The sequence below is a fragment of the Streptomyces shenzhenensis genome (genome assembly GCF_003688995.1).
Classification (GTDB): domain Bacteria; phylum Actinomycetota; class Actinomycetes; order Streptomycetales; family Streptomycetaceae; genus Streptomyces; species Streptomyces shenzhenensis_A.
Window position 1 is genome coordinate 341,966 of the sequence record NZ_PENI01000003.1, and the last position, 57,013, is coordinate 398,978.

A 57,013-nucleotide genomic window follows, 5' to 3' on the forward strand; every position below is an offset into this window, starting at 1 on the left:
CGCTCACGGACGACGACCTGCGCGGGCTGCTCCGCCGCGCGCTGGCCGACGAGCGGGGCCTCGGCGGGGCCGTCGCCGTCCCCGAGGATACCGAGGACCACCTGCTGCGGATCGCCGGCGGCGACGCCCGCCGCGCCCTGACCGCCCTGGAAGCGGCGGCCGGTGCCGCGCTCGACAAGGGCGAGCCGGAGATCGCCCTGAGCACCCTGGAGGAGACGGTCGACCGGGCCGCCGTGAAGTACGACCGCGACGGCGACCAGCACTACGACGTGGCCAGCGCGCTCATCAAGTCCATCCGCGGCTCCGACGTGGACGCGGCCCTGCACTATCTGGCGCGGATGATCGAGGCCGGCGAGGACCCCCGCTTCATCGCCCGGCGGCTGATGATCTCCGCCAGCGAGGACATCGGCCTCGCCGATCCGAACGCTCTGCCGCTCGCGGTGGCCGCCGCCCAGGCCGTCGCCATGATCGGCTTCCCGGAGGCGGCCCTCACCCTCAGTCACACCACCATCGCCCTGGCCCTGGCCCCCAAGTCCAACGCCGCGACCATGGCGATCGGCGCCGCCCTCGAGGACGTGCGCAAGGGGCTCGCGGGCCCGGTCCCGCCGCACCTGCGCGACGGGCACTACAAGGGCGCCGCCAAGCTCGGCCACGCCCAGGGATATGTGTACCCGCACGACCTGTCCGAGGGCATCGCCGCCCAGCAGTACGCGCCGGACGCCCTCCAGGACCGCGAGTACTACACCCCGAGCCGGCACGGCGCCGAGGCCCGGTACGCGGACGCGGTCGAATGGACCAGGAAACATCTCGGTCGTAAGCGGTCCTGAACGCCCTGTAGAATTCCCTGAAGCGCTGAGTCCCGCGCAGTCAGAGCGGGACAACCAGCCGGAGACCCAGTCCCTCGGGGCTGGCTCCAGGAGCGTCGCGCACCGTCGAACGGTGTCGCGGGCAGCCCACCACCACCCGGAGTCCGGGACCGGCCGGTGGGTCACTCGCGTGCTGCACGTATGTGCCCAGACCAGGGGAGCGGCTGCCCGACAGGTCCCATGCGGACCCGGCGGGATTCCCCGGCTGCGGATGCGACCTCCCTCAACGCTGACAAGCCGAGAACAACGAAAGAAGACAGAGACAGTGGCGAACCAGTCCCGCCCCAAGGTCAAGAAGTCGCGTGCCCTCGGCATCGCGCTGACCCCGAAGGCCGTCAAGTACTTCGAGGCCCGTCCCTACCCGCCGGGTGAGCACGGCCGCGGCCGCAAGCAGAACTCGGACTACAAGGTCCGTCTGCTGGAGAAGCAGCGCCTGCGCGCTCAGTACGACATCTCCGAGCGCCAGCTGGTGCGCGCCTACGACCGTGCGTCCAAGGTCCAGGGCAAGACCGGTGAGGCCCTGATCGTCGAGCTGGAGCGCCGCCTCGACGCGCTGGTCCTGCGTTCGGGCATCGCCCGCACGATCTACCAGGCCCGCCAGATGGTCGTCCACGGCCACATCCAGGTCAACGGCCAGAAGGTGGACAAGCCGTCCTACCGCCTGCGCCCGGACGACGTCATCCAGGTCCGCGACCGCAGCAAGGACAAGACGCTCTTCCAGATCGCCCGCGAGGGCGGCTTCGCCCCCGACGGCGAGACCCCGCGCTACCTCCAGGTGAACCTCAAGGCCCTGGCGTTCCGCCTGGACCGCGAGCCGAACCGCAAGGAGATCCCGGTGATCTGCGACGAGCAGCTCGTCGTCGAGTACTACGCCCGCTGATCACCCTCGGCGGCGGCAGTACCACCGGGCCTCGCGCCCTCGCCCGTCGCTTCCCACCGCACCGGTGGGAAGCGACGGGCGCTTTCGTCCACCCGTCCGCGTCCGCCTCTCGCCCGCGTCCCGGGCGGGGCCCCGCGGTGCCCGAGCGCAAGGCCGCGCTGCGTAGAATCGACGGGGCGCCGGGACGCCCTGCCGGAAGCCGAAATCCGGTACGGCCGGCCGGCGTGGGCGCGATAGGGTCGGATGGCGACTTTCGAGAGTGCCCGTCGAAGTGCCCAGAGACAGCCGATGGGCACCCCAGTGACAGCAGGGAGCGGTGCAGCGTGTCCGGTGGAGAGGTTGCCGGGATCCTGGTGGCCGTCTTCTGGGCGATCCTGGTGTCCTTCCTCGCCGTCGCCCTGGCGAGGCTGGCCCAGACGCTCAAGGCGACCACCAAGCTCGTGGCGGACGTGACCGACCAGGCCGTCCCGCTGCTCGCCGACGCCTCCGCAGCGGTGCGCTCCGCGCAGAACCAGATCGACCGGGTCGACGCCATCGCGTCGGACGTCCAGGAGGTCACGTCCAACGCCTCGGCGCTGTCGACGACCGTCGCGTCCACCTTCGGCGGCCCCCTCGTCAAGGTCGCGGCATTCGGCTACGGCGTGCGCCGGGCCATCACCGGGCAGCGCGAGGACATGCCCGGCAAGGCGCCCCGGCGTACCGTGATCGTGGGCCGCACCATCCCGTCCGCGCGGCGGGGGAAGCGGAACACCCGGGAAAAGAGAGACTGACCGAGCGATGTTCCGCCGTACGTTCTGGTTCACCACAGGCGTTGCCGCAGGCGTGTGGGCCACCACCAAGGTCAACCGCAAGCTGAAGCAGCTGACCCCCGAGAGCCTCGCCGCGACCGCGGCCAACAAGGCGCTCGTGACGGGCCGGGCGGTCAAGGACCGCGCGGTGGGCTTCGCCCTCGACGTCCGCGACAACATGGCCCAGCGGGAAGCCGAACTCGAGGACGCCCTCGGTATCCGCGAGGACCCGGAACTCCCCGCCCCGAGGCGCCGTGCCGCCATCGAGAACCGCAGCAACCCGACGTACGTCAACCCCACGACGTACTCGTACAACCGGAATGAGGACCACTGATGGAGTCGGCCGAGATTCGTCGCCGCTGGTTGAGCTTCTTCGAGGAGCGCGGTCACACCGTCGTCCCTTCGGCGTCGCTCATCGCGGACGACCCGACTCTGCTCCTCGTCCCGGCCGGCATGGTGCCCTTCAAGCCCTACTTCCTGGGTGAGGTCACGCCGCCGTTCCCGCGCGCCACCAGCGTGCAGAAGTGCGTGCGCACACCGGACATCGAAGAGGTCGGCAAGACCACCCGGCACGGCACGTTCTTCCAGATGTGCGGCAACTTCTCCTTCGGCGACTACTTCAAGGAAGGCGCCATCAAGCTCGCCTGGGAGCTGCTCACCGCGCCCCAGGACAAGGGCGGTTACGGTCTCGAACCCGAGCGCCTGTGGATCACCGTCTACAAGGACGACGACGAGGCCGAGCGGATCTGGCACGAGGTCGTCGGCGTGCCCAAGGAGCGCATCCAGCGCCTTGGCATGAAGGACAACTTCTGGTCCATGGGCGTCCCGGGCCCGTGCGGCCCCTGCTCCGAGATCAACTACGACCGCGGCCCCGAGTTCGGCGCCGAGGGCGGTCCCGCCGTCAACGACGAGCGGTACGTGGAGATCTGGAACCTCGTCTTCATGCAGTACGAGCGCGGCGAGGGCATCGGCAAGGACAACTTCGAGATCCTCGGCGACCTGCCGAGCAAGAACATCGACACGGGCCTCGGCCTTGAGCGGCTCGCCATGATTCTGCAGGGCGTGCAGAACATGTACGAGATCGACATCTCCATGGCCGTCATCGAGCGGGCCACCGAGCTGACCGGCGTCCACTACGGCGACGCCCACGCCTCGGACGTCTCCCTGCGCGTGGTCACCGACCACATGCGCACCGCCACCATGCTCATCGGCGACGGCGTGACCCCCGGCAACGAGGGCCGCGGTTACGTGCTGCGCCGCATCATGCGCCGCGCCATCCGCAACATGCGGCTGCTGGGCGCCACCGGTCCGGTCGTGCAGGACCTCATCGACATCGTGATCGGCATGATGGGCCGGCAGTACCCGGAGCTGGTCACCGACCGCGAGCGGATCGAGAAGGTCGCCCTTGCCGAGGAGGTCGCCTTCCTCAAGACGCTGAAGGCCGGCACCAACATCCTCGACACCGCCGTCACCGAGACCAAGGCCACCGGCGGCACGGTGCTGCCCGGCGACAAGGCCTTCCTGCTCCACGACACCTGGGGCTTCCCGATCGACCTCACCCTGGAGATGGCCGGCGAGCAGGGCCTGTCCGTGGACGAGGAGGGCTTCCGCCGCCTGATGAAGGAGCAGCGGGAGCGCGCCAAGGCCGACGCCCAGGCCAAGAAGACCGGCCACGCCGACCTCGGCGCCTACCGGGAGATCGCCGACTCGGCCGGTGCCACCGACTTCATCGGCTACACCGACACCGAGGGCGAGTCCACGATCGTCGGCATCCTGGTCGACGGAGTCTCCTCGCCCGCCGCCTCCGAGGGCGACGAGGTCGAGATCGTCCTCGACCGCACCCCGTTCTACGCCGAGGGCGGCGGCCAGATCGGCGACACCGGCCGGATCAAGATCGACTCCGGCGCCGTCATCGAGGTCCGCGACACCCAGAAGCCGGTCCCCGGCGTGTACGTCCACAAGGGCGTCGTACAGGTCGGCGAGGTGACCGTCGGCGCCAAGGCCCACGCCGCGATCGACTTCCGCCGCCGCAAGGCCATCGCCCGCGCCCACTCGGCCACCCACCTCACCCATCAGGCCCTGCGCGACGCCCTCGGCCCGACCGCCGCCCAGGCCGGCTCGGAGAACCAGCCCGGCCGCTTCCGCTTCGACTTCGGCTCCCCGTCCGCCGTGCCCACGGCCGTGATGACCGACGTCGAGCAGAAGATCAACGAGGTGCTCGCCCGCGACCTCGACGTGCGCGCCGACGTCATGGGCATCGACGAGGCCAAGAAGCAGGGCGCCATCGCCGAGTTCGGCGAGAAGTACGGCGAGCGGGTCCGCGTGGTCACCATCGGCGACTTCTCCAAGGAACTGTGCGGTGGCACGCATGTGCACAACACCGCCCAGCTGGGCCTGGTGAAGCTGCTCGGCGAGTCCTCCATCGGCTCCGGTGTGCGCCGTATCGAGGCCCTGGTCGGCGTGGACGCCTATAACTTCCTCGCCCGCGAACACACGGTCGTCAACCAGCTGACCGAACTGCTCAAGGGCCGCCCGGAGGACCTGCCCGAGAAGGTCTCCTCGATGCTCGGCAAGCTGAAGGACGCCGAGAAGGAGATCGAGAAGTTCCGCGCCGAGAAGGTGTTGCAGGCCGCCGCCGGTCTCGCCGAGTCCGCCAAGGACGTCCGCGGGATCGCCGTCGTCACGGGTCAGGTGCCGGACGGCACCACCCCGGACGACCTGCGCAAGCTGGTCCTCGACGTACGCGGGCGCATCCAGGGCGGCCGGGCCGCCGTGGTCGCCCTCTTCACGGTCAACAACGGCAAGCCGCTGACCGTCATCGCCACCAACGAGGCCGCCCGCGAGCGCGGTCTCAAGGCCGGTGACCTGGTCCGTACGGCCGCCAAGACGCTCGGCGGCGGCGGTGGCGGCAAGCCGGACGTCGCCCAGGGCGGCGGCCAGCACCCGGCCGCCGTCGGCGACGCCGTGGACGCCGTCGAACGCCTGGTCGCCGAGACCGCCAAGTAGCGGACGGGCGGGATCATGCGCAGAGGACGTCGGCTCGCCATCGACGTCGGGGACGCCCGTATCGGGGTCGCCTCGTGCGACCCCGACGGGATCCTCGCCACGCCGGTGGAGACCGTCCCCGGCCGGGACGTCCCGGCCGCTCACCGCCGGCTCGGTCAACTCGTCGAGGAGTACGAGCCGATCGAGGTCGTCGTCGGCCTGCCCCGCTCCCTCAAAGGGGGGGAGGGCCCGGCCGCGGTCAAGGTGCGCGCCTTCGCCCAGGAACTGGCCAAGGGCATCGCGCCCGTTCCCGTGCGGCTCGTCGACGAGCGGATGACCACCGTGACGGCCGGCCAGGGACTGCGCGCCTCGGGGGTCAGATCGAAGAAGGGCCGCTCCGTCATCGACCAGGCCGCGGCCGTCGTCATCCTTCAGCAGGCCCTCGAATCCGAACGGGTGTCAGGCAAAGTACCCGGCGAGGGCGTCGAAGTGGTCATCTGATCGCGATACGGTAACGTTCCGCGCGATGCGGTGGTGTTCGAACAGCAACCGCACAGCAAGAGGCGGAACGGGAGCCGGCGGCAGCCGCGTGACCTCCGCTTCGCGGCTCTAGGGGATCGATGACTGAGTATGGCCGGGGCCCAGGCTCCGAACCGTGGCATCCGGAGGACCCGTTGTACGGGGACGGCGGATGGGGAGGGCAGCAGACCCAGCCGGGTCAGCAGGCCCCCTACGGCGGCCTGCCGCAGCACCACCCGCAGCAGCCGCAGTACGGCGGCTGGAACCAGGAGCAGTCCGGGTACGACCAGCAGCAGTACCAGTACTACGGCGAGCAGGGCCAGCAACCGTACGCACAGCAGGGCAACGAGCACTACGCCGGTCATGACCAGCAGCAGTACGCGGGTCATGACCAGCAGCACTACCAGGGGCACGACCAGCAGCAGTACGCCGGGCACGGCCGGCAGCAGTACCCGGTGCAGTCCCCGCCGCAGTATCCGCAGGGCGGCTGGGACGCCACCGGCACCCATGGGCACATGCCGTACGCCGCGGACCCGGGCGACCCCTACGGCCAGCAGCCCGTGGCGTACGGCGCGGAGCAGCCCGACCACTACGGCACGCCCGACGCCTATCCGCCGCCGCAGCCGCCGGGCCGCAGACGACCCGAGCCGGAGCCCGAGACCGACTGGGATCCCGGCCCGGACGAGGGCGAACACGCGTTCTTCGCGGGCGGGGGCGACGACGACTCCGACGACGACCTCGACCACGACCCGAAGGGGCGCCGCGGGCGCGGCGACCGGAGGGGCAAGGCCGCGAAGGGCGGCAAAGGAGCCAAGAAGCGGCGCAACGGCTGCGCCTGCATGGTGGTCGTCCTGGTCTTCGGCGGTGGCCTCGGCGGGGTCGGATACTTCGGATTGAAGTTCTACCAAAATCGTTTTGGCGCGGCCCCTGACTATGCGGGCGGCGGCACGAACGAAACCGTGACCGTGGAAATCCCCAAAGGGGCCGGCGGTTACGAGATCGGGCGGCGGCTGAAGGACGCCGGGGTGGTCAAGAGCGTCGACGCGTTCGTCTCCGCACAGTCGCAGGATCCCGAGGGCGGTACGATCCAGGCCGGCGCCTATGTGCTGAAGAAAGAAATGTCCGCCGCGAGCGCCGTGAAAATGATGCTCGACCCGAAGAGCCAGAGTAATGTCCTCGTCAAGCCGGGCGAGCGCAACGCCCAGGTGTACCAGGCGATCGACAAACAACTCGGCCTTGCGGCCGGCGCCACGAAAAAGGCCGCCGAGAAGGAGTACAAGAAACTCGGAATGCCGAGCTGGGCGCAGAACAACAGCCGGATCCGGGACCCGCTGGAGGGCTTCCTGTACCCCGGCACGTACCCGGCCGCGAAGGGCATGAAGCCCGACGCCGTTCTGAAGCCGATGGTCGCCCAGGCCAAGGAGAAGTACGCAGCCTACGGCCTTGAGACAAAGGCCAAGGAACTCGGCCTGGCCGACCCCTTCCAGCTCGTCACGGTCGCGAGCCTGGTCCAGGCCGAGGGTAAGACGCACGACGACTTCCGCAAGATGGCGGAAGTGATCTACAACCGTCTCAAGCCCACGAACACCGAGACCAACCGGCTGTTGCAGTTCGACTCGACCTTCAACTATCTGAAGGGTCAGAGCAACATCCACATCAGCGAGTCCGAGATCAACAGCAACAAGGACCCGTACAACACCTACACCAACACGGGCCTGCCGCCCGGCCCGATCGGAAACCCGAGCGACGACGCCCTGAAGGCCGCGCTGAATCCGACCGACGACGGCTGGATCTATTTCGTGGCGACCGACGGCCAGAGCAATACGGAATTCGCCAAGACCTACGAAGAGTTCCAGACGCTGAAGGACAAGTTCAACGCGAACAGCGGCCGTTGACGCCGCCCGCCCGCCGCACTCGGCGGCGGGCGGCTCCGGTACCGTTGCGGCCCGATGCACAACGGGACGGCGAACAGCGGTGGAGCGGTGATGGAAAACCTTCGGTACAGGCGGGCCGCCGTGCTCGGATCGCCCATCGCGCACTCCCTCTCCCCGGTGCTGCACCGCGCCGCGTACGCCGAACTCGGGCTCACCGACTGGGTGTACGAGCGCTTCGAGGTCGACGAGGCCGGGCTGCCCGGCTTCTTCGAGCGGCTCGGCCCGGACTGGGCGGGACTGTCGCTGACCATGCCGCTCAAGCGCGCGGTCATCCCGCTGATCGACGAGATCAGTGAGACGGCCGCCTCCGTCGACGCGGTCAACACGGTCGTGTTCACCGAGGACGGCCGTCGCGTCGGCGACAACACCGATGTCCCGGGCATGGTGGCCGCCCTGCGCGAGCACGGAATCGAACAGGTCGACTCCGCCGCGGTCCTGGGCGCCGGCGCCACCGCCTCCTCCGCGCTCGCCGCCCTGGCCCGGATCTGCACCGGCGAGGTCGTCGCCTATGTCCGCAGCGCCGCCCGCGCCGCCGAGATGCGGCAGTGGGGCGAACGGCTCGACGTCGAGGTCCGCATCGCGGACTGGGCCGACGCGGCCGAGGCGCTGCGCGCCCCGCTGGTGATCGCCACCACACCGGCGGGCACCACCGACGCGCTCGCCACCGCCGTACCGGAGCGGCCCGCCACCCTCTTCGACGTGCTCTACGAGCCCTGGCCGACCGCTCTCGCGGCCCGCTGGTCCATGGTCGGCGGGGCCGTCGTCGGCGGCCTCGACCTCCTCGTCCACCAGGCCGTGCTCCAGGTCGAGCAGATGACCGGCCGCGCCCCGGCCCCGGTGGACGCCATGCGCCGGGCGGGGGAGAAGGCGCTCGCCGAACGCTGACGCGTCCGCTCCACGTCCGCCTGCTGGACCGCCGACCGGGACTCGGCCGCGGACGTGGGAGGATCAGAGGTGGCGGACCGGGGTCGCGCACCCGGGCACGCCGTCGCCGTACGCGAGGACACGCGTACACAGGGCAGTACCAGGGCGCGAACTCTGAGGAGCACCGTTGAGCAGGCTGCGTTGGCTGACCGCGGGGGAGTCCCACGGCCCCGCACTCGTCGCGACGCTGGAGGGGCTTCCCGCCGGCGTGCCGATCACCACGGACGTGGTGGCGGACCATCTGGCTCGGCGGCGGCTGGGGTACGGCCGGGGCGCTCGGATGAAGTTCGAACGGGACGAGGTCACGTTCCTGGGCGGGGTCCGGCACGGGCTGACGCTGGGCTCGCCGGTGGCGGTCATGGTGGGCAACACGGAGTGGCCGAAGTGGGAGCAGGTCATGGCGGCCGATCCGGTGGACCCGGAGGTGCTGGCGGGGCTCGCCCGCAACGCGCCGCTGACCCGGCCGCGGCCCGGCCACGCCGACCTGGCGGGGATGCAGAAGTACGGGTTCGACGAGGCCCGGCCGATCCTGGAGCGGGCCTCGGCGCGGGAGACCGCGGCACGGGTGGCGCTCGGCGCGGTGGCCAGGTCGTACCTGAAGGAGACCGCCGGCATCGAGATCGTCAGCCACGTCGTGGAACTGGCGTCGGCGAAGGCGCCGTACGGCGTGTACCCGACCCCCTCCGACGTGGCGCGGCTGGACGCGGACCCGGTGCGCTGCCTGGACGCCGACGCGTCCAAGGCGATGGTCGCGGAGATCGACCAGGCCCACAAGGACGGTGACACGCTCGGCGGTGTGGTCGAGGTGCTGGCCTACGGGGTGCCGGTGGGGCTCGGCTCGCATGTGCACTGGGACCGGAAGCTGGACGCCCGGCTGGCCGCGGCGCTGATGGGGATCCAGGCGATCAAGGGCGTCGAACTGGGCGACGGGTTCGACCTGGCGCGGGTGCCGGGGTCGAAGGCGCACGACGAGATCGTGACCACACCGGAGGGGATCCGGCGCACCTCGGGCCACTCCGGCGGGACCGAAGGCGGCCTGTCGACCGGCGAGTTGTTGCGGGTGCGGGCGGCGATGAAGCCGATCGCGACGGTGCCGCGGGCGCTGCGCACGGTCGACGTGGTCACCGGCGAGCCCGCCCAGGCGCACCACCAGCGCTCCGACGTGTGCGCGGTGCCGGCGGCGGGGATCGTCGCGGAGGCGATGGTCGCCCTGGTGCTGGCCGACGCGGTCGCGGAGAAGTTCGGCGGGGACAGCGTGGTCGAGACCCGCCGCAACGTGCGCTCCTACCTCGACAGCCTCGCGATCCGGTGAGCGGCGTGCCGGCGATCGTGCTCGTGGGCCCGATGGGCGTGGGCAAGTCCACCGTCGGGGAACTGCTGGCCGGGCGCCTCGGTGTGCCCTACCGGGACACCGACGACGACATCGTGGCCGCCGCGGGGCGGACCATCGCCGAGATCTTCGTGGACGACGGCGAGGCCGCGTTCCGCGCGCTCGAGAAGCGGGCGGTGCGCACCGCGCTCGCCGAGCACACGGGCGTGCTGGCGCTGGGCGGCGGCGCGATCCTCGACGCGGACACCCGCGCCCTGCTGTCCGGGCACCGGGTGGTCTACCTCTCCATGGACGTCGAGGAGGCGGTCAGGCGCACCGGTCTGAACGCGGCCCGGCCGCTGCTCGCGGTCAATCCGCGCCGACAGTGGCGGGAACTGATGGAGGCGCGCCGGCACCTGTACGAGGAGGTCGCAAGCGCGGTCGTGGCGACCGACGGCCGCACGCCCGAAGAGGTCAGCCAAGCAGCCCTGGACGCACTGGAGTTGAAGGAAGCATGAGCGAGACGGTGACGCGGATCCAGGTCGGCGGCACAGCGGGCACGGAGCCGTACGAGGTCCTGGTCGGCCACCGGCTCCTGGGCGAACTGCCCGGCCTGGTGGGGCCGAGGGCCAAACGGGTCGCGGTCGTCCACCCCGAGGCGCTGGCCGAGACCGGCGACGCGCTCCGCGCCGACCTGGCCGAGCAGGGCTACGAGGCGATCGCCATCCAGGTGCCGAACGCCGAGGAGGCCAAGACCGCCGAGGTCGCCGCCTACTGCTGGAAGGCGCTCGGCCAGTCCGGGTTCACCCGCACCGACGTCATCGTCGGCGTGGGCGGCGGCGCCACCACCGACCTCGCCGGATTCGTCGCCGCGAGCTGGCTGCGCGGCGTCCGCTGGATCGCCGTACCGACGACCGTGCTGGCCATGGTGGACGCGGCGGTCGGCGGCAAGACCGGCATCAACACGGCCGAGGGCAAGAACCTCGTCGGCGCCTTCCACCCGCCCGCGGGCGTGCTGTGCGACCTCGGCGCGCTGGAGACGCTGCCCGTCCACGACTACGTCTCCGGTCTCGCCGAGATCATCAAGGCCGGGTTCATCGCCGACCCGGTCATCCTTGACCTCATCGAGTCGGACCCCGAGGCCGCGCGCACCCCGGCGGGACCGCACACGGCCGAGCTGATCGAGCGGTCGATCCGGGTGAAGGCGGAGGTGGTCTCCGCCGATCTGAAGGAGTCCGGCCTGCGGGAGATCCTCAACTACGGCCACACGCTCGGCCACGCCATCGAGAAGAACGAGCGCTATCAGTGGCGGCACGGCGCCGCCGTGGCCGTGGGCATGCACTTCGCCGCCGAACTCGGCCGCCTCGCCGGCCGGTTGGACGAAGCGACGGCCGACCGCCACCGCAGCGTCCTGGAGTCGGTCGGACTGCCCCTGCACTACCGCCACGACCAGTGGCCCAAGCTGCTGGAGACGATGAGGGTCGACAAGAAGTCCCGCGGCGACCTGCTGCGCTTCATCGTCCTGGACGGACTGGCCAAGCCCACCGTCCTGGAGGGCCCGGACCCGGCCGTGCTGCTCGCCGCCTATGGCGAAGTGGGGCAGTAGGTCCGACCGTGCTCCATCCGTCCGATTCGCCGTGCGCACCGGGCACTTCGGACCGCCCCCGGCCGTTTCACCAAACGACGGCCGGGGGCGGTACCGTTCGGTAGCGAGCGGGGGCTCGCACTCCGCTGTCGGCGCCAAGGGCCAGCGGCGGACCGAGCCCGAGAAGAACGAGACGGAGTGGCACCGGATGCAGCACGCAGTGGGGTCTCCGCTGCCGCCGCCCCACCAGCCGGGGCAGGAACCGGCCGTCGGCTGGTCGCCGGCCGCGCACCACCCGGGAGCGGGAGCCCACCAGGGTCCCGCACCCGTGCCCCCGCCGCCACCCGCGCCGGGCTTCTCCGGCGTCGGCGCCCCCTCGGGACCGGTGCCGCCCGCACCCCCGCGGCACACCCCCGCCCCGCCCGTGCCGGACGGCACCGGGCATGTGCCGCTGCCGCCCGGCGGCCCCGTCGCCGTGCCCAGCACACCCCCCGCCACCGCCGCGCCCGACCCGGCCGGTACGACGCTGGCCGTGCTGCTGATCGGCCCCGCGGGCGCGGGCAAGACGAGCGTCGCCAAGTACTGGGCCGACCACCGCCGGGTCCCCACCGCCCACATCAGCCTCGACGACGTGCGCGAATGGGTCCGCTCGGGCTTCGCCGACCCGCAGACCGGGTGGAACGACCACTCCGAGGCGCAGTACCGGCTGGCCCGCCGCACCTGCGGCTTCGCCGCGCGGAACTTCCTGGCCAACGGCATCTCCTGCATCCTCGACGACGCCGTGTTCCCGGACCGCCCGGTGGTGGGCCTCGGCGGCTGGAAGCGCCACGTCGGCCCCGGCCTGCTGCCGGTCGTCCTGCTGCCCGGCCTCGACATCGTCCTGGAGCGCAACGCGGAACGCTCCGGAAACCGCAGGCTGACCGACGAGGAGGTGGCCCGCATCCACGGCCGGATGGCCGGGTGGTACGGCTCGGGGCTGCCGATCATCGACAATTCCCAGCTGGACGTGCCCGGCACGGCCCGCGTCCTGAACGACGTCCTGGCCAGGGCGATAGCGAGCCCCCCGAACTGGTGACGGGGGTGGGCGCATCCCTCGGGGAAGCGCCCGCGGACCGGGTGGGCGACAGCCCCGGCCCGGACCCGGCGCACCGCCGTTCGCGTGCCGATTTCCTCGAATCCCTCGAACAGCAGCTTCCCAACCGGCACAATCCGGTCACCGCTTCTACGCTCGACTCATGTCAGAGGTGTATGCGAACCGCCGATCCCGGCTGAGGGAGCGCTGCACCGCGGCCGGCACCGCGGCGGCGCTCATCTCCCGCCCCGCCAATGTGCGCTACCTGGCGGGTGCCGCCCCCCAGGGCGCGGTCATGCTCCTCGGCAAGAGCGAGGACCTGCTGGTGTGCGCCGAGCCGCCGGACGACCGCCCCACCGAAGGGCGGCCGGACGAGCATCTGCGTGTGCAGGTGCTGCCCAGGTCCGGCGGTGACCCCGCCGTGGCCGCCGCGGAGCTCGCCGCCGGTCAGGGCGCCGAGGCCCTCGCGGTCGAGGAGCACCACCTCACCATGGCCCGCTACCGGGCCGTCGCTGCCGTCGCCCCCGGTCTGCGCCTCGCCGATCTCGGCTCGGCGGTCGAGCAGCTGCGGGTCATCAAGGACGAGGAGGAGATCTCCTGTCTGCGGATCGGCGCGGAGATCGCCGACCAGGCCCTCGGCGAGCTGCTTGAGTCCATCCTGGTGGGCCGCACCGAGCGGCATCTCGCGCTGGAGCTGGAGCGGCGCCTGGTCGACCACGGCGCCGACGGGCCGGCGTTCCCGACCTCCGTCGCCACCGGACCCAACTCCGGGCACCGCGGTCACCGCCCCACCGACCGGCGGGTCGAGGAGGGCGACTTCCTCACCGTCTGCCTGGGCGCCGCCTACCGCGGCTACCGCTGCGAGATCGGCCGGACCTTCGTCATCGGCACGTCACCCGCCGACTGGCAGATCGACCTGTACGACCTGGTCTTCGCCGCCCAGCGCGCCGGGCGGGAGGCCCTGGCGCCCGGCGCCGCGTTCCGGGACGTGGACCGCGCCGCCCGCCAGGTGCTGGACTCCGCGGGCTACGGCGTGGGCCTGCAACCCGTCACCGGACACGGCGTCGGACTGGAAATTGACGAGGACCCTCAGTTGGCCCCCGCCGCCATGGGTAAACTGGACGCTTGCGTGCCGGTCACCGTCGAACCAGGGGTCCACCTCCCGGGACGGGGTGGTGTCCGGATCGATGACACGCTCGTCGTGCGCCCCGAGGCGGACGGCGGACCCGAGCTACTCACCATTACGACCAAGGAGCTGCTCGCGCTGTAGCGGTCGCAGGGAGGTGCAGGCACGTCCCGGCGACGCTCGGTTCGTGCCCCGGGGTCGTCCACGTCAGTCCAGGAGATTCCGCAACCGTGGCTTCCACGAACGACCTCAAGAACGGCCTGGTGCTCAAGCTCGAAGGCGGCCAGCTCTGGTCCGTCGTCGAGTTCCAGCACGTCAAGCCCGGCAAGGGCCCGGCATTCGTGCGCACCAAGCTCAAGAACGTGCTCTCCGGCAAGGTCGTCGACAAGACCTTCAACGCCGGTGTCAAGGTCGAGACGGCCACTGTCGACAAGCGCGACATGCAGTTCTCGTACATGGACGGCGACTACTTCGTCTTCATGGACATGGAGACCTACGACCAGCTGCACATCGACCGCAAGGCCGTCGGCGACGCCGCCAACTTCCTGATCGAGGGCTTCGAGGCCACCGTCGCCCAGCACGAGGGCGAGGTGCTCTTCGTGGAGCTGCCCGCCGCCGTCGAGCTGACCATCCAGGAGACTGAGCCGGGCCTCCAGGGCGACCGCTCCACCGGTGGCACCAAGCCCGCCACGCTGGAGACCGGCCACCAGATCCAGGTTCCGCTCTTCATCACGACCGGTGAGAAGATCAAGGTCGATACCCGCACCAGCGACTACCTCGGCCGGGTGAACAGCTAACCGTGGCTGCCCGCAACACGGCCCGCAAGCGTGCCTTCCAGATCCTCTTCGAGGCGGACCAGCGCGGTGCCGGGGTCCTGACGGTTCTCGCGGACTGGATCCGGCTGTCGCGGACCGACCCCCGGCAGCCGCCGGTGAGCGAGTACACGATGCAGCTGGTCGAGGGCTACGCGGAACACGCGGAGCGCATCGACGAGCTGATCGCCCAGTACTCGGTCGGCTGGACCCTCGACCGCATGCCGGTCGTGGACCGCAACATCCTGCGGCTCGGCGCCCACGAGCTGATCTGGGGCGACGAGACCCCGGACGCCGTCGTCCTGGACGAGATGGTGCAGCTGGCGAAGGAGTTCTCCACCGACGAGTCGCCCGCGTTCGTCAACGGACTGCTGGGCCGGCTGAAGGAGCTGAAGCCCTCGCTGCGGCGCGAATAGCGCCGCTGGTGCCTCCGGGTGCGGGGGCGCCGCGGGAAGGCGGCAGAAGGGCGGCTGAGGGCCGCCTCGGGCCGCTCACACAGTTCTCCGCGCCCCCTGAAGGGCCGTACGACACGAAAAACCGCCGGGGTGACCGGAACCCTTGAGTTCCGGTCACCCCGGCGGCACGTTTCTGCTGAGTCGTCGAGCGGCTCAGGCTTCTTCGTGGGTGGCCACGGCACGGCGCGCGTCCGCGTCCAGCACGCCCCAGCTGATCAGCTGCTCGGTGAGGACCGAGGGCGACTGGTCGTAGATGACGGCCAGTGTGCGCAGGTCGTCCTGGCGGATCGACAGCACCTTGCCGTTGTAGTCACCGCGCTGCGACTGGATCGTCGCCGCGTAGCGCTGCAGGGGACCCGCCTTCTCGGCCGGCACGGTGGCCAGCCGCTCCAGGTCCAGGACCAGCTTCGGCGGCGGCTCGGCGGCGCCGCCCGGAGTGGTCCCGGGCAGCAGTTCCTGCACGGGAACGCCATAGAAGTCCGCGAGCTCCGCGAGGCGCTGCACGGTCACGGCGCGGTCGCCGCGCTCGTACGAGCCGACGACGACTGCCTTCCAGCGGCCCTGGGACTTCTCCTCGACACCGTGGAGGGAAAGGCCCTGCTGGGTGCGGATGGCCCGGAGCTTGGCCCCGAGCTGTTTGGCGTATTCGCTGGACATATAGCTCCCCGGACACTGTGTCGACGCGGCCGGCTTCGATTCCCGCCGCGCGGCTGGTAACTCACTGTGAGGTTACGCAGCGTGACACTGATGCGTCAAGCCGAATGGTCCACACCGACTCTTCCGAAGTACCGGCGACCGATTACGCCGACCGGGTGATCGGGGCCTCCGGGTGACCTGCTACGGTGGATGGCGCAATTCCGACGTCCTTTAAGGTCCGTCCCGTGAGGCGGAGAAGGAGGTCCGTTTCATATGGACACGCAAGCGTCCGATGCCCGCCCCGTGCTCGAAGGGGCCGACATCGCGCGGGTATTGACCCGCATCGCCCACGAGATCGTCGAGCGCGCCAAGGGCGCCGACGACGTGGTGCTCCTCGGCATTCCGACCCGGGGCGTCTTCCTCGCCCAGCGGCTCGCCGCGAAGCTCGCCGAGATCACCGACCGCAAGGTTCCGGCCGGCTCGCTCGACATCACGATGTACCGCGACGACCTGCGCCTGCACCCGCCGCGCGCGCTGGCCCGCACCCACATCCCCGGTGACGGCGTCGACGGACGGCTGGTCGTCCTCGTTGACGACGTGCTCTTCTCCGGCCGCACCATCCGCGCCGCCCTCGACGCCCTCAACGACATCGGGCGCCCGCGCGCCGTGCAGCTCGCGGTCCTCGTCGACCGCGGTCACCGCGAGCTGCCCATCCGCGCCGACTACGTCGGCAAGAACCTCCCCACGTCGCTGCGGGAGACGGTCAAGGTCCAGCTCGCCGAGGAGGACGGTCGCGACACCGTGCTGCTCGGCGTCACGCAGGCCGCCCCGGGCGATCAGTAGCACGCCGGCGCGCGGTTCACGCCGTGCGTCCCGTCGCCGTGCCCTCGCCTGCCCGGATTCTCCCGATACCTGAACTGCCTTACGGAGCCTGACAGATGCAGCGCCATCTCATCTCGGCCGCCGACCTCACCCGCGACGACGCCGTCCTGATCCTCGACACCGCCGAGGAGATGGCCCGGGTCGCCGACCGGCCGATCAAGAAGCTGCCGACCCTGCGCGGCCGCACGATCGTCAACCTCTTCTTCGAGGACTCCACCCGCACCCGGATCTCCTTCGAGGCCGCCGAGAAGCGGCTGTCCGCGGACGTCATCAACTTCACCGCCAAGGGGTCGAGCGTCTCCAAGGGCGAGTCCCTGAAGGACACCGCCCAGACCCTGGAGGCGATGGGCGTCGACGCCGTCGTCATCCGGCACGGCGCCTCCGGCGCCCCCTACCGCCTGGCCAACTCCGGCTGGATCGACGCCGCCGTGATCAACGCGGGCGACGGCACCCACCAGCACCCCACCCAGGCGCTGCTCGACGCGTTCACCATGCGCCGCCGCCTGGTCGGCCGGGACGCGGGCCTCGGCCGGGACCTCGCGGGGCGGCGCATCACCGTCGTCGGCGACGTCCTGCACAGCCGCGTCGCCCGCTCCAACGTCGACCTGCTGCACACCCTGGGCGCCGAGGTCACCCTGGTCGCCCCGCCCACCCTGCTGCCCGTCGGCGTCGGGGCCTGGCCCTGCGAGGTGTCGTACGACCTCGACGCCACGCTGCCCAAGTCCGACGCCGTGATGATGCTGCGGGTGCAGCGGGAGCGGATGAACGCGGCGTTCTTCCCGACCGAGCGCGAGTACGCCCGGCGCTACGGCCTCGACGCCGACCGGATGGCGCGGATGCCCGAGCACGCCATCGTCATGCACCCCGGCCCCATGGTCCGCGGCATGGAGATCACCGCCGAGGTCGCCGACTCCGACCGCTGCACCGCCGTCGAGCAGGTCGCCAACGGCGTGTCCATCCGGATGGCCGTGCTGTACCTGCTGCTCGGCGGCAACGAGCCCGCCGTCACCCACGCCCGCACCACCGAGGAGAAGTAAGAACCATGAGCAAGATCCTGATCCGTGGTGCCGAGGTGCTCGGCGGCGCACCGCAGGACGTCCTGATCGACGGCGAGACCATCGCCGCGGTGGGCACCGGACTCGACGCCGGCGGCGCCGAGGTCGTCGACGCCGCGGGGAAAGTCCTGCTCCCCGGCCTCGTCGACCTGCACACCCATCTGCGCGAGCCCGGCCGCGAGGACTCCGAGACCGTGCTGACCGGCACGCGCGCCGCCGCCTGCGGCGGCTACACCGCCGTGTTCGCCATGGCCAACACCTTCCCGGTCGCCGACACCGCCGGCGTGGTCGAGCAGGTCTACCGGCTCGGGCAGGAGCACGGCTACTGCGACGTGCAGCCGATCGGCGCCGTCACCGTCGGCCTCGCGGGCAGGCAGCTCGCCGAGCTGGGCGCCATGCACGAGTCCGCCGCCGGGGTCACCGTCTTCTCCGACGACGGCAAGTGCGTCGACGACGCCGTGATCATGCGGCGCGCGCTGGAGTACGTGAAGGCCTTCGGCGGCGTCGTCGCCCAGCACGCGCAGGAGCCGCGGCTGACCGAGGGCGCCCAGATGAACGAGGGCGTCGTCTCCGCCGAGCTGGGCCTGGGCGGCTGGCCCGCGGTCGCCGAGGAGTCGATCATCGCCCGGGACGTCCTGCTCGCCGACCACGTCGGCTCCCGCGTCCACATCTGCCATCTGTCGACCGCGGGATCCGTGGAGATCGTCCGCTGGGCCAAGTCCCGCGGCATCGCCGTCACCGCCGAGGTCACCCCGCACCACCTGCTGCTCACCGACGAGCTGGTGCGCTCGTACAACCCGGTCTACAAGGTCAACCCGCCGCTGCGCACCGAACGTGATGTGCGGGCCCTGCGCGAGGCGCTCGCCGACGGCACGATCGACATCGTCGCCACCGACCACGCCCCGCACCCGCACGAGGACAAGGACTGCGAGTGGGCTGCGGCCGCCATGGGCATGGTCGGCCTGGAGACCGCGCTGTCGGTGGTCCAGGAGACCATGGTCGACACCGGCCTGCTGGACTGGGCGGGCGTCGCCGACCGCATGTCGTCCGCGCCCGCGCGGATCGGCCGGGCCACCGGCCACGGCCGTCCCGTCTCGGCAGGCGAGCCCGCCAACCTCACCCTGGTCGACACGGCATACCGTGGCCGGGTGGACCCCGCGGGCTTCGCCTCGCGCAGCCGCAACACCCCGTACGAGGGGCGCGAGCTGCCGGGCCGTGTCACCCACACCTGGCTGCGGGGCAAGGCCACGCTCGTCGACGGGAAACTCACGTGACACCTGCATCACTGCTCGCAGCCGGACTGGCGCCCGCACTCGCCGCCGAACAGAAGTCGGCCCCGGTCACCGACTGGGCCGCCCGGATCGGCTGGCTCGTCGGGCTCGCCCTCTTCGTGGCGCTCGTCTACTGGCTGATGCGCGAGGGCTGGAAGTGGCGCGGCCATCTCCAGGGCGACCTGCCGCCGCTGCCGGTCCGCCCGTCCCCGCCGGACGACCCCGGCCCGGTCACACTGACGATGAGCGGCCGCTACCACGGCTCCACCACCGCCGGGCAGTGGCTGGACCGCATCGTGGCGCACGGCCTGGGCGCCCGCAGCCGCGCCGAGCTGACGCTGACGGACGCGGGCCTTGACGTCGTACGCCCCGGGGCCGCCGACTTCTTCGTCCCCGCCGCAGCGCTGCGCGAGGCCCGGCTCGACAAGGGCATCGCAGGCAAGGTCCTCACCGAGGGCGGCCTGCTCGTCGTGACCTGGGCGCACGGTGACCGACTGATCGACTCCGGCTTCCGCTCCGACCGCGCGGCCGAGCACGCCGAGTGGGTCGACGCCCTCAACTCCATGATCAAGACAGACAGCACGGAAGGCGCCGAACGATGACGACCTCCACGAAGGGGAACGCCTCGCAGAGGAAGAAGGTGCTTCCCGCGGTACTCGTCCTGGAGGACGGCCGGATCTTCCGCGGCCGCGCCTACGGGGCCGTGGGGGAGACCTTCGGCGAGGCCGTGTTCTCCACCGGCATGACCGGCTACCAGGAGACGCTCACGGACCCGTCGTACGACCGCCAGATCGTCGTCGCGACCGCCCCGCAGATCGGCAACACCGGCTGGAACGACGAGGACGACGAGTCCCGCCGCATCTGGGTCTCCGGCTACGTGGTGCGCGACCCCGCGCGCGTGCCGTCCAACTGGCGCGCCAAGCGGTCCCTGGACGACGAACTGGTCGCGCAGGGCGTCGTCGGCATCTCCGGCATCGACACCCGCGCCCTCACCCGCCATCTGCGCGAGCGCGGCTCCATGCGGGCCGGAGTCTTCTCCGGCGACGCGATCGCCCCCGACGCGGACCTCCTCGCGCGCGTGCAGGCCCAGCCGCACATGAAGGGCGCGAGTCTCTACGAGGAGGTCGCCACCACGGAGGCGTACGTCGTCCCGGCGATCGGGGAGAAGCGGTTCACCGTCGCCGCGATCGACCTCGGGATCAAGGGCATGACCCCGCACCGCATGGCCGAGCGGGGCATCGAGGTCCATGTGCTGCCCGCCACCGCGACCCCCGAGGACGTGTACGCCGTCGCGCCCGACGGCGTGTTCTTCTCCAACGGGCCCGGCGACCCGGCCACCGCCGACGGTCCGGTCGCGTTGATGACCGCCGTCCTCGAGCGGCGCACACCGCTGTTCGGGATCTGCTTCGGCAACCAGATCCTGGGCCGCGCCCTCGGCTTCGGCACCTACAAGCTCAAGTACGGCCACCGGGGCATCAACCAGCCGGTGCAGGACCGTACGACCGGCAAGGTCGAGGTCACCGCGCACAACCACGGCTTCGCCGTCGACGCGCCGCTCGACCGGGTCAGCGAGACGCCGTTCGGCCGGGCCGAGGTGTCCCACGTCTGCCTCAACGACAACGTCGTGGAGGGGCTGCAACTGCTCGACCAGCCGGCCTTCTCCGTCCAGTACCACCCCGAAGCGGCAGCGGGCCCGCACGACGCCGCCTACCTGTTCGACCGCTTCACGTCTTTGATGAGCACAGTCCTGATGGAGGGCCAGCGTGCCTAAGCGCACCGATATCCAGTCCGTCCTGGTCATCGGCTCCGGCCCGATCGTCATCGGCCAGGCCGCCGAGTTCGACTACTCAGGCACGCAGGCGTGCCGGGTGCTGAGGGCCGAGGGCCTGCGCGTCATCCTCGTCAACTCCAACCCGGCGACGATCATGACCGACCCGGAGATCGCCGACGCCACCTACATCGAGCCGATCACTCCGGAGTTCGTCGAGAAGATCATCGCCAAGGAGCGCCCCGACGCCCTGCTGCCCACCCTGGGCGGCCAGACGGCCCTCAACACCGCGATCTCGCTGCACGGCAACGGCGTCCTGGACAAGTACGGCGTCGAGCTGATCGGCGCCAACGTGGACGCCATCCACAAGGGCGAGGACCGCGACCGGTTCAAGGACGTCGTGGAGGAGGTGCGCCGCAAGACCGGACACGGCGAGTCCGCCCGGTCCGTGATCTGCCACTCCATGGACGAGGTGCTCGCGGGCGTCGAGGAACTCGGCGGCTACCCGGTCGTCGTGCGCCCCTCGTTCACCATGGGCGGCGCCGGCTCCGGATTCGCCCACGACGAGGACGAGCTGCGCCGCATCGCCGGCCAGGGCCTCACGCTCTCCCCGACCACCGAGGTGCTCCTGGAGGAGTCCATCCTCGGCTGGAAGGAGTACGAGCTGGAGCTGATGCGCGACAAGAACGACAACGTCGTGGTCGTCTGCTCCATCGAGAACTTCGACCCCATGGGCGTGCACACCGGTGACTCGATCACCGTCGCCCCGGCGATGACACTGACCGACCGCGAGTACCAGATCCTGCGCGACATCGGCATCGCCGTGATCCGCGAGGTCGGCGTGGACACCGGCGGCTGCAACATCCAGTTCGCGGTGAACCCCGACGACGGCCGCGTGATCGTCATCGAGATGAACCCGCGCGTGTCGCGTTCCTCGGCGCTCGCCTCGAAGGCGACCGGCTTCCCGATCGCCAAGATCGCGGCGAAGCTCGCCGTCGGCTACACGCTCGACGAGATCCCGAACGACATCACCCAGGAGACCCCGGCCTCCTTCGAGCCGACCCTCGACTACGTCGTCGTCAAGGCGCCGCGGTTCGCCTTCGAGAAGTTCCCGAGCGCCGACTCCACGCTGACCACCACCATGAAGTCGGTCGGCGAGGCCATGGCCATCGGCCGCAACTTCACCGAGGCCTTCCAGAAGGCGCTGCGCTCGCTGGAGAAGAAGGGCAGCCAGTTCACGTTCGTCGGCGCGCCCGGGTCCGCCGGGAACAAGGACGAGCTGCTGCGCGCGTCCGTCCGGCCCACCGACGGCCGGATCAACACCGTGATGCAGGCCATCCGCGCGGGCGCCACGCCCGAGGAGGTCTTCGAGTACACCCGGATCGACCCGTGGTTCGTGGACCAGCTCTTCCTGATCAAGGAGATCGCGGACGAGCTGGGCGCCGCCGCCGAGCTGACCGCCGACCTGCTCGCCGAGGCCAAGCGGCACGGCTTCTCCGACCAGCAGATCGGCGAGATCCGCGGGCTGCGCGAGGACGTCGTCCGCGAGGTACGGCACGCCCTCGGCATCCGCCCGGTGTACAAGACGGTCGACACCTGTGCGGCCGAGTTCGCCGCGCGGACGCCGTACTTCTACTCCTCCTACGACGAGGAGAACGAGGTCGCTCAGCGCGAGAAGCCCGCGGTGATCATCCTGGGCTCCGGGCCCAACCGCATCGGCCAGGGCATCGAGTTCGACTACTCCTGCGTGCACGCGTCCTTCGCGCTGTCCGACGCCGGGTTCGAGACCGTGATGGTCAACTGCAACCCGGAGACCGTCTCCACGGACTACGACACCTCCGACCGCCTCTACTTCGAGCCGCTGACGCTGGAGGACGTGCTGGAGATCGTCCACGCGGAGTCGCTGGCCGGCCCGGTCGCGGGCGTGGTGGTGCAGCTCGGCGGCCAGACCCCGCTCGGCCTCGCGCAGGCGCTCAAGGACAACGGCGTGCCGATCGTGGGCACCCCGCCCGAGGCCATCCACGCCGCCGAGGACCGCGGCGCCTTCGGCCGGGTCCTCGCGGAGGCCGGCCTTCCGGCCCCCAAGCACGGCACGGCCACCACCTTCGAGGAGGCCAAGGGCATCGCCGACGAGATCGGCTACCCGGTCCTGGTGCGGCCCTCGTACGTCCTCGGCGGGCGCGGCATGGAGATCGTCTACGACGAGACCCGTCTCGCCTCCTACATCGCCGAGTCGACCGAGATCAGCCCCTCCCGGCCGGTGCTCGTCGACCGGTTCCTCGACGACGCCATAGAGATCGACGTCGACGCGCTCTACGACGGCGAGGAGCTGTACCTCGGCGGTGTCATGGAGCACATCGAGGAGGCCGGCATCCACTCCGGTGACTCCGCGTGCGCGCTGCCGCCGATCACGCTCGGCGGCTTCGACATCAAGCGGCTGCGCGCCTCGACGGAGGCGATCGCCCGGGGCGTCGGCGTGCGCGGCCTGATCAACATCCAGTTCGCGCTGGCCGGCGACATCCTCTACGTCCTGGAGGCCAACCCGCGCGCCTCCCGTACGGTCCCCTTCACCTCGAAGGCGACCGCGGTGCCGCTGGCCAAGGCCGCAGCCCGGATCTCGCTCGGCGCGACCGTCGCCGAGCTGCGCGCCGAGGGACTGCTCCCGGCGCACGGCGACGGCGGCGAGCTGCCGCTGGACGCGCCGATCTCCGTCAAGGAGGCCGTCATGCCCTGGTCACGCTTCCGGGACATCCACGGCCGGGGCGTCGACACCGTGCTCGGTCCGGAGATGCGCTCCACCGGCGAGGTCATGGGCATCGACTCCGTCTTCGGCACGGCGTACGCCAAGTCGCAGGCGGGCGCGTACGGGCCGCTGCCGACGAAGGGCCGCGCGTTCATCTCGGTCGCCAACCGCGACAAGCGCTCCATGATCTTCCCGGCCCGGGAGCTGGTCGCCCACGGCTTCGAACTGCTCGCCACCTCCGGCACCGCCGAGGTCCTCAAGCGCAACGGCATCAACGCCACGGTCGTGCGCAAGCAGTCCGAGGGCACCGGCCCGAACGGCGAGCGGACCATCGTCCAGCTCGTGCACGCCGGTGAGGTCGACCTCATCGTCAACACCCCGTACGGCACCGGCGGCCGCCTCGACGGCTACGAGATCCGCACGGCGGCGGTGGCCCGCTCGGTGCCCTGTCTGACGACGGTCCAGGCGCTCGCCGCGGCGGTCCAGGGCATCGACGCCCTCACCCACGGCGGCGTGGGCGTCCGCTCGCTCCAGGAACACGCGCAGCACCTGACCGCGGCCCGCGACTAGCAGCCCCGAGGGGGACACCGGAAACGGTGTCCCCCTCGTCCTGGGGCTCCTCTTGAGGACAACCACATGTACCAGCTCTTCTTCCGTCTCGTCTTCACGCGCATGGACCCGGAGAAGGCGCACCACCTCGCCTTCCGCTGGATCCGGCTCGCCGTCCGCGTCCCGGTGCTGCGCACCTTCCTCGCCGCCGCCCTCGCCCCCCGCCACAAGGAGCTGCGCACCGAGGCGTTCGGGCTGCGCATGCACGGCCCCTTCGGACTCGCCGCCGGCTTCGACAAGAACGCCGTCGCGATCGACGGGATGGCGATGCTCGGCTTCGACCATGTCGAGGTCGGCACGGTGACCGGCGAGGCGCAGCCCGGCAACCCGCGCAAGCGGCTGTTCCGGCTCGTCGCCGACCGGGCGCTGATCAACCGCATGGGCTTCAACAACGAGGGCTCGCTCGCCGTCGCCGCCCGGCTGGCCGCGCGCGAGCCCGTCTTCCGGACCGTCGTGGGCGTCAACATCGGCAAGACCAAGGTCGTCCCCGAGGCGGACGCGGTCGCCGACTACGTGAAGTCGGCCGAGCGGCTGGCGCCGTACGCCGACTACCTGGTCGTGAACGTGTCGTCGCCCAACACCCCGGGGCTGCGCGATCTGCAGGCCACCGAGGCGCTGCGCCCCCTGCTGACCGCGGTCCGCGCGGCCGCCGACCGTACGGTGCCCGCCCGCCGGGTGCCGCTGCTGGTGAAGATCGCGCCCGACCTCGCCGACGAGGACGTCGACGCCGTCGCCGACCTCGCCGTGGAGCTGGGCCTGGACGGCATCATCGCCACGAACACCACCATCGCCCGCGACGGCCTCGGGTCGGCGACGGACCCGTCGCTCGTCGCGGAGACCGGCGGGCTCTCCGGGGCGCCCCTGAAGGCGCGCTCCCTGGAGGTGCTGCGCCGTCTCTACGCGCGCGTGGGCGACCGGATCACCCTGGTGGGGGTCGGCGGCATCGAGAGCGCCGAGGACGTCTGGCAGCGCATCCTGGCCGGTGCCACTCTGGTCCAGGGCTACAGCGGTTTCATCTACGCGGGGCCCTTCTGGAGCCGCGCGATCCACAAGGGTCTCGCGGCCCGCCTGCGCACCAGCCCGTACGCCACCCTCGCCGACGCGGTCGGCGCCGACGTGAAGAAGGCAGGGAAGACCGTATGAGCGCCCACCCGTCACCCGCCCGTCACCCCGCATCGGGGCCCTCCGGGCCGCAGGACGTCTCGGCCGAACCCTTCGGCGCCCGGCTGCGCCGCGCCATGGACGAGCGGGGTCCGCTGTGCGTCGGCATCGACCCGCACGCCTCCCTGCTCGCCGAGTGGGGCCTAAACGACGACGTCGCCGGCCTGGAGCGGTTCAGCCGTACGGTCGTCGAGGCGGTGGCCGACCGGGTCGCGGTCCTCAAGCCGCAGAGCGCGTTCTTCGAGCGCTTCGGCTCGCGCGGGATCGCCGTCCTGGAGACATCGGTCCAGGAGGCGCGCGCGGCCGGCGCCCTGGTCGTCATGGACGCCAAGCGCGGGGACATCGGCTCGACCATGGCGGGTTACGCCGAGGCCTTCCTGCACCCGGACGCGCCGCTGTTCTCGGACGCCCTGACCGTCTCGCCGTACCTCGGCTACGGCTCGCTGAGCCCGGCCATCGCGCTGGCGCGGGAGAGCGGGGCGGGCGTGTTCGTGCTGGCGCTGACCTCCAACCCGGAGGGCGCCGAGGTGCAGCACGCGGTGCGCGCGGACGGCCGGACCGTCGGCGCGACGATGCTGGCGCACCTCGCCGCGGAGAACGCGGGGCAGAGCCCCCTCGGCTCGTTCGGCGCGGTCGTGGGCGCCACGCTGGGCGATCTGTCGGCCTACGACCTCGACATCAACGGTCCGCTCCTGGCGCCCGGCATCGGCGCCCAGGGGGCGACCCCGGCGGAGCTTCCTGCGCTCTTCGGGGCGGCCGTGCGCAACGTCGTGCCGCACATCAGCCGGAGTGTTCTTCGTCACGGTCCCGAGGTCGGGGCGTTGCGGGCAGCCGCGGAACGCTTCGCGGACGCGATCAGGGCGGGCGTGGCGGGTGCCTGAGTCCTCCGCCGAGTGTCCGCGGGAGCGGCGCGGGGACGCCTTGAGTCTGAATACATCCTCAAATCCGGGGCAATATGTCTGAAATGTCCGCCCTGGTGGAGGCTGACCAGGACTTTTCCGCTGTTCTCGCTGACTCTGGCGGACTTGCCCGCTAGTCTCCGAGCAGTGGGGGCGCCTCCCACGCCCTCAAGACAGGTGGGGGAGAGCGGGCAAGCGTGTTGCTCGTGGCTCCCCAGGTGTGGGGCGACTAGGTTCCTCACCGGTCCGTATCCGACAGTTCGACATCCGAGGTGACGTAGGCGTGGCTCTTCCGCCCCTTACCCCTGAACAGCGCGCAGCCGCGCTCGAAAAGGCCGCCGCGGCTCGCCGGGAGCGGGCCGAGGTCAAGAATCGACTCAAGCACTCCGGCGCCTCCCTGCACGAGGTCATCAAGCAGGGCCAGGAGAACGAGGTCATCGGCAAGATGAAGGTCTCCGCCCTGCTCGAGTCCCTGCCTGGCGTGGGCAAGGTCCGCGCCAAGCAGATCATGGAGCGACTCGGGATCTCCGAGAGCCGCCGCGTGCGTGGCCTCGGCTCCAACCAGATCGCCTCCCTGGAGCGCGAGTTCGGCAGCACCGGCTCCTGAGTCCCGGGCACCCCGGGATTGCTGGAATAATCGCTGCATGAGTGAACGTCCGCGGCTGACCGTGCTCTCCGGCCCCTCCGGGGTCGGCAAGAGCACGGTCGTCGCCCATATGCGCAAGGAACACCCCGAGGTCTGGCTCTCGGTGTCGGCGACCACCCGCAAGCCCCGCCCCGGTGAGCAGCACGGCGTCCACTACTTCTTCGTCGCCGACGAGGAGATGGACAAGCTGATCGCCAACGGTGAGCTGCTGGAGTGGGCCGAATTCGCCGACAACCGGTACGGCACGCCGCGTGCCGCCGTGCTGGACCGCCTGGAGGCGGGCGAGCCCGTCCTCCTGGAGATCGACCTCCAGGGCGCCCGGCAGGTCCGCGAGTCCATGCCGGAGGCTCAGCTGGTGTTCCTGGCTCCGCCCTCCTGGGAGGAGCTGGTGCGCAGGCTCACCGGCCGTGGCACCGAGCCGCCCGAGGTGATCGAGCGCCGCCTGGAGGCGGCCAGGATCGAGCTGGCGGCCGAGCCGGAGTTCGACGAGACCTTGGTCAACACCTCCGTCGAGGATGTGGCGCGCGAGCTGCTAGCCTTGATGGACGTTGTGTGATTGTGTCTGATCTTTTCCCATCTTTCGGAAGGTAGAGCGTGTCCTCTTCCATCACCGCGCCCGAGGGCATCATCAACCCGCCGATCGACGAGCTGCTTGAGGCCACCGACTCGAAGTACAGCCTCGTGATCTACGCGGCCAAGCGTGCCCGCCAGATCAACGCGTACTACTCGCAGCTCGGCGAGGGCCTGCTTGAGTACGTCGGTCCGCTCGTCGACACCCACGTCCACGAGAAGCCGCTCTCGATCGCCCTGCGCGAGATCAACGCGGGTCTGCTGACCTCCGAGGCCATCGAGGGCCCGGCGCAGTAACACTGCGGTCAGCAGCAGTACACGCAGTCATACGTTCAGACTGCGGTCGACTTATCCACAGGCCCGGCAGCACGGACTGCCGGGCCTGTGGTCTGCTCTGGGTGCGGGGGATGGTGCCCCCGCCGTCATGCAGCATGGGGATGTACGTTCCGAGTCCGGGGAGAGCCGGTGGACAAGCCGAAGGTCGTTCTGGGGGTCAGCGGCGGCATCGCCGCGTACAAGGCCTGTGAGCTGCTGCGCAGATTCACCGAGTCGGGCCACGATGTGCGGGTCGTCCCCACCGCCGCCGCGCTGCACTTCGTCGGCGCCGCCACCTGGTCCGCCCTGTCCGGCAATCCCGTCTCCACCGAGGTCTGGGACGACGTCCACGAGGTCCCGCACGTCCGCATCGGCCAGCACGCCGACCTCGTGGTGGTGGCCCCCGCGACGGCCGACACGCTCGCCAGGGCCGCCCACGGCCTCGCCGACGACCTGCTGACCAATACACTCCTGACGGCCCGCTGCCCGGTCGTCTTCGCCCCGGCCATGCACACGGAGATGTGGGAGCACCCGGCCACCCAGGAGAACGTGGCGACGCTGCGCCGCCGTGGCGCCGTCGTCATCGAGCCCGCGGTCGGGCGGCTGACCGGCGTCGACACCGGCAAGGGGCGGCTGCCCGACCCCGTGGAGATCTTCGAGGTCTGCCGCCGCGTGCTGGCCCGCGGGGTCACCGAGCCCGACCTGACCGGCCGGCATGTCGTCGTCTCCGCCGGCGGCACCCGCGAGCCCCTCGACCCGGTCCGCTTCCTCGGCAACCGCTCCTCCGGCAAGCAGGGCTACGCCCTCGCGCGCACGGCCGCCGCGCGGGGCGCCCGGGTGACCTTGGTCGCGGCGAACACCGGCCTGCCCGACCCGGCCGGGGTGGACGTCGTCCGGGTCGGCACGGCGGTCCAGCTGCGCGAAGCGGTGCTCAAGGCCGCCGCGGACGCCGACGCCGTGGTGATGGCCGCGGCCGTGGCCGACTTCCGTCCGGCCGCCTACGCGACCGGGAAGATCAAGAAGAAGGACGGCCAGGACCCGGAGCCCATCGTCCTGGTGCGCAACCCGGACATCCTCGCGGAGATCTCGGCCGAGCGGGCGCGGCCCGGACAGGTGATCGTCGGCTTCGCCGCCGAGACCGACGACGTGCTCGCCAACGGCCGGGCGAAGCTGACGCGCAAGGGCTGCGACTTCCTCGTGGTGAACGAGGTGGGGGAGGGGAAGACGTTTGGTTCCGAGGAGAACGAGGCCGTGGTATTGGGCGCCGACGGCAGCGAGACGCCCGTGCCGCACGGACCCAAGGAGGCCCTCGCCGAGACCGTCTGGGACTTGGTGGGCGGCCGTTTGGCCTGATTTGTTTCCATCGTTTGACGGTTTTCGTGAACGCGACATTCCCGCGGGGAGCCTCTGGCCAACGGGGCCCGGCATTGGGCAGAATGCCCGTGCCGCAGGTCACGGCGCCCCCGAGCGCCGGGGGGAGCGCCCCCCGGTCGAGTGAAGCCGGAGGCGGGGGAGGGTGACCCTGCGACGGAGTGCGACCGATAAACTGTTGTCGGACGTCGCCGGGCGCAGCCCCCGCGTCGTCCATCAATGATCAGCCAGCAGCCGCTGCAACCCCAGGGAGCGTTGTGTCCCGTCGCCTGTTCACCTCGGAGTCCGTGACCGAGGGTCACCCCGACAAGATCGCTGACCAGATCAGCGACACCATTCTCGACGCGCTTCTGCGTGAGGACCCGACGTCCCGGGTCGCCGTGGAGACGCTGATCACGACCGGCCTTGTGCATGTGGCCGGCGAGGTCACCACCAAGGCGTACGCGGACATCGCGACCCTGGTCAGGGGCACGATCCTGGGGATCGGCTACGACTCCTCGAAGAAGGGCTTCGACGGCGCCTCGTGCGGCGTGTCGGTGTCGATCGGCGCGCAGTCCCCGGACATCGCCCAAGGTGTGGACACGGCGTACGAGTCCCGGGTCGAGGGTGCCTCCCGCACGGAGGACGGCGACGAGCTGGATCAGCAGGGCGCGGGCGACCAGGGCCTGATGTTCGGCTATGCGACGGACGAGACGCCGACGCTGATGCCGCTGCCGATCTTCCTGGCGCACCGGCTGTCCAAGCGACTGTCCGACGTCCGCAAGAACGGCACGATCCCCTACCTGCGGCCGGACGGCAAGACGCAGGTCACCATCGAGTACGACGGCGACAAGGCGGTCCGCCTCGACACGGTCGTGGTCTCCAGCCAGCACGCCTCGGACATCGACCTGGAGTCCCTCCTCGCCCCCGACATCCGTGAGTTCGTCGTCGAGCCGGAGCTGAAGGCGCTGCTGGACGAGGGCATCAAGCTGGACACGGAGGGCTACCGGCTGCTGGTGAACCCGACGGGCCGGTTCGAGATCGGCGGCCCGATGGGTGACGCGGGCCTGACCGGCCGGAAGATCATCATCGACACGTACGGGGGCATGGCGCGGCACGGCGGTGGCGCGTTCTCCGGCAAGGACCCGTCCAAGGTGGACCGCTCGGCCGCGTACGCGATGCGCTGGGTGGCGAAGAACGTGGTGGCCGCGGGCCTGGCCGCCCGCTGCGAGGTCCAGGTGGCGTACGCCATCGGCAAGGCCGAGCCGGTCGGTCTGTTCGTGGAGACCTTCGGCACGCACAAGGTCGAGCCCGAGCGGATCGAGAAGGCCATCGACGAGGTCTTCGACCTGCGCCCGGCCGCCATCATCCGCGACCTGGACCTGCTCCGCCCGATCTACGCCCAGACCGCCGCCTACGGCCACTTCGGCCGGGAGCTGCCGGACTTCACCTGGGAGCGCACGGACCGCGTGGACGCCCTGCGCCAGGCCGTGGGCCTGTAGTCCCGACGACCAGTCCCGACGACGCCCGGCACCGAGGCCCGGTTCCCCCGCGGGGAACCGGGCCTCGCTGCGCTGCGGGACGGGCGGTGCGCGGAACGCGCGGGCCCCGCGAGCCGGCCGTCGGTGTGGGCGACAGGCGCCGGTTGTCGCCGGGGTTTGGTAAGAATGCAAGCGTGAGCAGCGAGAACGGACAGGGCGGCGGCGGGGCCGAAGGGGCGCCGCCGGAGCAGCTCGCGCTCATCCGGGAGAGCGTGCGCGATGCCAAGGTGCCCCGGGCCAAGCCGCGGACCTGGCGGGGAGCCGCGCTGGCCGAGGAGCTGCCGGTCGCGCGGGTGCTGGTCGACAAGGGCGTACTCCATCTCGACCGGTACTTCGACTACGCCGTGCCCGCGGAGCTGGACGAGCAGGCACAGCCCGGGGTGCGGGTGCGGGTCCGATTCGGGGCCGGCCGGCACCGGGTGCGGGAGGGGCGCCGGGAGGGCGGGGGCCTCATCGACGGATTCCTCGTCGAGCGGCGGGCCGAGTCCGACTACTCAGGGCCGCTGGCCGCGCTGGCCCAGGTGGTCTCCCCCGAGCCGGTGCTGAGCGAGGAGCTGCTGGGGCTCGCGCGGGCCGTCGCCGACCGGTACGCGGGCAGCCTCGCCGATGTGCTGCAACTGGCCGTGCCGCCGCGCAGCGCGCGCGCCGAGCGGCGGGTGTCGCCCACGCCGCCCACGCCGCCGGCACCGCCCGAGGCCGGGCCATGGGCCCGGTACGAGCGCGGGGCGGCCTTCATCGAGTCGCTGGCCTCGGGGGGCACACCGCGGGCCGTGTGGAACGCGCTGCCGGGCCCGCGGTGGAGCGAGGAACTGGCCCTGGCCGTCGCCGCCACGCTCGCCTCGGGGCGCGGCGCGCTCGTCGTCGTACCGGACGGACGCGCCGCCGCCCGGGTCGACGCCGCGCTCACCGCACAGCTCGGCCAGGGGCGGCATGCGCTGCTCACCGCGGACGCCGGGCCCGAGAAGCGCTACGGGCAGTGGCTCGCCGTGCGCCGGGGGGCGGTACGCGCCGTCGTCGGGACGCGGGCCGCCATGTTCGCGCCGGTGCAGAACCTGGGGCTCCTCGCCATCTGGGACGACGGGGACGACAGCCACAGCGAGCCGCACGCCCCGCAGCCGCATGCCCGGGATGTGCTCCTGCTGCGCGCAGCCCTGGACAAGTGCGCTTTTCTGCTCGGGAGTTGGAGCTGCACCGTGGAGGCGGCGCAGCTGGTGGAGAGCGGCTGGGCGCGGCCCCTGGCCGCCGGCCGGGAGCAGGTGCGGCGCTCCGCCGCGCTGGTGCGGACCGTGGGGGACGGCGACCTCGCGCGTGACGAGGCCGCCCGCGCCGCCCGGCTGCCGACGCTCGCCTGGCAGGTGGTCAGGGACGGGCTGCGGCACGGGCCGGTGCTGGTGCAGGTGCCCCGGCGCGGCTATGTGCCGCGCCTGGCCTGCGCGACCTGCCGGGCGCCCGCCCGGTGCCTGCACTGCTCCGGGCCGCTGGAGGCGCGGGACGCGGGGGCGCTGCAGTGCGGCTGGTGCGGTCGTGAGGAGGCCGCCTGGCACTGCCCGGAGTGCGGCTCGTTCCGGCTGCGTGCGCAGATCGTGGGGGCGCGGCGGACCGCCGAGGAACTGGGGCGGGCCTTCCCGGCGGTGCCGGTGCGGACCTCGGGGCGCGAGCAGGTGCTGGACACGGTGCCGGGAGCGCCCGCGCTGGTCGTGAGCACACCGGGGGCTGAGCCGGTCGCCGAGGGCGGCTATGCGGCGGCGCTGCTCCTCGACGGCTGGGCCATGCTCGGCCGGCCGGACCTGCGGGCCGGCGAGGACGCGCTGCGCCGCTGGCTCGGGGCCGCGGCGCTGGTGCGGCCGCAGGGGGACGGCGGGACGGTGGTGGTCGTCGCCGAGCCGACCCTGCGGCCGGTCCAGGCGCTGGTGCGCTGGGATCCGGTGGGGCACGCGGTGCGGGAGCTGGCGGACCGGGCCGAGCTGGGGTTCCCGCCGGTGTCCCGGATGGCGGCCGTCTCGGGCCCGGTGCAGGCCGTGGCCGAGTTCTTGGCGGCGGTCGAACTCCCGCCGGACGCCGAGGTGTTGGGGCCGGTACCGATGCCGGTCGGGCCCGCCGGACGGCCGCGGCGTACCGGGGGGCCGCCGCCCGGGGAGCAGTGGGAGCGGGCGCTGGTCCGGGTGCCGCCGGGCAGTGGGTCCGCACTCGCGATGGCTCTGAAGACGGCCCAGGCCGCACGGATGGTACGGGGCGGCGGCGAGCCGGTGCGGCTACGGATCGACCCGCCGGACATCGGCTGACGGGGCCTCGGCCGGGCTGGGGCCGGGCGGTCGAGGCTCGGGTGAGCGGGCGTCCGGCGCCGGGGGCGGCCGGTGATCGGGCGGTGGTCGGCCGCGCTTCGGACGGCCGGCGATCCGGCGGCGGTGCGCCGTCGCGTCCGAGGCTTCGCCGCACGGGCAGGCAGTCGCCCTCCCGGTGCGTGCGTCGGGAGGGCGGGTGACCGCGGGTCAGCCGTTGCGGGGGCCCGGAAAGGTCGTGGGGCGGACGTCCTCGCGGAGCGTGGGGCTGCCCGCGGTCGGCTGGGTCGGCATCGAGCGGGCCGCGGGGACGGTCGGCACCGTGGGCAGGCCGGTGTTCACGTTCACCGCGCGGGTGCCCGTCGGCTCCTGCGCGCGCTCGGCCTCCGCCGCTGCCTGGGTCGCGGCGCGGCGGGCGCCGTAACGGCGGTGCACCGCCTGCTTGGTGACGCCGAGGGCCGAGCCCACCGCGTCCCACGAGAAGCCGAGCGAGCGGTCGAAGTCCACGGCGGCCGTGACCAGGGTTTCGACACTGTCCCGGAGTTCCTGGGCGAGCCGGACGGTCGGGGCGGGGGCACGTCCGTAGACGACGAAGCCCGTGGAGGGGCCGGAGCGGCGCGGGCGGTAGACGTTGCCCAACTGGGCGGTGAGCGTACGCAGTGCGTCCACCTGCCGGCGGACCCGCTCGATGTCCCGCACCAACAAGTGCAGGCTGGCCCGGGCCTGGGCGTCGTGAGTTGCGTGGTCGGCCATGAACAAGCCTCTCGAACCGGCGTTGAAAGGAATCGGGCCCCGATGGCGGCCCGGTGTGGTCAACTCTTTCTTGACCAACGCGTTCGCCCTCGGCTGGTCACGGTGTGGGGGCGTGTGGACCTATGCGTACGCCGTCGGCCCACCCGTACACCACCGGTCGTGGTCCGTCCCCGGAAGCCGGGCCTCCGCACGCGGGCGCCCGGCCGTGTGCTGATCCATCGGCATAGACTGGTGCGCTGCCCGTCCGCCCCCGCCCGAGAGGCCCCCACCCGCCCATGAAGCTCGTCTTCGCCGGTACCCCCGAGGTCGCCGTTCCCGCCCTGGACGCACTCATCGCCTCCGGGCGGCACGAGGTGGCCGCCGTCGTCACGCGGCCCGACGCGCCGGCCGGGCGCGGGCGCCGGCTGGTCGCGTCCCCCGTGGCCGAGCGGGCGGAGGAGAGCGGGATCGAGGTGCTGAAGCCGGCGAAGCCGCGCGATCCCGAGTTCCTGGAACGGCTCAGGGAGATCGCCCCCGACTGCTGCCCCGTCGTCGCCTACGGGGCGCTGCTGCCGCGCGTGGCCCTGGACATCCCCGCCCACGGCTGGGTCAACCTGCACTTCTCGCTGCTGCCCGCCTGGCGCGGCGCGGCGCCCGTGCAGCACGCCCTCATGGCGGGGGACGAGATCACCGGCGCCTCGACCTTCCTGATCGAGGAGGGGCTCGACTCGGGCCCCGTCTACGGGACGGTCACGGAGGAGATCCGGCACACCGACACCAGCGGCGATCTGCTCACCCGGCTCGCCTTCGCCGGCGCCGGGCTGCTCGCCGCGACCATGGACGGCATCGAGGACGGCACGCTGAAGGCCGTACCGCAGCCGGCGGACGGCATCACCGTCGCCCCGAAGATCACCGTCGAGGACGCCCGGGTCGACTGGCACGCCCCGGCGTTGCGCGTCGACCGGGTGGTGCGCGGCTGCACCCCGGCACCGGGCGCCTGGACCACCTTCCGCGGCGAGCGGCTCAAGCTCATCCAGGTCGCCCCCGTGCCCGAGCGTACGGACCTCGCCGCGGGGCAGCCGGCGGTCGGCAAGAACAGCGTCCACGTGGGCACCGGGTCGTACGCCGTCGAGCTGCTGTGGGTGCAGGCCCAGGGCAAGAAGCCGATGCGGGCCGCGGACTGGGCGCGCGGTGTGCGGATCGCGGACGGGGAGACGCTGGGCGGCTGACGCCCCGTCCGGCGCCCGCGGCGTCCTGCCGACGTACGCTGGGACGCGCACCCCTTCCACCACCGGAGCACCTTTTTCGTGAGCGAGCAGTCCCGCCGGCCCCGCAAGCCCGGCAAGCCCTACCGTCGTCCCCACAAGGACCCCGTCCGCATCCTCGCCTTCGACGCCCTGCGGGCCGTGGACGAGCGGGACGCGTACGCCAACCTCGTACTGCCGCCGCTGCTGCGCAAGGCACGGGAGAAGGGCGACTTCGACGTCCGGGACGCCGCCCTCGCCACCGAGCTGGTGTACGGGACGCTGCGCCGGCAGGGCACGTACGACGCGATCATCGCGGCCTGTGTCGACCGGCCGCTGCGCGAGGTCGACCCGCCGGTCCTCGACGTGCTCAGCCTCGGCGCGCATCAGCTCCTCGGCACCCGGATCCCGACGCACGCCGCCGTGTCCGCCTCCGTCGAGCTGGCCCGGGTGGTCCTCGGCGACGGGCGGGCCAAGTTCGTCAACGCGGTGCTGCGGAAGGTCGCGCAGCACGACCTCGACGGCTGGCTGGCCACGGTGGCACCGCCCTACGACGAGGACCCGGAGGACCATCTCGCGGTCGTGCACTCGCATCCCCGCTGGGTCGTCTCCGCGCTGTGGGACTCGCTCGGCGGCGGGCGGGCCGGCATCGAGGACCTGCTGGAGGCCGACAACGAACGCCCCGAGGTGACGCTCGTCGCCCGGCCGGGCCGGGCCGACCCGCAGGAGCTGCTCCGCGAGGACGCCGCCGTGCCGGGGCGCTGGTCGCCGTACGCCGTGCGGCTCACCGAGGGCGGGGAGCCCGGCGCCATCGACGCGGTACGGGAGAGCCGGGCCGGCGTGCAGGACGAGGGCAGCCAGTTGGTCGCGCTCGCCCTGGCCGGCGCGCCGCTGGACGGGCCGGACGAGAAGTGGCTCGACGGGTGCGCGGGGCCCGGCGGCAAGGCCGCGCTGCTCGGGGCGCTGGCCGCCCAGCGCGGGGCCGTCCTGCTCGCCGCCGAGAAGCAGCCGCACCGCGCCGGTCTGGTGGCCAGGGCGCTGCACGGCAACCCGGGGCCGTACCAGGTCGTCGCCGCCGACGGGACCCGGCCGCCGTGGCGGCCCGGCAGCTTCGACCGGGTGCTGGTGGACGTGCCGTGCACCGGTCTCGGTGCCCTGCGCAGGCGGCCCGAGGCCCGCTGGCGGCGGCGCCCGGAGGACCTGGAAGGCTTCGCGCCGCTGCAGCGGGCGCTGCTGCGCGGCGCGCTGGACTCGGTGCGGGTCGGCGGCGTCGTCGGCTACGCGACCTGCTCGCCGCACCTCGCCGAGACCCGCGCGGTCGTCGACGACGTGCTCAAGCAGCGCCCGCACACCGAACTCGTCGACGCCCGCCCGCTGCTGCCGGGGGTGCCCGCGCTCGGCGCGGGCCCCGACATCCAGCTGTGGCCGCATCTGCACGGCACCGACGCGATGTACCTGGCCCTGATCCGCCGAACCGCCTGAAACACCGCTGGGGGGTCGGCCGACCCAGGGGCGCGGGGAACTGCGCGACCAGCCCCCCACCGACCCGCAGACGGACCACAACCGAATGGACCGCCGTTACGGCCCGGCGCAGCGGCATGGCAGGCTTGGGGCATGGCCGTGCAGATCAACCCCAGCATCCTGTCCGCCGACTTCGCCCGCCTCGCGGACGAGGCGAAGGCGGTCGAGGGGGCCGACTGGCTCCACGTCGACGTCATGGACAACCATTTCGTCCCGAACCTCACGCTCGGTGTGCCGGTCGTGGAGTCCCTGGCACGGGCCACGGACACACCGCTCGACTGCCATCTGATGATCGAGGACGCCGATCGCTGGGCCCCGCAGTACGTCGAGGCGGGCGCCTCCTCGGTCACCTTCCACGTCGAGGCGGCCGCCGCACCCGTGCGGCTCGCCCGCGAGATCCGCGCCAAGGGGGCCCGCGCGTCCATGGCGCTCAAGCCCGCGACGCCCATCGAGCCGTACGAGGACCTGCTCCCCGAACTCGACATGCTGCTGATCATGACGGTCGAGCCGGGCTTCGGCGGCCAGGCGTTCCTCGACATCATGCTCCCGAAGATCCGCCGCACCCGTGAGTTGATCGACAAGCACGGCCTCGAACTGTGGCTCCAGGTGGACGGCGGAGTGTCGGCGGCCACGATCGAGCGGTGCGCGGACGCGGGAGCCGACGTCTTCGTCGCCGGTTCGGCCGTCTACGGGGCGAACGACCCGGCGGCGGCGGTGCGCGCACTGCGCGCACAGGCGCAGGAGGCCACCGCCAAGGCGTCCTGGGCATGCGACCACTGAGCCACAGGTACGTGAACGGCGCCCACCAGGGCTGATCAACCGCGCCGGATCTGCAAGGATGAACGGCGAATCCAGAGTGTGAACAGCAGTGAGGAGAACGCCGTGTCGGGTATGTCGGCGGGCCGCATGCGGATGGGACCCGCTGAGCTGGTGCAGGCGGCGGCCATGGCCCGCCGCTTCTACCTCGAGGGCAAGTCCAAGATCCAGATCGCGGAGGAGTTCGGCGTCAGCCGCTTCAAGGTGGCCCGGGTCCTGGAGACGGCCCTGGAACGGGATCTCGTGCGCATCGAGATCCGTGTGCCGGCCGAGCTGGACGCCGAGCGCTCCGACGCGCTCCGCGCCCGCTACGGTCTCAGACACGCCGTCGTGGTCGAGTCCCCGGCCGAGGCCGAGGAGACCCCGGATCCGGAGAACCTCGGCGAGGTCGCGGCCGATCTGCTCGGCGAGCTGGTCAACGAGGGAGACGTGCTGGGCCTGGCCTGGGGCCGGTCCACCATCCACATGGCCGCCGCCCTCGACCGGCTGCCGCCGTGCACGGTGGTCCAGCTGACGGGCGTGTACGACGCCGGGACCGCGGAACGCGGCTCGGTCGAGGCCGTCCGCCGCGCCGCCCAGGTGTCCGGCGGCGACGCGCACCCCATCTACGCGCCGATGCTGCTGCCGGACGCGGCCACCGCGTCGGCGCTGCGCAACCAGACGGGGATCGCCCGGGCCTTCGAGTACTTCGACAAGGTCACGGTCGCCTGTGTCTCGATCGGCTCCTGGGAGTCGGGCATCTCGACGGTGCACGACATGCTCAGCGACGAGGAGCGCGGGCACTACGCCTCGCTCGGGGTCGCCGCCGAGATGTCCGCGCACCTCTTCGACGCGGACGGCCGCCGGGTCGGCCGGGACCTGGGGGAGCGCTGCATCACGGTCAAGGCCGACCAGCTCCGCCGGGTCCCCGAGGTCGTCGCGATCGCGGGCGGGCAGCGCAAGGCGGCCGCGATCGACGCGGTGCTGCGCTCCGGCCTCGTCACCAGCCTGGTGACGGACACCTCGGCCGCGGACTACCTGATGGCCGCGGGCCCCACGCCGCGGCCCGCCCTGAACCGGGCCGACCCCGACGGACCCTGACCGGCCCCGGCAGCGGTCCGGTGCGCGCGACGCGGGGACAGCCGTGACACCATCGACGCATGGTGCTGCGGTCTGTCCCCCGTGCGCTTTCGGCGCTCCTGCTCTGTTTAGCCGTCCTGGTCGCGGGCTGTTCCTCGGCCCGGACCGGGGCCGTGGACGTCTCCGCGCCGCCCTGGGCGGCCGGCATGTCCACGGTCGCGGAGGCCCGGCTGCCGGCCGAGGCCCGGCAGACCCTGGCCCTCATCGACCGCGGCGGCCCCTACCCGTACGCCAAGGACGGTGCCGTCTTCGGTAACTTCGAGGGGCTGCTGCCCCAGCACACGCGCGGCTATTACCACGAGTACACCGTGCAGACCCCGGGGTCGCGTGACCGCGGCGCCCGGCGCATCGTCACGGGGCAGGGCGGCGAGACCTACTACACCGATGATCACTACGAATCGTTCCGGGCGGTGCTGAGATGACGACCCCGTACGTCGTGACGCTCGACCTCGGCGGCATCGTCGACAAGGCCGGCCTGATGGACCGGTCCGCGCACGCACTGGGCCTGCCCGACTGGTTCGGCCGTAACTGGGACGCCCTCGCCGACAGCCTGTCCGACCCGTCCGTGTGGCCGCCGCCGGCGGCCGGCCGCCCGCTGCTCGTCGTCGTCACCGGCTGGCCGGAGTACGCCAGGAAGCGGCCCGAGGAGTGGACGGTCGCCCAGGAGGTGTTCACCGAGGCGTCCGAGCGGGAACCGCGGCTGACCGTCGCCCTCGCCCTGGGCTGACCCGCGTCCGGTCGTGGCGCGCCGCCCGGCCTGTTTTCGGTGGATCCTCCGAGAGCGCGCCCGACCTGCCTGGATGATCCGCCCGGGCCGCGCATTCCGGTCGCCATGGGACAATGAAGTACGTGCTCTTCCCCTGGGCAGACCTGTCCGGGGGCCACCTCTGATCGACTGGGATGTGCAGCACGTGCGTTTCCTCAATGACATCCAGCCCGCGTACGACCTGACGTACGACGACGTGTTCATGGTGCCGAGCCGGTCCGCGGTCGGCTCGCGTCAGGGCGTGGACCTCAGCTCCCGGGACGGCTCGGGCACCACGATCCCGCTGGTCGTCGCCAATATGACCGCCATCGCGGGCCGCCGCATGGCCGAGACGATGGCCCGGCGCGGCGGTCTGGTGGTGCTCCCGCAGGACATTCCGATCGATGTCGTCACGGACGTCGTCACCTGGGTGAAGAGCCGCCACCTGGTCCTCGACACGCCGATCGTGCTCGCCCCGCACCAGACCGTCGCCGACGCGCTGGCGCTGCTGCCGAAGCGGGCGCACAACGCCGGAGTCGTCGTCGACGAGTCGGGGCGGCCGGTCGGTGTCGTCACCGACCGGGACCTGTCCGGCGTCGACCGCTTCACGCAGCTCGCCGTGGTCATGTCCCGCGACCTGCTGCTGCTCGACGCGGACATCGACCCCCGCGAGGCATTCAACACGCTGGACGGGGCCAACCGCCGTTACGCCCCGGCGGTGGACGGGGACGGCAGGCTGGCCGGCATCCTCACCCGCAAGGGCGCGCTGCGCGCCACGCTGTACACCCCGGCCACCGACGCGCACGGCAGGCTGCGCATCGCCGCCGCCGTCGGCATCAACGGCGATGTGGCGGGCAAGGCGCAGCAGCTGCTGGACGCCGGGGTCGACACGCTTGTCATCGACACCGCGCACGGCCACCAGGAGTCGATGATCAGCGCGCTCAAGCTGGTGCGTGACCTCGACCCGCAGGTCCCGGTCGTGGCCGGGAACATCGTCTCCGCCGAGGGCGTCCGGGATCTGATCGAGGCGGGCGCCGACATCGTCAAGGTGGGCGTGGGCCCCGGCGCGATGTGCACCACCCGCATGATGACCGGCGTGGGCCGGCCGCAGTTCTCGGCCGTGCTGGAGTGCGCCGCCGAGGCACGCAGGTACGGCAAGCACGTGTGGGCCGACGGCGGTGTCCGGCACCCGCGCGATGTCGCGATGGCGCTGGCGGCCGGCGCCTCCAACGTGATGATCGGCTCCTGGTTCGCGGGCACGTACGAGTCGCCGGGCGACCTTCAGCAGGACGCCGACGGGCGGCTGTACAAGGAGTCCTTCGGCATGGCGTCCGCGCGCGCGGTGCGCAACCGCACCTCGGACGAGTCGGCCTACGACCGGGCCCGCAAGGCGCTGTTCGAGGAGGGCATCTCCACCTCCCGGATGTTCCTCGACCCGGTCCGCCCGGGTGTCGAGGACCTGATCGACTCGATCATCGCGGGTGTCCGCTCGTCCTGCACCTACGCCGGGGCCGGCTCCCTGGAGGAGTTCGCCGAGAAGGCCATCGTCGGCATACAGAGCGCGGCCGGCTACGCCGAGGGCAAGCCCCTGCACGCCAGCTGGAACTGACCCCCGCCGGTGCCGGACCCGAACGAAGAAGTGAACCACCCGCAGTGCTGAACGAGCTCGACGAACGCATCGTGCACGCCCTCGCCGAGGACGCCCGCCGCTCCTACGCGGACATCGGGCAGCTGGTCGGGCTGTCCGCGCCGGCCGTGAAACGGCGTGTGGACCGGCTGCGCGCCACCGGGGCCATCACCGGATTCACGGTGCGGGTGGACCCGGCGGCGCTCGGCTGGGAGACCGAGGGGTACATCGAGCTGTACTGCCGGCGCAACACCTCGCCGGAGACCATCCGGCGGGGTCTGGAGCGCTATCAGGAGGTGGTGGCCGCGTCCACCGTCACCGGGGAGGCGGACGCCGTCGTCCAGGTCTTCGCCGCCGACATGCGCCACTTCGAGCGGGTGCTGGAGCGGATCGCGGGCGAGCCGTTCGTGGAGCGGACCAAGTCCGTGCTGGTCCTGTCACCGCTGCTGCGCCGCTTCTCCTCGGGCGCACCGAGCTGATCCGCCGTCACCCGGCCCGGGGCACGCGGCCCGGGCCACGGCGCGCGGCCACGAACGTCCCGGACCGGGCGCGGCGCGGTCCGTGCGGCCGGCCGGCCGGGCGGGCGTACCGGGTCGCGTCGCGGCGGGTGAAGGACCGCTCCAGCACCGTGTCGAGTCCGCGCCACACGGCGTCCCGGTCCGCCATGACGGTCGCGTGCTCGTCGGCGTAGGGCGGCGCGGCGGCGCGGGCGCGGGCCGGGCGGGCCGCTTCAGTCGGTCCGGTCGGCGGTCTTGCGGGACAGGGCGTTGTTCCCGATCGAATTGTGCACGCTGAAGCTGACGGCGTCCGAGCGGTAGCGGTCGTCCGACCACTCCACCGGGCGGCCCTCGCGGGTCGTCGTCACCCGGCGGACCCGCAGCAGCGGGCTCGTCCGGCGCACGCGGAGCAGTTCCGCGTCCTGGGCGCCCGCCGCCACCGCGTCGATGGCGTGCTCGCCGTACGCGAAGACCAGGCCCGTGTCCTCGAACAGGCGCTGGGTGACGGAGGGGCAGTCCGGCTCGATCGCCTCGACGGCCGGCGCGATCCAGTCCGCGTACACGGTCCGTTCCAGCAGCACCGGTTCGCCGTCCAGACCGCGCACCCGCAGCACATGCAACACCGGTGTCCCGGCCCGCACTTGGAGGCGGACGGCGTCCTCCTCGGCGGCCGGGCGGTGCTCCTGTGACACCACGTGCCCGGTCGCCTCCCGGCCCATCGCCCGCGCCCACTGGGCGAAGCTGCGCAGCTCCGCGAAGCTCTGGCTGCGGCGGCTGGCCAGGACCACGCGCCGGGCGCCCTGGCGGGAGCCGATCAGCCCCTCGGCGGTGAGGGCCGCGACCGCCTGGCGGACCGTGCCGCGCGAGACGCCGTACCGCGCCGCGAGTTCGGTCTCCGCGGGCAGCCGGCTGCCGACTGTGTACTCCTCGCGGTCGATCGCTCGCCGCAGTTCGTCGGCGATCTCCTCGTGTCGCGCGGTCATGTATCCCCTCTGCGTAGGTGGCTGTGCACAGCGTGAGCAGCCTAATCGACGCTCCCCGGTGATTCGTGTCAGCCGGGATTGTGCAGGGAATCTCTGGTCAGGGTTTTGCCGCTGTTCACGGTCAAGACACCGACGACGGGCGTACTGAGTGTCAACTTGTTCAGACAAGTTGCCCTGTGCCACCTCACCCTCGTGCGTACTCCTGGAGAGACCGTGATCGTGTCCCTGCCGAGAACTGCCGTCCTGAGCGGCTCCCTCGCCGTCGTAGCCGCGCTGGCCCTGAGCGCCTGCGGCGCCGCCCCCGACGACGCCTCCACCACCGCCGACGGCAAGAACGCCGCCACGGCCACCTCCGCAGCCGACTTCGGCGGCATGGACGCGCTGGTCGAGGCGGCCAAGAAGGAGGGCACGCTGAACGCCATCGCGCTGCCCCGCGACTGGGCCAACTACGGCGCCCTCATCGACGGCTTCCAGAAGAAGTACGGCATCAAGATCGAGGTGGAGAGCCCCGACGGCTCGAGCCAGGACGAGATCAACGCCGTCACCTCCCGCAAGGGCCAGAAGCGCGCCCCCGACGTCGTCGACCTCGGCAGTTCCTTCGCGCTGAGCGCCGCCGAACAGGGGCTGCTCGCGCCCTACAAGGTCGCCTCGTTCGCCGACATCCCCGAGAGCCAGAAGGACGCACAGGCCCGCTGGTACAACGACTACGGCGGCTACGTCTCCATCGGCTGCGACGCCAAGCGGGTCAAGGAGTGCCCGACGACCTTCAAGGACCTGCTGAAGCCGCAGTACAAGGGCCAGGTCGCGCTCAACGGCAACCCCACCCAGTCCGGTTCGGCCTTCGGCGGTGTGTACGCGGCGGCGCTCGCCAACGGCGGCTCCTTCGACGACATCAAGCCCGGCCTCGACTTCTTCGCCGAGCTGAAGAAGAACGGCAACTACACGCCCGTCGAGTCCACGCCGGCCACCGTCGAGAAGGGCGAGACGCCGATCAGCATCGACTGGGACTACCTCAACGCCGGCTACGCCGACGAGTTCCGCGCCAAGCGCGTCGACTGGAAGGTCGCGGTGCCCGACGACGGAAAGTACGCCCAGTTCTACTCCCAGGCCGTCAACAAGGACGCCCCGCACCCGGCGGTCGCCCGGCTGTGGCAGGAGTACCTCTACAGCGCCGAGGGCCAGAACCTGTGGCTCAAGGGGTACGCCCGTCCGGTCCTGATGGCCGCCCTGGACAAGGCCGGCACCCTCGACAAGGAGGCCGCCGCCAAGCTCCCGGCCGTCACCGGCACCCCCTCGTTCCCGACCGAGGACCAGCAGAGCAAGGCCAAGACGGCCATCGCCCAGGGCTGGTCGAAGGCCGTCTCCGGATGACCGCGGCCCTCCCGCACGCGGACGTGGCGCCGACCGCTTCGGTCAAGCGGCGGCGCCGCGCCCCCGGCTGGCTCGCGGTCGCCCCGCTGCTGGCCTTCACCGCCGTCGCCTTCGGCATCCCCGCGCTGGCCATGCTGAACGGCGCCTTCACGGTGCAGGACCGGGCCACGGGCACGACCTCGTACACCCTCGGGAACCTGACCACCTCGCTGCAGGGGCCGTATCTCACCGCCCTCGCCGGCAGCGTGAAGCTGTCCGCCGTCACCGCCGTCCTCGGGGTGGCGCTCGGACTGCCGCTCGCCCAGGCGGTCGTCTCCTCCCGCTCCCGGGCGCTGCGCGACGCGGTGCTCACCGGCTCCGGCGTCCTCGCCAACTTCGGCGGCGTCCCGCTGGCCTTCGCCTTCGTCGCCACCCTCGGCAACGCCGGCGTGCTGACCCGGCACCTGGGCCTCGCGGACGCCGGCTGGAGCCTCTACAGCTTCTGGGGACTGGTGATCGTCTACCTGTACTTCCTGATCCCGCTGATGGTCCTCACCATCACCCCGGCCCTGGACGGACTGCGTTCCCAGTGGCGCGAGGCCGCACGGAACAACGGCGCCACCACCGTGCAGTACTGGCGGCACGTGGCCCTGCCCGTCCTCGCGCCGTCCCTGCTCGGCGGTCTGGTGCTGCTGTTCGGCAGCGCGTTCGCCGCGTACGCGACCGCCGCCGCCATGGTGGGCAGCACGGTCCCGCTGGTGACTCTGCAGATCGCCGACGCCATCTCCGGCAATGTGCTGGTCGGCCAGGAGAACGTGGCACTCGCCCTCAGCCTCGACATGGTCCTGGTCGCGGGCCTGGTCATGGCCGTGTACCTGCCCCTGCAACGACGGAGCGCCCGATGGCTCGACGCCTGAACCCGTGGCGGTGGGTCGTGCTCGGCCTCGCCACGCTGTACTTCCTGGTCCCGCTCGCCGCGTCCGTCGTCTTCACCGTGGACGTGCCCGGGCAGGGCCTCACCTTCGACGCGTACGCGGAGATCCTGTCCGCCGACGGCTTCGTCTCGGGCCTGCTGCTCTCGCTGGAGCTGGCCGCGGCCACCATCGCCGTCGTCCTGCTGCTGATGGTGCCCGCGCTGGTCGCCCTGCGGCTCGGCGCGCCCCGGCTGCGGCCCGTCGTCGAGGTGGTGTGCTCGCTGCCGCTGGTCGTGCCGCCCATCGCGTTCGTCGCCGGGATCGCCACGGTGCTCAGGTGGGGGCCCGACCACCTCTCCCGTACGCCGCTGTTCCAGACGTTCGTGGCCGTCCAGGACCCCAGCTTCCCGATCGTGCTCGTCCTCGCCTACGTCGTGATGGCGCTGCCGTTCGTGTACCGGGCGCTGGACTCCGGGCTGCGCGCCATCGACGTGCGCACCCTGGTCGAGGCCGCCCGCAGCTGCGGCGCGTCCTGGCCGCAGGCCCTCCTGCGGGCCGTCCTGCCCAATCTGCGCCCGGCGCTGCTGAACGCGGCCTTCCTCACGCTGGCGCTGGTGCTCGGCGAGTTCACCGTCGCACGGCTGCTGGGCTTCCAGCCCTTCGCCGTCTGGATCTACACCGTCGGCGGCTCCCAGGCCCAGCTGTCCGTCGCCGTGTCCGTGCTCAGCCTGCTCGTCACCTGGGCCCTGCTCCTCGCGCTCGCCGGTGCCGGCGGGCGTACCCGAACCGCTTCGTCCCGGGGATGACACCATGACCGCCACCACGCTGGAGAAGGCCGTCGCTCAGCAGGCCGCCACCGTCGAATTCCGCGGGCTGCGCCGCGTGTTCGGAACCACCGTCGCCCTCGACGGGCTCGACCTGGCCGTGCGGCAGGGGGAGTTCCTGGCGCTGCTCGGCCCGTCCGGGTGCGGCAAGACCACCGCGCTGCGCATGCTCGCCGGGTTCGAGCACCCCGACGCCGGCGCCGTGCTGGTGGACGGCGAGGACGTCACCCAGGTCCCGGCCCACCGCCGTGACGCCGGGATGGTGTTCCAGTCGTACAGTCTCTTCCCGCACCTCAACGCCCTGGACAATGTCGCCTTCGGACTGCGGATGCGCAAGATCCGCACCGGTGAACGGCGGGCCCGCGCCGCCGAGTTGCTGGAGCTCGTCGGCCTCGCCGACAAGGGGCAGAGCTTTCCGCACCAGCTCTCCGGCGGCCAGCAGCAGCGCATCGCGCTGGCCCGGGCCCTCGCCCTGCGCCCCCGCGTGCTGCTGCTCGACGAGCCGCTGTCGGCGCTCGACGCCAAGGTGCGGCTGACCCTGCGCGAGGAGATCCGCCGGCTCCAGCAGGAACTCGGCATCACCACGCTGTTCGTGACGCACGATCAGGAGGAGGCGCTGTCCGTCGCCGACCGGGTCGCCGTCATGCGGGAGGGACGACTCGAACAGTGCGCGGCGCCCGCCGAGTTGTACGGGCGGCCCGCCACCGCCTTCGTCGCCGAGTTCGTCGGCACGATGAGCCGGATCCCGGGATCCCTCACCGGCGACACGGTGGAGGTGCTCGGGCAGCGGCTGCCCGTCGACGGGACGGCACCGGCCGCCACCGAGGTCGACGTCCTGGCCCGGCCCGAGGCCGTCCGGGTCCGGGCCGACGAGGCGGGCAGCGCCCGGGTCGTCGCCACCGCCTTCCTGGGCGCGGTGGTCCGGGTCACCGTCCGACTCGCCGACGGCACCGAGGCCAAGGCCGACCTGCCCGCCCACGAGGCCGCCGGTCTCGGCGCGGGGACCGCCGTGCGCGTGTCGCTGCCCGAGCGGCCGGTGCTGGTGGCGGAACGTATCCAGAAGTGAGGAGAGAGACCGACGTGACCCCCCATCCCCGACTCCCGCTCCAGGCCGTCCTGTTCGACATGGACGGCACGCTCGTGGACACCGAGCGGCTGTGGTGGGAGGCGGTGGAGCAGGTCGCCGGACGCCCGCTGACCGCGGCCGACCAGCCCGAGGTGCTCGGTCGCGCGGTCGAGGACACCGCCGGCTGGCTGGCCGCGGCGGGCGGGCGCCCGCCCGCCGAACTCGCGGGCGCGCTGCAGCGGGAGTTCACGGCCCGCGTCCGCACGGGCATCGTGCCCCGCCCCGGCGCCCTCGACCTGCTCGACGCCCTCGGCCGTGCGGGCGTCCCCACCGCCCTGGTCACCGCGTCCCCGCGCGCGGTGGCCGACATCGTCCTCGACGCCCTCGGACCCGGCCGGTTCGCGGCCTCCGTCACCGCCGACGACACCGGCCGCACCAAGCCCGCCCCGGACCCCTATCTGACCGCCTGCCGCGCCCTCGGCGTCGACCCGGCGGCCTGCGTGGCGGTCGAGGACACCGACACCGGTGTGGCCTCCGCCGAGGCGGCCGGCTGCGCCGTCCTCGCCGTGCCGTCCCTCGCGCCGATCGAGGCCGCGCCCGGCCGGACCGTGCGCGACAGCCTCGTCGGGGTCACCCCGGAGGAGCTGGACGGGGTCGCCGCGGCCCACCGCGGCCACGGACCGGGCCGGGACGCCGGGCCGGAACCGGCGCCGCGGCCGGGGCAGGCCGCGAACGGCGCGCCCCGACTGCGGGTGATGTCCTGGAACCTGTGGCTCGGCGGCAGCCAGGTCGACGACCACCGGGCGAAGCAGCTCAAGACCATCCTGGAGACCGGCGCGGACGTCGTCGGGCTCCAGGAGACCGCCGGCAGCGCGGCCGGAGAACTCGCCGAGGCCCTCGGCTGGCACCACCACCGGGCCGGGGAGAACCTGGGCATCATCAGCCGTCACCCCGTCACCGCCCGCTTCGGCGACCCGGACGTCGGCTTCTACGGCGCCGCGGGCGTGCGGATCGAGGTCGCGCCCGGCCGACAGGTCGACGTATGGACCGCCCACCTGCACTACACCCCGTACGGGCCCTACGAGGCCGCCTTCGACGGGCTCGGCGCGGCCGAGCTGATCGCCCATGAGGAGGTGCGGCTGGCGCAGCTGCGGGACGCCCTGCGGCGGATCGCCGAGACCGCCGACGACGCCGTACCCGTCGTCCTCGTCGGCGACTTCAACTGCCCCTCCCACCTGGACCGGACCGATGTCGCATGGCCGGTGACCCGGGCGGCCGAGGAGGCGGGCCTGCGCGACTCCTACCGCGAGGCCCACCCCGACCCGGCCGCCGCGCCCGGGCACACCTGGTCGCCGATCCACCCGGTCCACGAGGACGGCAGCGGGCGGCCCGAGCCGCAGGACCGGATCGACTACGTCCTGCACCGCGGCCTGACGGTCCTCGACTCCCGGACGGTCGTCACCGGCACCCCGCGCCCCTGGCCTGACGTCGCCCACAACGACTGGCCCTCGGACCACGCGGCCGTCCTCACCACCTTCGCCCTGCCGTCCCAGGACCCCGCGGACGGACCTCACCGGGCGGGCTCCCTCGGCACGACCGGGTAGGCGCGGGTCCGGGGAACGACGCCGCCTCGGCCGGCGGGCGCGCAACGAATCGCCGGGCGGGCCCGGATGTGCGCAATGAACCGTTCAGCTGTGCGCAACGGCTCCTCCTTGTCCGGCCGAGGGCGCGGACCCTACGGTCTAGGTGGCCCCCGACCCCCCTTGCACCGGTGAGGATCACGCATGCGCACCGCCCTGCTCCAGAGCTCAGGCCGGCCCGGATCCGTCGTCGAGAACTTCAAGGTCCTCGACGCGGCCGCGGCCCGTGCCGCCGCCGCGGGCGCCGCACTGCTGGCGACGCCGGAGATGTTCCTGACGGGGTATGCGATCGGCGCGGGCATCGGCCGCCTCGCCGAGCCCGCCGACGGCGACTGGGCCGACGCGGTCGCCGACATCGCCGGCCGGCACGGTCTCGCGATCGTCTACGGCTACCCGGAGCGCACGGACGCCGCCGTCCACAACTCCGCCCAGCTGATCTCCGCCGACGGCACCCGGCTCGCCAACTACCGCAAGACCCACCTCTTCGGCTGCTTCGAACGCGACCACTTCGCCCCCGGCGACCGGCCGGTCGTCCAGGCCGAGTTCAACGGCCTCACCGTCGGCCTGCTGATCTGCTACGACGTCGAGTTCCCGGAGAACGTCCGCGCGCACGCGCTGGCCGGCACCGACCTCCTCGTCGTGCCCACGGCACAGATGCACCCCTACCAGTTCGTCGCCGAATCGCTGGTCCCGGTGCGGGCCTTCGAGAACCAGATGTACGTCGCCTACGTCAACCGGGTCGGCGCGGAGGGCGAGTTCGAGTTCGTCGGGCTGACCACGCTGGCCGGCCCGGACGGCATCGCCCGCGGCCGCGCCGGCCGCGCCGAGGAACTGGTCGTCGCCGATGCCGACCCCGGCTTCCTGGCGGCCTCCCGCCGGGCCAACCCGTACCTGCGGGACCGCAGGCCCGGCCTGTACCGGTCCGTCGTCTGAACCCCCGCAGCCCAGCCCCGAGTCCACCCGCGCAAGGAGTCCGTACCCCATGACGTCCACGGTGCCCGGTGCCGTCGAGCACGCAGCCGGGCAGCAGCCGCCGATCACCATGTTCGGACCGGACTTCCCGTACGCGTACGACGACTACCTCGCCCACCCGGCGGGCCTCGGCCAGCTCCCCGCGACCGAGCACGGCACCGAGGTCGCGGTCGTCGGCGGCGGCCTGTCCGGCATCGTGGCCGCCTACGAACTGATGAAGATGGGCCTCAGACCCGTGGTGTACGAGGCCGACCGGCTCGGCGGCCGGCTGCGCACGGTGGGCTTCGACGGCTGCGACCCGTCCCTCACCGCCGAGTTGGGCGCGATGCGCTTCCCGCCGTCCTCCACGGCGCTCCAGCACTACATCGACCTGGTCGGCCTGGAGACGCGGCCCTTCCCGAACCCCCTCGCCGAGGCGACGCCGTCGACCGTCGTCGACCTCAAGGGCGAGTCGCACTACGCCGAGACGATCGACGACCTGCCGCAGATCTACCGGGACGTCGCCCACGCCTGGCGCCGGTGCCTCGAAGAGGGCGCGGACTTCTCCGCCATGAACCGCGCGCTGCGCGAACGGGACGTGCCGCGCATCCGGGAGATCTGGGCGCGGCTCGTGGCCGAGCTCGACAACCAGACCTTCTACGGCTTCCTGTGCGACTCCGAGGCGTTCGGCTCCTTCCGGCACCGCGAGGTCTTCGGGCAGGTCGGCTTCGGCACCGGCGGCTGGGACACCGACTTCCCCAACTCCGTCCTGGAGATCCTGCGCGTCGTCTACACCGAGGCCGACGACCACCACCGCGGCATCGTCGGCGGCTCCCAACTCCTGCCGCTGCGCCTGTGGGAGCGCGAGCCGGACAAGATCGTGCACTGGTCCCGGGGGACCTCCCTCGCGGCGCTGCACGAGAACGGCGAGCCCCGGCCCGCGGTGACCCGGCTGCACCGCACCTCGGGCAACCGGATCACCGTGACGGACGCGCACGGCGACATCCGCACCTACCGGGCCGCCGTCTTCACCGCCCAGTCCTGGATGCTGCTCTCCAAGATCGCCTGCGACGACGCGCTCTTCCCGATCGACCACTGGACGGCGATCGAGCGCACCCACTACATGGAGTCCAGCAAGCTGTTCGTCCCGGTCGACCGGCCGTTCTGGCGGGACAAGGACGCGGTCACGGGCCGGGACGTACTGTCGATGACGCTCACCGACCGCATGACGCGCGGCACCTATCTGCTCGACGACGGTCCGGACCGGCCGGCCGTCATCTGCCTGTCCTACACCTGGTGCGACGACAGCCTGAAGTGGCTGCCGCTGTCCGCGCGGGAGCGGATGGAGGTCATGCTGAAGTCGCTCGGCGAGATCTATCCGAACGTCGACATCCGGGGGCACATCATCGGCAACCCGGTGACGGTCTCCTGGGAGAACGAGCCCTACTTCATGGGCGCGTTCAAGGCCAACCTGCCCGGTCACTACCGCTACCAGCGGCGCCTGTTCACCCACTTCATGCAGGACCGGCTGCCCGCCGACAAGCGCGGCATCTTCCTCGCGGGCGACGACATCTCCTGGACCGCCGGCTGGGCCGAGGGCGCCGTCCAGACCGCGCTGAACGCGGTCTGGGGCGTATTGCACCACCTCGGCGGGGCGACGGACCCCACCAACCCCGGCCCCGGCGACGTCTACGAGGAGATTGCCCCGGTCGAACTCCCCGAGAACTAGACCCCCGCCGCCCGCGCCCTCTCGTGCACCTCCGCGGCGACGTCCTTGAGGTGTTCGGCGTCGCGGGCGCCGCTCTGCAGGTCGACGATGATCTCCTCCAGGCCGACGGCCGCGTGCGCCACGAGATCCTCGACGATCTGGCCGACGTCGCCCTGGAAGGGCCGGCGGTCGGTGCCGCCGTACGGCTCGGCGGTCAGGGCCGTGTTCACCCGCAGGACCGTCTGGACGGGCTCCGTGCGGCCCCGCTCGGCCGCCAGGTCCTGCACCTGCCGCCACTGCGCGGCGAGCCGGTCGGCGCCCGCGGCCACCGGCAGCCAGCCGTCGGCGTGGTCGACCAGCCGCCGCAGCGCCCGCCCGGTGCCCGCGGCCAGCAGGATCGGGATCGGCCGGGCGGGCTTGGGCCCGACCACGGCCGAGGCGATCCTCGTGATCCGGCCCTCGTAGCGCACGGGGTCGGGGCCCCACACCGCCCGGCAGACCTCGATGAACTCGTCCAGCACCCGGCCGCGTTCCTCGAACGGCCGGATCCCGGCGGCCGCGTACTCGTCGAAGGACCAGCCGGTGCCGAGGCCCGCGACGACCCGGCCGCCGCTCGCCACGTCCAGTGAGGCGAGGGCCTTGGCCAGCTGGAACGGCTGGTGCAGCGGCGCGACCAGCACACTGGAGCCCAGCCGGGCCCGCTCGGTGGCCGACGCCGCCAGGGTGAGCGTGACCAGCGGCTCCGCGACATCGCGGTAGCCGTCCGGCCAGGGGACCCCCGCGACGCCGTACAGCCCCTGCGTGGCCGGTTCGGGGAACAGGGCCCGTTCGAAGACCCACAGGCTGTCGTAGCCGATCCCTTCGGCCGCGCGGGCCACGTCGGGTACGTCCTTGCCGAGGGAGTACTGCCGCATCTGGGGAAGACCGAGACCGAGCCGGATCGCCATTCCGGTGCTCCTTCGCAATCGGATACCTGCCGGCCAACGTACCTGTGTCCTACATCTGTTTCCCGGCAAGGCTCGCAAAACGGCCGGATCAGTCCGGCAGTGGCGTGAGCAGCAGGCGGCTCGCGAGGCCGACGGCCGCGTCGAGGCGTTCGGCGAACTCCTCGGCGAGGTCCCCGCACCGGCGCAGCGCCCACAGCGCCCGCGCCGCCGACCAGGCCGCGTCCCGGGCCCGCTCCAGGCTCCAGGAGCCGAACAGGTGGGTGAGCGGGTCGGCGAGCTGGAGGAGGTCGGGCCCCGGCATCAGATCCTCGCGGACGCGTTCCTCCAGCGACACGAGGAGATCACCCACGCGGTCGAACTCGTCCTCCAGGTCCTCGGGTTCGCAGCCGAGCGTCCGACAGGTGTCCACCACGGCGAGCGCCAGGTCGTGGCCGATGTGTGCGTTGATGCCGGCCAACGCGAACTGCAGCGGCCGTACGCCCGGATGGCGGCGCAACTGGAACAGCGGCCGCCAGCAGGCGGGCGCGCGCCGGCCGTCCGCCGCCGCGTCCACCGCGGCCAGATACCGGTGCGCGAACCGGACGTCCAGCGCGGTCGCGGCCCGCCGGTCGGCGAAGTACCCGGTGTCCAGCCGCCGTTCGACCTCCTCGGTGACGGTGAGGTAGACGCGGTTGAACACCGCGACCCCGTCCCGGGCCGGCAGGGCGGCGTCCAGGGCGCGCATCCGGGTGACGACGGCGTCCACCGTGCGGACGGACGTCGTGAACTGTTCCAACTGCGTCATGGGGGCAGGGTCCCAGCACTGGGCCTGCCTGGGTGCCCACGGGCGCCGTGCTTCCCCGGAACGGGGGAACCAGCCCGTCACTCGGGGGGTTGTGACACAGGGGGAGCACCGTTGCGGCGGGGCAATGCGCCCGGCGTTCGGCCGCAAGGGCGCGGCCGGGACGTTCACGCCGGGGTACGCCTACGAACCGGCGCGGTGAGCGTCCTCGTCGGCATCCGGTGGTCCGTCGTAGGCTGAGGTCCCCTCGTCCAACAGCGGCTGCCGGCCCTTGAGATGGGCGGGCGCGAAGGCGCGCAGCGCGTGGTAGCCGGTGATGACGACCAGCGTGCCGAGGGCGATGCCGCTCAGCGAGAAGGTGTCGGTGAACTTCATGGAGACGTTGCCGACGCCGATGATGATGCCGGCGGCGGCCGGGACCAGGTTCAGCGGGTTGCGCAGGTCCACCCCGGCGTGCAGCCAGATCTGCGCGCCGAGCAGGCCGATCATGCCGTACAGGATGACGGTGATGCCGCCGAGCACACCGCCCGGGATCGCGGCGACGACCGCGCCGAACTTCGGGCACAGGCCGAAGAGCAGCGCGAAGCCGGCCGCGGCCCAGTACGCGGCCGTCGAGTAGACGCGGGTGGCGGCCATCACGCCGATGTTCTCGGAGTACGTGGTGTTCGGCGGGCCGCCCACCGCGGTCGACAGCATCGACCCCACGCCGTCCGCCGAGATCGCCGTGCCGAGCTTGTCGTCCAGGGGATCGCCGGTCATCTCACCGACCGCCTTGACATGGCCGGCGTTCTCCGCGACCAGCGCGATCACGACCGGCAGGGCGACGAGGACCGCCGACCACTGGAACGACGGGCCGTGGAAGGAGGGCAGCCCGAACCAGTCGGCCTTGCCGACGCCGGACAGGTCCAGGCGCCAGTGGTCGGTGAGCCTGCCGCTCGCGTCGACCGAGTGGATCCGGCCGAATATCCGGTCGAACGCCCAGGAGACGGCGTACCCGAAGACCAGGCCCAGGAAGATCGCGACACGGGACCAGAAGCCGCGCAGACAGACCACGGCCAGACCGGTGAACAGCATCACGAGCAGCGCCGTCCACTGGTCCTGCGGCCAGTACGTGGACGCGGTCACCGGGGCCAGGTTGAAACCGATCAGCATGACCACGGCGCCGGTGACGATCGGCGGCATCGTGGCGTGGATGATGCGCGCCCCGAAGCGCCGCACGGCGAGACCCACCAGGAACAGGACGACGCCGACGACGAAGACCGCCCCGGTGACCGTCGCGCTGGTGCCGCCCTGGGCGCGGATGACCGCGGCGACGCCCACGAAGGACAGCGAGCAGCCCAGGTAGCTCGGCACCCGGCCGCGGGTCGCGAGCAGGAAGATCACGGTCGCGACGCCCGACATCATGATCGCGAGGTTGGGGTCGAGGCCCATCAGGACGGGGGCCACGAACGACGCGCCGAACATCGCCACGACGTGCTGGGCGCCGAGGCCCACCGTGCGGGGCCAGGACAGCCGTTCGTCGGGGCGTACCACTGCTCCGGGCGCGGGCGTACGCCCGTCGCCGTGCAGCTTCCAGCGCACGCCGAGGTCCATGGTGAGGTTTCGCTTTCTCTGTACATGAAGACGGTCCGCACCATTGTCACGGGTACCTGGCGGTCCTCCGTCCGCACGGTCTCACCCGTGAACCATGTTCATGTGGATGATCGGCCCGGCTCCGGTGGACGTCCGGCCGGGCGCGACGACGCCGCGCCGCGCGCCTGGAGCGAGGCGTTCAGGGCCGCGGGTCGGGGACGGCAGCGGCCTGCCGGCCGACCTCGGTCCTGGCCCGCCCGCCCGGGCGCAGCACGCCCGCGAACACCGCGAGCCCGCACGCCAGCGCGGTCACCAGACAGAACGACACCGTCAGGCTGGTCGCCTGGGCCACGCCGCCGATCAGGCTGGGCGCGATCAGCCCCGAGGTGTAGGTGATGGTCGCCACACCCGCGATGGCCTGGCTCGGACGGGGGCCGCTGTGCCCGGCCGCCGCGAAGCACAGCGGCACCACGACCGCGATGCCGAGACCCATCAGCGCGAACCCGGTCATCGCCACCGCCGGATGCCCCGCGACGACGATCAGCAGGCCGCCGGCCGTGGCGAGCACCCCGCCCGCGCGGACCGTGCGCACCGCGCCGTAGCGGTTCACCACCGCGTCCCCGGCGATCCGCGCCACCGCCATGGTCAGCATGAACCCGGTCGTCGAGGCCGCGGCGAGACCGGCGGAGCTGTCGAGCCGGTCCCGCAGGAACACCGCCGACCAGTCGAGGCTCGCGCCCTCCGCGAACACCGCGCAGAATCCGACCGCGCCGATCAGCAGCGCCGAACGGGGCGGCAGCGCGAACCGCGGCGGCGGCTCCTCGTCCTCGGCGGGCTGGAGGTCCAGCACCCGGCCGGCGGCCACCACGCCGAGCAGCGTGAGGACGGCCGCCGCGAGCGCGAAGTGCAGTCGCGCGTCCGAGCCCAGATGCGCGGCGAGGGTGCCGGCCGCCGAGCCGGTCAGGGCGCCCGTGCTCCACATGCCGTGCAGCCCCGAGATGATCGACTTGCCGAGCAGCCGCTCCACCTCCAGGCCGAGCGCGTTCATCGCCACGTCGGCCATGCCGGCGCTCGCGCCGTACGCGAACATCGCGAGACACAGCGTGTACAGGTTCGGCGCCAGGCCCGGCAGGATCAGCGCGAGCGTCCACAGCGCGATCAGTCCGCGCAGCGCATTGCGGCTGCCGAAGCGGTGGCTGATCCGGCCCGCCACCGGCATCGAGCACGAGGCGCCGAACGCCGTGAAGGCGAGCGCGAATCCGAGCTGCCCCGTGCTCAGCGAGGCGTGGTCCTGGATCCAGGGCACCCGGGTCGCGAAGGAGCCGGTGACGGCGCCGTGCACGGCGAACACGGCCGCGACGGCGTACCGGGCGCGTTTCACCTCACCCTGCGCGTGGACCACGCCACTCATGTTCCGGCCCCTCCCTGGACGGTCACCCCGCTGTCTCGGCGTAAATTATCAGGCACCCTGCCTGATAGATAGGCGGCAATGTCGCCGCCCCGGCACGCAGCGGGCGGCAGGCCGGCTCCGCCGATCTGGGAGGATTCCGTCATGGCCGCATCACCGAGCACCGCCCGGGCCATCAACGACCGGCTCGCCCTGCGCCTGCTGCAGGACGAAGGCCCGCTCACGGCCGGGCAGTTGAAGCAGCTGACGGGGCTGTCCCGGCCGACCGTCGCCGACCTCGTCGAGCGGCTCGCGGACTCCGGCCTGATCACGGTCGTCGGTGAGTCGGGTGAGCAGCGCCGCGGCCCGAACGCCCGGCTCTACGGCATCGTCGCCGACCGCGCCCACCTCGCCGCGCTCGACGTCCGTACGGAGGGTGTCTCCGTGCTGGTGTCCGATCTGCTGGGCCGTGTGCTCGCCGAGGCGTCCGTGCCCATCGCCGGGGACATCGGGACCGGGCCCGCGGTGGAGCAGGCGGTGGCGCTGGTGGAGCGGGCGGTGAAGGAGGCCGGGGCCGACCGGCTGCACACCGTCGGCATCGGCGCACCGGGCCTGATCGACCCGGTCACGGGCGAACTGCGCGACTCCTCCGGCCTGCCGGCCTGGCACCGCCGGCTGGTCGCGGCCCTTCAGGAACGCCTGCCCGAGGCCCGGGTCAGCGTCGAGAACGAGACCAACCTCGCCGCGCTGGCCGAGCAGCGCGAGGGCGGCGCCCGGGACCGCGACACCTTCGTCCTGCTCTGGCTCGGCCACGGCGCAGGCGCCGCCGTCGTCCTGGACGGCACCCTGCGCCGCGGCGCCTCCGGCGGCACCGGCGAGATCGGCTTCCTGCCGGTCCCGGGCACCGCGACGCTGCCCTCCGCGACGGACTGCGAGGGCGGCTTCCACTCCCTGGCCGGTGCCGCGGCCGTGGAGGCGCTGGCCGACGCGTGCGGGCTGACCGGCGCCGCGGACGGCACGGACGGGCCGCGCGCCGCGGGCCTGGTGCGGGCGGCCGTGGCCGGAGCCGCCCCGCCGGCGGCCACTGACCGCTTTCTCGACGCGCTCGCCGACCGGATCGCCATCGGCGCGGCCTCCGTCGTCGCTGTCCTGGACCCCGGCTGTGTGGTCCTCGGCGGAGAGGTCGGCCAGGCCGGCGGAGCGCGGCTCGCGGCCCGGGTGCAGGAGCGGGTCCGGCGGATGTCGCCCCTGCCCACCGAGGTGCGGCCGAGCACCCTCGGCGGCGGAGCCGTCCTGCGCGGGGCCCTGCTGACCGCCCGGGAACGCGCCCAGGACGACCTGTTCACGGGGGACCCCCGTCGCGGCGGAGCCGCAGGGTGACACGGCCTCGCGTCCCTTCGGGGCGTCGCCGCACCACAGCGGCCCGCCGAGCCGCCGCGAGCAGCCCGCCGCCGCCCACTCGTCCCCGCCGGTCGGCGTGCTCGCGCTGCGCCCGGCCGTCTTCGCCCGCGGTCTGCCGGAGGTCCCCGGGAAGGCCGGCGACCCGGCGGCGGGCAAGGGCCGTCGTCACCGCCACCGGGCCCGCCCGCACCCTAAAAGGACTAGACCA

Annotated in this window: 53 protein-coding genes (1 of these 53 only partly in view); 45 read left to right on the top strand and 8 right to left on the bottom strand. The window is 72.3% G+C overall.

The window, feature by feature from the left end:
• The 15 genes from CTZ28_RS07160 to nusB all read left to right on the top strand — a co-directional run.
• Positions 1 to 827, top strand: partial view of a replication-associated recombination protein A gene (locus CTZ28_RS07160; RefSeq protein ID WP_121888377.1) — the 3' portion only. It extends 529 nt beyond the left edge of the window; only the last 827 of its 1,356 coding nucleotides appear in the window; its start codon lies off the left edge, out of view; the stop codon is at positions 825 to 827.
• A gap of 304 nt (positions 828 to 1,131) precedes the next feature.
• On the top strand, positions 1,132 to 1,746 hold the full coding sequence (rpsD, locus tag CTZ28_RS07165) for a 30S ribosomal protein S4 (RefSeq protein ID WP_121888378.1): 615 nt from the start codon (positions 1,132 to 1,134) through the stop codon (positions 1,744 to 1,746).
• Between the two features lie 323 nt (positions 1,747 to 2,069).
• Complete coding sequence (locus CTZ28_RS07170; RefSeq protein ID WP_121888379.1) at positions 2,070 to 2,516, top strand: DUF948 domain-containing protein; 447 nt, start codon at positions 2,070 to 2,072, stop codon at positions 2,514 to 2,516.
• A 7-nt stretch (positions 2,517 to 2,523) separates the two neighbouring features.
• Positions 2,524 to 2,868, top strand: coding sequence for a hypothetical protein (locus CTZ28_RS07175; RefSeq protein WP_121888380.1), 345 nt, complete (start codon positions 2,524 to 2,526; stop codon positions 2,866 to 2,868).
• Positions 2,868 to 5,540, top strand: a complete 2,673-nt coding sequence (gene alaS, locus CTZ28_RS07180; RefSeq protein ID WP_121888381.1) for an alanine--tRNA ligase — start codon at positions 2,868 to 2,870, stop codon at positions 5,538 to 5,540. Before CTZ28_RS07175 ends, alaS begins: the two co-directional genes overlap by 1 nt.
• A 15-nt stretch (positions 5,541 to 5,555) precedes the next feature.
• Positions 5,556 to 6,020 carry a Holliday junction resolvase RuvX gene (gene ruvX / locus CTZ28_RS07185; RefSeq protein WP_121888382.1) on the top strand — a complete coding sequence of 155 codons (465 nt, stop codon included), beginning with the start codon at positions 5,556 to 5,558 and terminating at the stop codon, positions 6,018 to 6,020.
• A 119-nt stretch (positions 6,021 to 6,139) separates the two neighbouring features.
• A complete protein-coding gene (gene mltG / locus CTZ28_RS07190) occupies positions 6,140 to 7,933 on the top strand; it encodes an endolytic transglycosylase MltG (RefSeq protein WP_121888383.1) in 1,794 nt (597 codons plus the stop codon).
• 90 nt (positions 7,934 to 8,023) lie between these two features.
• The gene (locus tag CTZ28_RS07195) at positions 8,024 to 8,857 is read left to right on the top strand and encodes a shikimate dehydrogenase (protein WP_121888384.1); all 834 of its coding nucleotides are present in this window, start codon (positions 8,024 to 8,026) and stop codon (positions 8,855 to 8,857) included.
• Positions 8,858 to 9,023: 166 nt separating this feature from the next.
• Positions 9,024 to 10,208: a chorismate synthase gene (gene aroC, locus CTZ28_RS07200; RefSeq protein WP_121888385.1), complete on the top strand. Its 1,185-nt coding sequence runs from the start codon at positions 9,024 to 9,026 to the stop codon at positions 10,206 to 10,208.
• Positions 10,209 to 10,240: 32 nt separating this feature from the next.
• Entirely contained in the window at positions 10,241 to 10,723 is a 483-nt protein-coding gene (locus tag CTZ28_RS07205) for a shikimate kinase (protein WP_121888517.1), read from the top strand.
• Entirely contained in the window at positions 10,720 to 11,811 is a 1,092-nt protein-coding gene (aroB, locus tag CTZ28_RS07210) for a 3-dehydroquinate synthase (RefSeq protein ID WP_121888386.1), read from the top strand. Before CTZ28_RS07205 ends, aroB begins: the two co-directional genes overlap by 4 nt.
• Before the next feature lie 187 nt (positions 11,812 to 11,998).
• Complete coding sequence (locus CTZ28_RS07215; protein WP_121888387.1) at positions 11,999 to 12,865, top strand: Pro-rich N-terminal domain-containing protein; 867 nt, start codon at positions 11,999 to 12,001, stop codon at positions 12,863 to 12,865.
• A 160-nt stretch (positions 12,866 to 13,025) separates the two neighbouring features.
• The gene (locus tag CTZ28_RS07220; protein WP_121888388.1) at positions 13,026 to 14,132 is read left to right on the top strand and encodes an aminopeptidase P family protein; all 1,107 of its coding nucleotides are present in this window, start codon (positions 13,026 to 13,028) and stop codon (positions 14,130 to 14,132) included.
• A gap of 86 nt (positions 14,133 to 14,218) precedes the next feature.
• Positions 14,219 to 14,785: an elongation factor P gene (efp, locus tag CTZ28_RS07225; protein WP_121888389.1), complete on the top strand. Its 567-nt coding sequence runs from the start codon at positions 14,219 to 14,221 to the stop codon at positions 14,783 to 14,785.
• Positions 14,786 to 14,787: 2 nt separating this feature from the next.
• Positions 14,788 to 15,216: a transcription antitermination factor NusB gene (nusB, locus tag CTZ28_RS07230; RefSeq protein WP_121888390.1), complete on the top strand. Its 429-nt coding sequence runs from the start codon at positions 14,788 to 14,790 to the stop codon at positions 15,214 to 15,216.
• A gap of 192 nt (positions 15,217 to 15,408) precedes the next feature.
• Here nusB and bldD read toward each other — a convergent pair whose 3' ends face one another.
• Entirely contained in the window at positions 15,409 to 15,912 is a 504-nt protein-coding gene (bldD, locus tag CTZ28_RS07235; RefSeq protein WP_014671524.1) for a transcriptional regulator BldD, read from the bottom strand.
• A gap of 252 nt (positions 15,913 to 16,164) precedes the next feature.
• On the opposite strand from bldD, the gene pyrR reads away from it, so the two are divergent.
• From pyrR to CTZ28_RS07305, 14 genes are all read left to right on the top strand, one after another.
• Positions 16,165 to 16,734 carry a bifunctional pyr operon transcriptional regulator/uracil phosphoribosyltransferase PyrR gene (gene pyrR / locus CTZ28_RS07240; RefSeq protein WP_121888391.1) on the top strand — a complete coding sequence of 190 codons (570 nt, stop codon included), beginning with the start codon at positions 16,165 to 16,167 and terminating at the stop codon, positions 16,732 to 16,734.
• Positions 16,735 to 16,829: 95 nt separating this feature from the next.
• Positions 16,830 to 17,810 carry an aspartate carbamoyltransferase catalytic subunit gene (locus CTZ28_RS07245; RefSeq protein WP_121888392.1) on the top strand — a complete coding sequence of 327 codons (981 nt, stop codon included), beginning with the start codon at positions 16,830 to 16,832 and terminating at the stop codon, positions 17,808 to 17,810.
• A gap of 5 nt (positions 17,811 to 17,815) precedes the next feature.
• Positions 17,816 to 19,102, top strand: a complete 1,287-nt coding sequence (locus CTZ28_RS07250; protein WP_121888393.1) for a dihydroorotase — start codon at positions 17,816 to 17,818, stop codon at positions 19,100 to 19,102.
• Positions 19,099 to 19,701: a PH-like domain-containing protein gene (locus CTZ28_RS07255; RefSeq protein WP_121888394.1), complete on the top strand. Its 603-nt coding sequence runs from the start codon at positions 19,099 to 19,101 to the stop codon at positions 19,699 to 19,701. Before CTZ28_RS07250 ends, CTZ28_RS07255 begins: the two co-directional genes overlap by 4 nt.
• A complete protein-coding gene (gene carA, locus CTZ28_RS07260) occupies positions 19,698 to 20,870 on the top strand; it encodes a glutamine-hydrolyzing carbamoyl-phosphate synthase small subunit (protein WP_121888395.1) in 1,173 nt (390 codons plus the stop codon). Before CTZ28_RS07255 ends, carA begins: the two co-directional genes overlap by 4 nt.
• Positions 20,863 to 24,180: a carbamoyl-phosphate synthase large subunit gene (gene carB / locus CTZ28_RS07265; RefSeq protein WP_121888396.1), complete on the top strand. Its 3,318-nt coding sequence runs from the start codon at positions 20,863 to 20,865 to the stop codon at positions 24,178 to 24,180. Before carA ends, carB begins: the two co-directional genes overlap by 8 nt.
• 66 nt (positions 24,181 to 24,246) lie before the next feature.
• Positions 24,247 to 25,362: a quinone-dependent dihydroorotate dehydrogenase gene (locus CTZ28_RS07270; protein WP_121888397.1), complete on the top strand. Its 1,116-nt coding sequence runs from the start codon at positions 24,247 to 24,249 to the stop codon at positions 25,360 to 25,362.
• A complete protein-coding gene (gene pyrF, locus CTZ28_RS07275) occupies positions 25,359 to 26,261 on the top strand; it encodes an orotidine-5'-phosphate decarboxylase (protein WP_121888398.1) in 903 nt (300 codons plus the stop codon). Before CTZ28_RS07270 ends, pyrF begins: the two co-directional genes overlap by 4 nt.
• Positions 26,262 to 26,562: 301 nt before the next feature.
• Positions 26,563 to 26,886, top strand: coding sequence for an integration host factor (locus CTZ28_RS07280; RefSeq protein ID WP_030810589.1), 324 nt, complete (start codon positions 26,563 to 26,565; stop codon positions 26,884 to 26,886).
• A 37-nt stretch (positions 26,887 to 26,923) separates the two neighbouring features.
• Positions 26,924 to 27,481, top strand: a complete 558-nt coding sequence (gene gmk, locus CTZ28_RS07285) for a guanylate kinase (protein ID WP_121888399.1) — start codon at positions 26,924 to 26,926, stop codon at positions 27,479 to 27,481.
• A 38-nt stretch (positions 27,482 to 27,519) separates the two neighbouring features.
• Entirely contained in the window at positions 27,520 to 27,792 is a 273-nt protein-coding gene (gene rpoZ / locus CTZ28_RS07290; RefSeq protein ID WP_005319902.1) for a DNA-directed RNA polymerase subunit omega, read from the top strand.
• A gap of 168 nt (positions 27,793 to 27,960) precedes the next feature.
• A complete protein-coding gene (gene coaBC / locus CTZ28_RS07295) occupies positions 27,961 to 29,163 on the top strand; it encodes a bifunctional phosphopantothenoylcysteine decarboxylase/phosphopantothenate--cysteine ligase CoaBC (protein ID WP_121888400.1) in 1,203 nt (400 codons plus the stop codon).
• A gap of 275 nt (positions 29,164 to 29,438) precedes the next feature.
• The gene (gene metK / locus CTZ28_RS07300; RefSeq protein ID WP_121888401.1) at positions 29,439 to 30,662 is read left to right on the top strand and encodes a methionine adenosyltransferase; all 1,224 of its coding nucleotides are present in this window, start codon (positions 29,439 to 29,441) and stop codon (positions 30,660 to 30,662) included.
• Positions 30,663 to 30,835: 173 nt separating this feature from the next.
• The gene (locus CTZ28_RS07305; protein ID WP_121888402.1) at positions 30,836 to 32,983 is read left to right on the top strand and encodes a primosomal protein N'; all 2,148 of its coding nucleotides are present in this window, start codon (positions 30,836 to 30,838) and stop codon (positions 32,981 to 32,983) included.
• Positions 32,984 to 33,190: 207 nt separating this feature from the next.
• On the opposite strand, the gene CTZ28_RS07310 is transcribed toward CTZ28_RS07305, so the two are convergent.
• Positions 33,191 to 33,733, bottom strand: a complete 543-nt coding sequence (locus tag CTZ28_RS07310; RefSeq protein ID WP_121888403.1) for a hypothetical protein — start codon at positions 33,731 to 33,733, stop codon at positions 33,191 to 33,193.
• 275 nt (positions 33,734 to 34,008) lie between these two features.
• On the opposite strand from CTZ28_RS07310, the gene fmt reads away from it, so the two are divergent.
• The 8 genes from fmt to CTZ28_RS07350 all read left to right on the top strand — a co-directional run bounded on the left by fmt (position 34,009) and on the right by CTZ28_RS07350 (position 41,263).
• Complete coding sequence (fmt, locus tag CTZ28_RS07315; RefSeq protein ID WP_121888404.1) at positions 34,009 to 34,941, top strand: methionyl-tRNA formyltransferase; 933 nt, start codon at positions 34,009 to 34,011, stop codon at positions 34,939 to 34,941.
• 78 nt (positions 34,942 to 35,019) lie between these two features.
• A complete protein-coding gene (locus CTZ28_RS07320) occupies positions 35,020 to 36,438 on the top strand; it encodes an RsmB/NOP family class I SAM-dependent RNA methyltransferase (protein ID WP_121888405.1) in 1,419 nt (472 codons plus the stop codon).
• Positions 36,439 to 36,570: 132 nt separating this feature from the next.
• A complete protein-coding gene (rpe, locus tag CTZ28_RS07325; protein ID WP_121888406.1) occupies positions 36,571 to 37,257 on the top strand; it encodes a ribulose-phosphate 3-epimerase in 687 nt (228 codons plus the stop codon).
• Positions 37,258 to 37,335: 78 nt separating this feature from the next.
• Complete coding sequence (locus CTZ28_RS07330) at positions 37,336 to 38,373, top strand: sugar-binding transcriptional regulator (RefSeq protein WP_121888407.1); 1,038 nt, start codon at positions 37,336 to 37,338, stop codon at positions 38,371 to 38,373.
• Positions 38,374 to 38,432: 59 nt separating this feature from the next.
• The gene (locus tag CTZ28_RS07335; RefSeq protein WP_121888408.1) at positions 38,433 to 38,834 is read left to right on the top strand and encodes a guanyl-specific ribonuclease; all 402 of its coding nucleotides are present in this window, start codon (positions 38,433 to 38,435) and stop codon (positions 38,832 to 38,834) included.
• Positions 38,831 to 39,139 carry a barstar family protein gene (locus CTZ28_RS07340; protein ID WP_121888409.1) on the top strand — a complete coding sequence of 103 codons (309 nt, stop codon included), beginning with the start codon at positions 38,831 to 38,833 and terminating at the stop codon, positions 39,137 to 39,139. Before CTZ28_RS07335 ends, CTZ28_RS07340 begins: the two co-directional genes overlap by 4 nt.
• A 184-nt stretch (positions 39,140 to 39,323) precedes the next feature.
• A complete protein-coding gene (locus tag CTZ28_RS07345) occupies positions 39,324 to 40,766 on the top strand; it encodes a GuaB1 family IMP dehydrogenase-related protein (protein WP_183154288.1) in 1,443 nt (480 codons plus the stop codon).
• Between the two features lie 44 nt (positions 40,767 to 40,810).
• The gene (locus tag CTZ28_RS07350) at positions 40,811 to 41,263 is read left to right on the top strand and encodes an Lrp/AsnC family transcriptional regulator (protein WP_121888411.1); all 453 of its coding nucleotides are present in this window, start codon (positions 40,811 to 40,813) and stop codon (positions 41,261 to 41,263) included.
• 7 nt (positions 41,264 to 41,270) lie between these two features.
• Here the strand turns inward: CTZ28_RS07350 and CTZ28_RS07355 are convergent, their stop codons facing one another.
• Both CTZ28_RS07355 and CTZ28_RS07360 read right to left on the bottom strand, forming a co-directional pair.
• On the bottom strand, positions 41,271 to 41,450 hold the full coding sequence (locus CTZ28_RS07355) for a hypothetical protein (RefSeq protein WP_121888412.1): 180 nt from the start codon (positions 41,448 to 41,450) through the stop codon (positions 41,271 to 41,273).
• A gap of 64 nt (positions 41,451 to 41,514) precedes the next feature.
• On the bottom strand, positions 41,515 to 42,264 hold the full coding sequence (locus tag CTZ28_RS07360; RefSeq protein ID WP_121888413.1) for a GntR family transcriptional regulator: 750 nt from the start codon (positions 42,262 to 42,264) through the stop codon (positions 41,515 to 41,517).
• Between the two features lie 213 nt (positions 42,265 to 42,477).
• On the opposite strand from CTZ28_RS07360, the gene CTZ28_RS07365 reads away from it, so the two are divergent.
• The 7 genes from CTZ28_RS07365 to CTZ28_RS07395 all read left to right on the top strand — a co-directional run bounded on the left by CTZ28_RS07365 (position 42,478) and on the right by CTZ28_RS07395 (position 50,738).
• Positions 42,478 to 43,635 carry an ABC transporter substrate-binding protein gene (locus CTZ28_RS07365; RefSeq protein ID WP_121888414.1) on the top strand — a complete coding sequence of 386 codons (1,158 nt, stop codon included), beginning with the start codon at positions 42,478 to 42,480 and terminating at the stop codon, positions 43,633 to 43,635.
• Positions 43,632 to 44,531: an ABC transporter permease gene (locus tag CTZ28_RS07370; RefSeq protein ID WP_121888415.1), complete on the top strand. Its 900-nt coding sequence runs from the start codon at positions 43,632 to 43,634 to the stop codon at positions 44,529 to 44,531. Before CTZ28_RS07365 ends, CTZ28_RS07370 begins: the two co-directional genes overlap by 4 nt.
• On the top strand, positions 44,516 to 45,334 hold the full coding sequence (locus CTZ28_RS07375; protein WP_121888416.1) for an ABC transporter permease: 819 nt from the start codon (positions 44,516 to 44,518) through the stop codon (positions 45,332 to 45,334). The genes CTZ28_RS07370 and CTZ28_RS07375 overlap by 16 nt, the downstream gene beginning before the upstream one ends.
• A 4-nt stretch (positions 45,335 to 45,338) precedes the next feature.
• Entirely contained in the window at positions 45,339 to 46,418 is a 1,080-nt protein-coding gene (locus CTZ28_RS07380) for an ABC transporter ATP-binding protein (protein WP_121888417.1), read from the top strand.
• Between the two features lie 59 nt (positions 46,419 to 46,477).
• Positions 46,478 to 48,022 carry an HAD-IA family hydrolase gene (locus CTZ28_RS07385; RefSeq protein WP_398655477.1) on the top strand — a complete coding sequence of 515 codons (1,545 nt, stop codon included), beginning with the start codon at positions 46,478 to 46,480 and terminating at the stop codon, positions 48,020 to 48,022.
• Positions 48,023 to 48,202: 180 nt separating this feature from the next.
• Positions 48,203 to 48,991, top strand: coding sequence for a carbon-nitrogen hydrolase family protein (locus CTZ28_RS07390; protein WP_121888419.1), 789 nt, complete (start codon positions 48,203 to 48,205; stop codon positions 48,989 to 48,991).
• A 49-nt stretch (positions 48,992 to 49,040) separates the two neighbouring features.
• Positions 49,041 to 50,738, top strand: coding sequence for a flavin monoamine oxidase family protein (locus CTZ28_RS07395; RefSeq protein WP_121888420.1), 1,698 nt, complete (start codon positions 49,041 to 49,043; stop codon positions 50,736 to 50,738).
• On the opposite strand, the gene CTZ28_RS07400 is transcribed toward CTZ28_RS07395, so the two are convergent.
• The 4 genes from CTZ28_RS07400 to CTZ28_RS07415 all read right to left on the bottom strand — a co-directional run bounded on the left by CTZ28_RS07400 (position 50,735) and on the right by CTZ28_RS07415 (position 55,428).
• Positions 50,735 to 51,664, bottom strand: coding sequence for an LLM class F420-dependent oxidoreductase (locus CTZ28_RS07400; RefSeq protein ID WP_121888421.1), 930 nt, complete (start codon positions 51,662 to 51,664; stop codon positions 50,735 to 50,737). The two genes, CTZ28_RS07395 and CTZ28_RS07400, sit on opposite strands and share 4 nt — an antisense overlap.
• Before the next feature lie 88 nt (positions 51,665 to 51,752).
• Positions 51,753 to 52,448, bottom strand: a complete 696-nt coding sequence (locus tag CTZ28_RS07405) for a DUF5995 family protein (RefSeq protein ID WP_121888422.1) — start codon at positions 52,446 to 52,448, stop codon at positions 51,753 to 51,755.
• Between the two features lie 180 nt (positions 52,449 to 52,628).
• The gene (locus CTZ28_RS07410; RefSeq protein ID WP_121888423.1) at positions 52,629 to 54,038 is read right to left on the bottom strand and encodes a uracil-xanthine permease family protein; all 1,410 of its coding nucleotides are present in this window, start codon (positions 54,036 to 54,038) and stop codon (positions 52,629 to 52,631) included.
• Positions 54,039 to 54,216: 178 nt separating this feature from the next.
• Complete coding sequence (locus CTZ28_RS07415; protein WP_121888424.1) at positions 54,217 to 55,428, bottom strand: MFS transporter; 1,212 nt, start codon at positions 55,426 to 55,428, stop codon at positions 54,217 to 54,219.
• A 141-nt stretch (positions 55,429 to 55,569) separates the two neighbouring features.
• On the opposite strand from CTZ28_RS07415, the gene CTZ28_RS07420 reads away from it, so the two are divergent.
• Positions 55,570 to 56,784 (top strand): ROK family transcriptional regulator, encoded by a 1,215-nt coding sequence (locus CTZ28_RS07420; RefSeq protein ID WP_121888425.1) that lies wholly within the window; start codon positions 55,570 to 55,572, stop codon positions 56,782 to 56,784.
• Positions 56,785 to 57,013: the final 229 nt, after the last annotated feature.

Excerpts from the sequence above, each read along its gene's own strand:
- CTZ28_RS07405 (WP_121888422.1), bottom strand. The coding sequence starts at position 52,448 with ATGACGCAGTTGGAACAGTTCACGACGTCCGTCCGCACGGTGGACGCC.
- CTZ28_RS07340 (WP_121888409.1), top strand. The coding sequence starts at position 38,831 with ATGACGACCCCGTACGTCGTGACGCTCGACCTCGGCGGCATCGTCGAC.
- CTZ28_RS07390 (WP_121888419.1), top strand. The coding sequence starts at position 48,203 with ATGCGCACCGCCCTGCTCCAGAGCTCAGGCCGGCCCGGATCCGTCGTC.
- CTZ28_RS07415 (WP_121888424.1), bottom strand. The coding sequence starts at position 55,428 with ATGAGTGGCGTGGTCCACGCGCAGGGTGAGGTGAAACGCGCCCGGTAC.
- CTZ28_RS07215 (WP_121888387.1), top strand. The coding sequence starts at position 11,999 with ATGCAGCACGCAGTGGGGTCTCCGCTGCCGCCGCCCCACCAGCCGGGG.
- CTZ28_RS07395 (WP_121888420.1), top strand. The coding sequence starts at position 49,041 with ATGACGTCCACGGTGCCCGGTGCCGTCGAGCACGCAGCCGGGCAGCAG.
- CTZ28_RS07335 (WP_121888408.1), top strand. The coding sequence starts at position 38,433 with ATGGTGCTGCGGTCTGTCCCCCGTGCGCTTTCGGCGCTCCTGCTCTGT.
- CTZ28_RS07245 (WP_121888392.1), top strand. The coding sequence starts at position 16,830 with ATGCAGCGCCATCTCATCTCGGCCGCCGACCTCACCCGCGACGACGCC.
- bldD (WP_014671524.1), bottom strand. The coding sequence starts at position 15,912 with ATGTCCAGCGAATACGCCAAACAGCTCGGGGCCAAGCTCCGGGCCATC.
- ruvX (WP_121888382.1), top strand. The coding sequence starts at position 5,556 with ATGCGCAGAGGACGTCGGCTCGCCATCGACGTCGGGGACGCCCGTATC.
- rpe (WP_121888406.1), top strand. The coding sequence starts at position 36,571 with ATGGCCGTGCAGATCAACCCCAGCATCCTGTCCGCCGACTTCGCCCGC.
- CTZ28_RS07375 (WP_121888416.1), top strand. The coding sequence starts at position 44,516 with ATGGCTCGACGCCTGAACCCGTGGCGGTGGGTCGTGCTCGGCCTCGCC.
- alaS (WP_121888381.1), top strand. The coding sequence starts at position 2,868 with ATGGAGTCGGCCGAGATTCGTCGCCGCTGGTTGAGCTTCTTCGAGGAG.
- mltG (WP_121888383.1), top strand. The coding sequence starts at position 6,140 with ATGACTGAGTATGGCCGGGGCCCAGGCTCCGAACCGTGGCATCCGGAG.
- CTZ28_RS07370 (WP_121888415.1), top strand. The coding sequence starts at position 43,632 with ATGACCGCGGCCCTCCCGCACGCGGACGTGGCGCCGACCGCTTCGGTC.
- CTZ28_RS07220 (WP_121888388.1), top strand. The coding sequence starts at position 13,026 with ATGTCAGAGGTGTATGCGAACCGCCGATCCCGGCTGAGGGAGCGCTGC.
- carA (WP_121888395.1), top strand. The coding sequence starts at position 19,698 with ATGACGACCTCCACGAAGGGGAACGCCTCGCAGAGGAAGAAGGTGCTT.
- CTZ28_RS07195 (WP_121888384.1), top strand. The coding sequence starts at position 8,024 with ATGGAAAACCTTCGGTACAGGCGGGCCGCCGTGCTCGGATCGCCCATC.
- CTZ28_RS07420 (WP_121888425.1), top strand. The coding sequence starts at position 55,570 with ATGGCCGCATCACCGAGCACCGCCCGGGCCATCAACGACCGGCTCGCC.
- CTZ28_RS07310 (WP_121888403.1), bottom strand. The coding sequence starts at position 33,733 with ATGGCCGACCACGCAACTCACGACGCCCAGGCCCGGGCCAGCCTGCAC.
- CTZ28_RS07270 (WP_121888397.1), top strand. The coding sequence starts at position 24,247 with ATGTACCAGCTCTTCTTCCGTCTCGTCTTCACGCGCATGGACCCGGAG.
- pyrF (WP_121888398.1), top strand. The coding sequence starts at position 25,359 with ATGAGCGCCCACCCGTCACCCGCCCGTCACCCCGCATCGGGGCCCTCC.
- CTZ28_RS07380 (WP_121888417.1), top strand. The coding sequence starts at position 45,339 with ATGACCGCCACCACGCTGGAGAAGGCCGTCGCTCAGCAGGCCGCCACC.
- CTZ28_RS07360 (WP_121888413.1), bottom strand. The coding sequence starts at position 42,264 with ATGACCGCGCGACACGAGGAGATCGCCGACGAACTGCGGCGAGCGATC.
- pyrR (WP_121888391.1), top strand. The coding sequence starts at position 16,165 with ATGGACACGCAAGCGTCCGATGCCCGCCCCGTGCTCGAAGGGGCCGAC.
- CTZ28_RS07355 (WP_121888412.1), bottom strand. The coding sequence starts at position 41,450 with ATGGCGGACCGGGACGCCGTGTGGCGCGGACTCGACACGGTGCTGGAG.
- aroB (WP_121888386.1), top strand. The coding sequence starts at position 10,720 with ATGAGCGAGACGGTGACGCGGATCCAGGTCGGCGGCACAGCGGGCACG.
- CTZ28_RS07250 (WP_121888393.1), top strand. The coding sequence starts at position 17,816 with ATGAGCAAGATCCTGATCCGTGGTGCCGAGGTGCTCGGCGGCGCACCG.
- CTZ28_RS07205 (WP_121888517.1), top strand. The coding sequence starts at position 10,241 with ATGGGCGTGGGCAAGTCCACCGTCGGGGAACTGCTGGCCGGGCGCCTC.
- CTZ28_RS07400 (WP_121888421.1), bottom strand. The coding sequence starts at position 51,664 with ATGGCGATCCGGCTCGGTCTCGGTCTTCCCCAGATGCGGCAGTACTCC.
- CTZ28_RS07410 (WP_121888423.1), bottom strand. The coding sequence starts at position 54,038 with ATGGACCTCGGCGTGCGCTGGAAGCTGCACGGCGACGGGCGTACGCCC.
- gmk (WP_121888399.1), top strand. The coding sequence starts at position 26,924 with ATGAGTGAACGTCCGCGGCTGACCGTGCTCTCCGGCCCCTCCGGGGTC.
- fmt (WP_121888404.1), top strand. The coding sequence starts at position 34,009 with ATGAAGCTCGTCTTCGCCGGTACCCCCGAGGTCGCCGTTCCCGCCCTG.
- CTZ28_RS07175 (WP_121888380.1), top strand. The coding sequence starts at position 2,524 with ATGTTCCGCCGTACGTTCTGGTTCACCACAGGCGTTGCCGCAGGCGTG.
- CTZ28_RS07385 (WP_398655477.1), top strand. The coding sequence starts at position 46,478 with ATGGACGGCACGCTCGTGGACACCGAGCGGCTGTGGTGGGAGGCGGTG.